Annotated in this window: 57 protein-coding genes (2 of these 57 cut by a window edge); 23 read left to right on the forward strand and 34 right to left on the reverse strand. The window is 62.5% G+C overall.

The window, feature by feature from the left end:
* On the forward strand, positions 1-248 hold the 3' portion of the coding sequence (locus G3N95_RS01040) for a hypothetical protein (RefSeq protein ID WP_205968098.1). It extends 79 nt beyond the left edge of the window; the window shows 248 of its 327 coding nt (coding positions 80-327); the start codon falls outside the window, past its left edge; the stop codon is at positions 246-248.
* 46 nt (positions 249-294) lie between these two features.
* Here G3N95_RS01040 and G3N95_RS01045 read toward each other — a convergent pair whose 3' ends face one another.
* The 5 genes from G3N95_RS01045 to G3N95_RS01065 are packed head-to-tail and all read right to left on the reverse strand — an operon-like array spanning position 295 to position 5,985.
* Positions 295-1,626 (reverse strand): 2-hydroxycarboxylate transporter family protein, encoded by a 1,332-nt coding sequence (locus G3N95_RS01045; protein ID WP_205968099.1) that lies wholly within the window; start codon positions 1,624-1,626, stop codon positions 295-297.
* 14 nt (positions 1,627-1,640) lie between these two features.
* Positions 1,641-3,008 (reverse strand): TIGR00366 family protein, encoded by a 1,368-nt coding sequence (locus G3N95_RS01050; RefSeq protein ID WP_205968100.1) that lies wholly within the window; start codon positions 3,006-3,008, stop codon positions 1,641-1,643.
* A 21-nt stretch (positions 3,009-3,029) separates the two neighbouring features.
* Entirely contained in the window at positions 3,030-3,839 is an 810-nt protein-coding gene (locus G3N95_RS01055) for an amidohydrolase family protein (protein WP_205968101.1), read from the reverse strand.
* Between the two features lie 40 nt (positions 3,840-3,879).
* A complete protein-coding gene (locus tag G3N95_RS01060) occupies positions 3,880-5,070 on the reverse strand; it encodes a CoA transferase (RefSeq protein WP_205968102.1) in 1,191 nt (396 codons plus the stop codon).
* A 21-nt stretch (positions 5,071-5,091) separates the two neighbouring features.
* On the reverse strand, positions 5,092-5,985 hold the full coding sequence (locus tag G3N95_RS01065) for a CoA ester lyase (RefSeq protein ID WP_205968103.1): 894 nt from the start codon (positions 5,983-5,985) through the stop codon (positions 5,092-5,094).
* Positions 5,986-6,084: 99 nt separating this feature from the next.
* On the opposite strand from G3N95_RS01065, the gene G3N95_RS01070 reads away from it, so the two are divergent.
* Positions 6,085-6,978: a LysR family transcriptional regulator gene (locus G3N95_RS01070; protein WP_205968104.1), complete on the forward strand. Its 894-nt coding sequence runs from the start codon at positions 6,085-6,087 to the stop codon at positions 6,976-6,978.
* A gap of 16 nt (positions 6,979-6,994) precedes the next feature.
* Here the strand turns inward: G3N95_RS01070 and G3N95_RS01075 are convergent, their stop codons facing one another.
* Positions 6,995-9,673, reverse strand: a complete 2,679-nt coding sequence (locus G3N95_RS01075; RefSeq protein ID WP_346778335.1) for an EAL domain-containing protein — start codon at positions 9,671-9,673, stop codon at positions 6,995-6,997.
* 440 nt (positions 9,674-10,113) lie between these two features.
* Here G3N95_RS01075 and G3N95_RS01080 point away from each other — a divergent pair, with 440 nt between their 5' ends.
* Complete coding sequence (locus G3N95_RS01080) at positions 10,114-10,254, forward strand: hypothetical protein (RefSeq protein ID WP_205968106.1); 141 nt, start codon at positions 10,114-10,116, stop codon at positions 10,252-10,254.
* Between the two features lie 165 nt (positions 10,255-10,419).
* Here G3N95_RS01080 and flhC read toward each other — a convergent pair whose 3' ends face one another.
* Both flhC and flhD read right to left on the reverse strand, forming a co-directional pair.
* Positions 10,420-11,022, reverse strand: coding sequence for a flagellar transcriptional regulator FlhC (gene flhC, locus G3N95_RS01085; protein WP_205968107.1), 603 nt, complete (start codon positions 11,020-11,022; stop codon positions 10,420-10,422).
* Positions 11,019-11,339 carry a flagellar transcriptional regulator FlhD gene (gene flhD / locus G3N95_RS01090; RefSeq protein ID WP_205968108.1) on the reverse strand — a complete coding sequence of 107 codons (321 nt, stop codon included), beginning with the start codon at positions 11,337-11,339 and terminating at the stop codon, positions 11,019-11,021. Before flhD ends, flhC begins: the two co-directional genes overlap by 4 nt.
* A 406-nt stretch (positions 11,340-11,745) precedes the next feature.
* On the opposite strand from flhD, the gene G3N95_RS01095 reads away from it, so the two are divergent.
* Positions 11,746-12,270: a LysE family translocator gene (locus tag G3N95_RS01095; protein WP_205968109.1), complete on the forward strand. Its 525-nt coding sequence runs from the start codon at positions 11,746-11,748 to the stop codon at positions 12,268-12,270.
* A 181-nt stretch (positions 12,271-12,451) separates the two neighbouring features.
* Here G3N95_RS01095 and hpxZ read toward each other — a convergent pair whose 3' ends face one another.
* From hpxZ to G3N95_RS01120, 5 genes are read right to left on the reverse strand one after another with little or no spacing between them, the layout of a single operon-like run.
* Positions 12,452-12,832, reverse strand: a complete 381-nt coding sequence (gene hpxZ / locus G3N95_RS01100) for an oxalurate catabolism protein HpxZ (protein WP_205968110.1) — start codon at positions 12,830-12,832, stop codon at positions 12,452-12,454.
* On the reverse strand, positions 12,829-14,250 hold the full coding sequence (locus tag G3N95_RS01105) for an AtzE family amidohydrolase (protein ID WP_205968111.1): 1,422 nt from the start codon (positions 14,248-14,250) through the stop codon (positions 12,829-12,831). Before G3N95_RS01105 ends, hpxZ begins: the two co-directional genes overlap by 4 nt.
* The gene (locus G3N95_RS01110) at positions 14,247-14,438 is read right to left on the reverse strand and encodes a DUF4089 domain-containing protein (protein WP_205968112.1); all 192 of its coding nucleotides are present in this window, start codon (positions 14,436-14,438) and stop codon (positions 14,247-14,249) included. Before G3N95_RS01110 ends, G3N95_RS01105 begins: the two co-directional genes overlap by 4 nt.
* 10 nt (positions 14,439-14,448) lie before the next feature.
* Positions 14,449-15,600 carry an amidase gene (locus G3N95_RS01115; RefSeq protein WP_205968113.1) on the reverse strand — a complete coding sequence of 384 codons (1,152 nt, stop codon included), beginning with the start codon at positions 15,598-15,600 and terminating at the stop codon, positions 14,449-14,451.
* Complete coding sequence (locus G3N95_RS01120) at positions 15,597-16,403, reverse strand: cysteine hydrolase (RefSeq protein WP_346778336.1); 807 nt, start codon at positions 16,401-16,403, stop codon at positions 15,597-15,599. Before G3N95_RS01120 ends, G3N95_RS01115 begins: the two co-directional genes overlap by 4 nt.
* A gap of 196 nt (positions 16,404-16,599) precedes the next feature.
* Here G3N95_RS01120 and G3N95_RS01125 point away from each other — a divergent pair, with 196 nt between their 5' ends.
* From G3N95_RS01125 to G3N95_RS01145, 5 genes are all read left to right on the forward strand, one after another.
* Positions 16,600-17,625 (forward strand): BMP family protein, encoded by a 1,026-nt coding sequence (locus G3N95_RS01125; RefSeq protein ID WP_205968115.1) that lies wholly within the window; start codon positions 16,600-16,602, stop codon positions 17,623-17,625.
* Complete coding sequence (locus G3N95_RS01130) at positions 17,622-19,220, forward strand: ABC transporter ATP-binding protein (protein WP_205968116.1); 1,599 nt, start codon at positions 17,622-17,624, stop codon at positions 19,218-19,220. The genes G3N95_RS01125 and G3N95_RS01130 overlap by 4 nt, the downstream gene beginning before the upstream one ends.
* Positions 19,217-20,335 carry an ABC transporter permease gene (locus G3N95_RS01135; RefSeq protein ID WP_205968117.1) on the forward strand — a complete coding sequence of 373 codons (1,119 nt, stop codon included), beginning with the start codon at positions 19,217-19,219 and terminating at the stop codon, positions 20,333-20,335. The genes G3N95_RS01130 and G3N95_RS01135 overlap by 4 nt, the downstream gene beginning before the upstream one ends.
* Entirely contained in the window at positions 20,332-21,249 is a 918-nt protein-coding gene (locus tag G3N95_RS01140; protein ID WP_205968118.1) for an ABC transporter permease, read from the forward strand. Before G3N95_RS01135 ends, G3N95_RS01140 begins: the two co-directional genes overlap by 4 nt.
* 76 nt (positions 21,250-21,325) lie before the next feature.
* Positions 21,326-22,039 carry a TetR family transcriptional regulator gene (locus G3N95_RS01145; protein WP_205968119.1) on the forward strand — a complete coding sequence of 238 codons (714 nt, stop codon included), beginning with the start codon at positions 21,326-21,328 and terminating at the stop codon, positions 22,037-22,039.
* 45 nt (positions 22,040-22,084) lie between these two features.
* On the opposite strand, the gene G3N95_RS01150 is transcribed toward G3N95_RS01145, so the two are convergent.
* Genes G3N95_RS01150 through G3N95_RS01165 form a run of 4 tightly spaced genes read right to left on the reverse strand, consistent with a single transcriptional unit; the run spans position 22,085 to position 26,332 of the window.
* Entirely contained in the window at positions 22,085-22,981 is an 897-nt protein-coding gene (locus G3N95_RS01150; RefSeq protein WP_205968120.1) for an ABC transporter permease, read from the reverse strand.
* 1 nt (position 22,982) lies between these two features.
* Entirely contained in the window at positions 22,983-23,897 is a 915-nt protein-coding gene (locus G3N95_RS01155; protein WP_205968121.1) for an ABC transporter permease, read from the reverse strand.
* Between the two features lie 31 nt (positions 23,898-23,928).
* On the reverse strand, positions 23,929-25,230 hold the full coding sequence (locus tag G3N95_RS01160) for a PotD/PotF family extracellular solute-binding protein (protein WP_205968122.1): 1,302 nt from the start codon (positions 25,228-25,230) through the stop codon (positions 23,929-23,931).
* Positions 25,231-25,276: 46 nt separating this feature from the next.
* Positions 25,277-26,332, reverse strand: coding sequence for an ABC transporter ATP-binding protein (locus G3N95_RS01165; RefSeq protein WP_205968123.1), 1,056 nt, complete (start codon positions 26,330-26,332; stop codon positions 25,277-25,279).
* A gap of 310 nt (positions 26,333-26,642) precedes the next feature.
* Here G3N95_RS01165 and G3N95_RS01170 point away from each other — a divergent pair, with 310 nt between their 5' ends.
* The 3 genes from G3N95_RS01170 to G3N95_RS01180 are packed head-to-tail and all read left to right on the forward strand — an operon-like array spanning position 26,643 to position 28,904.
* The gene (locus G3N95_RS01170; RefSeq protein ID WP_205968124.1) at positions 26,643-27,584 is read left to right on the forward strand and encodes a polysaccharide deacetylase family protein; all 942 of its coding nucleotides are present in this window, start codon (positions 26,643-26,645) and stop codon (positions 27,582-27,584) included.
* On the forward strand, positions 27,581-28,315 hold the full coding sequence (locus G3N95_RS01175) for a GntR family transcriptional regulator (protein WP_205968125.1): 735 nt from the start codon (positions 27,581-27,583) through the stop codon (positions 28,313-28,315). The genes G3N95_RS01170 and G3N95_RS01175 overlap by 4 nt, the downstream gene beginning before the upstream one ends.
* Position 28,316: 1 nt before the next feature.
* Positions 28,317-28,904, forward strand: coding sequence for a flavin reductase family protein (locus G3N95_RS01180; RefSeq protein WP_205968126.1), 588 nt, complete (start codon positions 28,317-28,319; stop codon positions 28,902-28,904).
* An 88-nt stretch (positions 28,905-28,992) separates the two neighbouring features.
* Here G3N95_RS01180 and G3N95_RS01185 read toward each other — a convergent pair whose 3' ends face one another.
* A complete protein-coding gene (locus G3N95_RS01185) occupies positions 28,993-30,066 on the reverse strand; it encodes an alkene reductase (RefSeq protein WP_205968127.1) in 1,074 nt (357 codons plus the stop codon).
* 195 nt (positions 30,067-30,261) lie between these two features.
* On the opposite strand from G3N95_RS01185, the gene G3N95_RS01190 reads away from it, so the two are divergent.
* Both G3N95_RS01190 and G3N95_RS01195 read left to right on the forward strand, forming a co-directional pair.
* Positions 30,262-31,152: a LysR family transcriptional regulator gene (locus G3N95_RS01190; RefSeq protein ID WP_205968128.1), complete on the forward strand. Its 891-nt coding sequence runs from the start codon at positions 30,262-30,264 to the stop codon at positions 31,150-31,152.
* A gap of 14 nt (positions 31,153-31,166) precedes the next feature.
* Entirely contained in the window at positions 31,167-31,652 is a 486-nt protein-coding gene (locus G3N95_RS01195) for a hypothetical protein (protein ID WP_205968129.1), read from the forward strand.
* Positions 31,653-31,980: 328 nt separating this feature from the next.
* On the opposite strand, the gene G3N95_RS40990 is transcribed toward G3N95_RS01195, so the two are convergent.
* Positions 31,981-32,916 carry an AraC family transcriptional regulator gene (locus G3N95_RS40990; protein WP_205968130.1) on the reverse strand — a complete coding sequence of 312 codons (936 nt, stop codon included), beginning with the start codon at positions 32,914-32,916 and terminating at the stop codon, positions 31,981-31,983.
* Between the two features lie 469 nt (positions 32,917-33,385).
* Here G3N95_RS40990 and G3N95_RS01205 point away from each other — a divergent pair, with 469 nt between their 5' ends.
* Entirely contained in the window at positions 33,386-33,637 is a 252-nt protein-coding gene (locus G3N95_RS01205) for a hypothetical protein (protein ID WP_205968131.1), read from the forward strand.
* 143 nt (positions 33,638-33,780) lie between these two features.
* The gene (locus G3N95_RS01210; protein ID WP_205968132.1) at positions 33,781-35,073 is read left to right on the forward strand and encodes an MFS transporter; all 1,293 of its coding nucleotides are present in this window, start codon (positions 33,781-33,783) and stop codon (positions 35,071-35,073) included.
* Positions 35,074-35,203: 130 nt separating this feature from the next.
* Here G3N95_RS01210 and G3N95_RS01215 read toward each other — a convergent pair whose 3' ends face one another.
* Positions 35,204-35,956 (reverse strand): 3-oxoacyl-ACP reductase family protein, encoded by a 753-nt coding sequence (locus G3N95_RS01215; RefSeq protein WP_205968133.1) that lies wholly within the window; start codon positions 35,954-35,956, stop codon positions 35,204-35,206.
* 140 nt (positions 35,957-36,096) lie between these two features.
* Between G3N95_RS01215 and G3N95_RS01220 the strand changes: the two genes are divergently transcribed.
* Complete coding sequence (locus G3N95_RS01220; RefSeq protein WP_205968134.1) at positions 36,097-36,573, forward strand: Lrp/AsnC family transcriptional regulator; 477 nt, start codon at positions 36,097-36,099, stop codon at positions 36,571-36,573.
* A gap of 41 nt (positions 36,574-36,614) precedes the next feature.
* Here G3N95_RS01220 and G3N95_RS01225 read toward each other — a convergent pair whose 3' ends face one another.
* From G3N95_RS01225 to G3N95_RS01270, 10 genes are all read right to left on the reverse strand, one after another.
* Positions 36,615-37,091: an RNA polymerase sigma factor gene (locus tag G3N95_RS01225; protein ID WP_205968135.1), complete on the reverse strand. Its 477-nt coding sequence runs from the start codon at positions 37,089-37,091 to the stop codon at positions 36,615-36,617.
* A gap of 293 nt (positions 37,092-37,384) precedes the next feature.
* Positions 37,385-37,654: a hypothetical protein gene (locus G3N95_RS01230; protein WP_205968136.1), complete on the reverse strand. Its 270-nt coding sequence runs from the start codon at positions 37,652-37,654 to the stop codon at positions 37,385-37,387.
* A 138-nt stretch (positions 37,655-37,792) separates the two neighbouring features.
* The gene (locus G3N95_RS01235; RefSeq protein WP_205968137.1) at positions 37,793-38,644 is read right to left on the reverse strand and encodes an anti-sigma factor; all 852 of its coding nucleotides are present in this window, start codon (positions 38,642-38,644) and stop codon (positions 37,793-37,795) included.
* On the reverse strand, positions 38,641-39,183 hold the full coding sequence (locus G3N95_RS01240) for an RNA polymerase sigma factor (RefSeq protein WP_205968138.1): 543 nt from the start codon (positions 39,181-39,183) through the stop codon (positions 38,641-38,643). Before G3N95_RS01240 ends, G3N95_RS01235 begins: the two co-directional genes overlap by 4 nt.
* Positions 39,184-39,495: 312 nt before the next feature.
* Complete coding sequence (locus G3N95_RS01245) at positions 39,496-40,323, reverse strand: ABC transporter permease (protein ID WP_205968139.1); 828 nt, start codon at positions 40,321-40,323, stop codon at positions 39,496-39,498.
* A gap of 30 nt (positions 40,324-40,353) precedes the next feature.
* Positions 40,354-41,607, reverse strand: a complete 1,254-nt coding sequence (locus tag G3N95_RS01250; RefSeq protein WP_205968718.1) for an ABC transporter permease — start codon at positions 41,605-41,607, stop codon at positions 40,354-40,356.
* Between the two features lie 36 nt (positions 41,608-41,643).
* Entirely contained in the window at positions 41,644-42,699 is a 1,056-nt protein-coding gene (locus tag G3N95_RS01255; protein ID WP_205968140.1) for an ABC transporter substrate-binding protein, read from the reverse strand.
* 1 nt (position 42,700) lies between these two features.
* Positions 42,701-43,888 carry an ABC transporter ATP-binding protein gene (locus G3N95_RS01260; RefSeq protein WP_205968141.1) on the reverse strand — a complete coding sequence of 396 codons (1,188 nt, stop codon included), beginning with the start codon at positions 43,886-43,888 and terminating at the stop codon, positions 42,701-42,703.
* A gap of 32 nt (positions 43,889-43,920) precedes the next feature.
* The gene (locus G3N95_RS01265; protein ID WP_205968142.1) at positions 43,921-45,069 is read right to left on the reverse strand and encodes an SRPBCC family protein; all 1,149 of its coding nucleotides are present in this window, start codon (positions 45,067-45,069) and stop codon (positions 43,921-43,923) included.
* Positions 45,070-45,270: 201 nt separating this feature from the next.
* Positions 45,271-46,197 carry a LysR family transcriptional regulator gene (locus tag G3N95_RS01270; RefSeq protein WP_205968143.1) on the reverse strand — a complete coding sequence of 309 codons (927 nt, stop codon included), beginning with the start codon at positions 46,195-46,197 and terminating at the stop codon, positions 45,271-45,273.
* A gap of 240 nt (positions 46,198-46,437) precedes the next feature.
* On the opposite strand from G3N95_RS01270, the gene G3N95_RS01275 reads away from it, so the two are divergent.
* From G3N95_RS01275 to G3N95_RS01295, 5 genes are all read left to right on the forward strand, one after another.
* Positions 46,438-47,775 carry an NAD(P)/FAD-dependent oxidoreductase gene (locus G3N95_RS01275; RefSeq protein WP_205968144.1) on the forward strand — a complete coding sequence of 446 codons (1,338 nt, stop codon included), beginning with the start codon at positions 46,438-46,440 and terminating at the stop codon, positions 47,773-47,775.
* A 50-nt stretch (positions 47,776-47,825) separates the two neighbouring features.
* Positions 47,826-48,263 carry a RidA family protein gene (locus tag G3N95_RS01280; protein WP_205968145.1) on the forward strand — a complete coding sequence of 146 codons (438 nt, stop codon included), beginning with the start codon at positions 47,826-47,828 and terminating at the stop codon, positions 48,261-48,263.
* A gap of 10 nt (positions 48,264-48,273) precedes the next feature.
* On the forward strand, positions 48,274-48,951 hold the full coding sequence (locus G3N95_RS01285; protein ID WP_205968146.1) for a DUF1028 domain-containing protein: 678 nt from the start codon (positions 48,274-48,276) through the stop codon (positions 48,949-48,951).
* Positions 48,944-50,113 carry an acetylornithine deacetylase gene (gene argE / locus G3N95_RS01290; protein ID WP_205968147.1) on the forward strand — a complete coding sequence of 390 codons (1,170 nt, stop codon included), beginning with the start codon at positions 48,944-48,946 and terminating at the stop codon, positions 50,111-50,113. Before G3N95_RS01285 ends, argE begins: the two co-directional genes overlap by 8 nt.
* Before the next feature lie 111 nt (positions 50,114-50,224).
* Positions 50,225-51,640: a cytosine permease gene (locus tag G3N95_RS01295; RefSeq protein ID WP_205968719.1), complete on the forward strand. Its 1,416-nt coding sequence runs from the start codon at positions 50,225-50,227 to the stop codon at positions 51,638-51,640.
* Positions 51,641-51,702: 62 nt separating this feature from the next.
* Here G3N95_RS01295 and G3N95_RS01300 read toward each other — a convergent pair whose 3' ends face one another.
* The 4 genes from G3N95_RS01300 to G3N95_RS01315 form a co-directional block, all read right to left on the reverse strand.
* Complete coding sequence (locus tag G3N95_RS01300; RefSeq protein ID WP_205968148.1) at positions 51,703-52,644, reverse strand: 3-hydroxyacyl-CoA dehydrogenase NAD-binding domain-containing protein; 942 nt, start codon at positions 52,642-52,644, stop codon at positions 51,703-51,705.
* Complete coding sequence (locus G3N95_RS01305; RefSeq protein ID WP_205968149.1) at positions 52,641-53,567, reverse strand: 3-keto-5-aminohexanoate cleavage protein; 927 nt, start codon at positions 53,565-53,567, stop codon at positions 52,641-52,643. The genes G3N95_RS01300 and G3N95_RS01305 overlap by 4 nt, the downstream gene beginning before the upstream one ends.
* A gap of 54 nt (positions 53,568-53,621) precedes the next feature.
* On the reverse strand, positions 53,622-54,980 hold the full coding sequence (locus G3N95_RS01310) for an MFS transporter (RefSeq protein ID WP_205968150.1): 1,359 nt from the start codon (positions 54,978-54,980) through the stop codon (positions 53,622-53,624).
* A gap of 179 nt (positions 54,981-55,159) precedes the next feature.
* A complete protein-coding gene (locus tag G3N95_RS01315; protein WP_205968151.1) occupies positions 55,160-55,864 on the reverse strand; it encodes a Crp/Fnr family transcriptional regulator in 705 nt (234 codons plus the stop codon).
* A gap of 111 nt (positions 55,865-55,975) precedes the next feature.
* On the opposite strand from G3N95_RS01315, the gene G3N95_RS01320 reads away from it, so the two are divergent.
* A protein-coding gene (locus tag G3N95_RS01320; RefSeq protein ID WP_205968152.1) for a thioesterase family protein crosses the window boundary here: on the forward strand, positions 55,976-55,981 show its start. It continues 408 nt past the right edge of the window; the window shows 6 of its 414 coding nt (coding positions 1-6); it begins with the start codon at positions 55,976-55,978; the stop codon falls past the right edge of the window.

Here is a 55,981-nt window from a genome sequence, read left to right on the forward strand (position 1 = left end):
GCGTCGAACGCCTTTTCCCATTTTGCAATGACGACTGCCGCGACTGCATTGCCGATAATGGACGTGACGGAGCGCGCTTCGCCCATGAAGCGATCGATGCCGACGAGCAGCGCAATCGCGCTCAGCGGAAGAACGCAGGCTCCGCGCTCGACGTACCCAACGTGATCAGGATTTCCGTCTTGAGGTGGGATCGAATCTTCGCGGGAGACGATTGCAGAGAAGACACCTGCTCGCACGGTCGTCGATAACGACGCCCGTGCACGACTTCAGCTAACGCAGCAAGTCAGAACGAACTCACCGCAGCCATGCAAACGCAGCAAGCGCGACCATCACCGTGATCGCGCCGCCGATGCGCGTCGCGATCTGCGCGAACGGCATCAGTTCCATGCGGTTCGCGGCGGTGAGAATGGCGACATCGCCGGTGCCGCCAAGGCCGCTGTGCGTTGCGTTGACGATGGCGGCTTCGACGGGATACATGCCCGTCCAGCGCGCGACGATGAAGCCGGTGGCGACGAGTGTGAGCACCGTCGACACGGCCGTCACGATGTTCACCCAATGAAACGCCGTGACGATCTCGCCCCACGGCGTCATGGCGACGCTGATGGCGAACATCAATGGATAGGTGACAGCCGTCGAGAAAAAGCCGTACATGAAGCGCGCGCCGCCTCGCACGCGCGGCGACACGATCTGAAAGAACTGCGCCGCGACGACCATCACGAGCATGACGACGGGCGCGGGCCAGTCGAAATATTGATGGCTCAGCACGCCGAGCAGATACAGCGCAATGGCCGTCGCGCCTGCTGCAGCGACCGAATTGACATCGAATTCGAACGACCGCGGGTTCGCGCCCGTCACGTCGTCGTCACCGCCGGCGACCGTGAGCCGCCCGTTGCCAGTGAGATGCGGACGGCGCGCGCCGAGATAGCTCAGCAAGCCCGCGCAGCAGATCGCCGCGATATTGCCGAGCATCACGGCCGACAGCACCTGCGCGAACAGCGGTCCCTGTTCGACGCCGAGGATCTGCGCATAACCGGCCGACAGCGGCAGTGCACCTTCGCCGACGCCGCCTGCCATGATGGGCACGACGACCATGAACAGCGCGTGCCGGATGTCGAGGCCCAGCAGCGTGCCGACTGCCGTGCCGACGCACGCGGCGGCAATCGATCCCACCGCGACGGGTACGAAGATACGCACGAAGCCCTTGACGAGCGTCTGTCGGTCCATGCTCAGCACACTGCCGACGATGATCGCCGCAATGAACAGGTACAGAAAGTTCGATTGCTTCGTGAAGGTGGTCACCGCTTTGGCGATCGGCTCGGGCATCAGCTTGTAGTAGACCAGCATCGATGGGATGAAGGCCGCGAAGATCGACGTCGCGCCGATGTGCCGGATCCACGGAATGCGCTTCGCGAGTTCGGCGCAGGTGAAGCCGCCGACGGCCACGAGTGCGATACCCGTTGGGAGGTCCGATGCGAGCTTGCCGTGTGCCGTCATCAATCCAAGCACGGCGATCAGAAGCAGATACACGGGCAGCGGCAGGGCGCCGACACGAAGATCGAATACGCGCCACCAGCGCTCTTTGATGCTGGCCTTTTCGCCACGGACTTGATGCGTTGCTGTATCCATTGACGTGTCTCCCCTTACACAAAAATCAGCAGCGACGCGCCGTACACGACCAGACCGACCGCGAACGTCATCACCGTGAAGCCGAGCACCCGCTGCACGCCGACACCTGCCATCGCGACGACAGGCGCGGCCCAGAACGGCTGCATCATGTTCGACACCTGCTCGCCCATCGCGACGGCCATCGTCGTCGCGGGAACGGAGGCATGCAGCGCGACAGCGGCGGGCACCACGAACGGACCCTGCACGGCCCAATGTCCGCCGCCGCTGGGAATGAAGAACGTCACGATCAGCGAGCACACGTAGCTCCAGAACGGCAGCGTGTGTGCATTCGAAATCGCGATGAAGAAGTGCGAAATCACATCGGGCAAGCCCGTTGCGTCCATCATGCCCATGATGCCGCCGTAGAGCGGGTACTGAAGCATCATCGAACCCGTTTGCTTCGCGGCGTTCTTGATGGCGTCCGCGTACGCGAGCGGATAGCCGTGAAGGATCACGCCCGCGATGAACATCACGAAGATCACGGCATTCACGCCGGAAAACGCGATGTGCTGAAACTGCGTCAACACGATCAGGCCGATCCCGACCGCGCCAATGAACGCGCTGCCGATCCACGAATGCTCGACCTTGCGTGCGAAGCTCAGCTTGCCGTCGGGCTTCTTGCGGATCGGTTCGTCGGGATGCTTTTCGGTATCGAGTGGAACGGCGTCTTCGTCATGCGGACGCAGCCACGCCAGTACGAAGGGCATCGCCACCAGCATGACGAGCGTCGGCACGAGATTGAAGCGCGTGAATACGGTTTCGCCGAAGGGCAACACCGCGCCCGTGAGTTTCTGCACGACGTTCATCGAACTGCCGGGCGTCGATTGAGCGAGCGCGATCGAACTGGAAATGCCGCTTGCCCACACGACCCAGCCGGAGAAACCCGCCGCCACGATCCACGCGAAATCGACGCGCATGCGCTTCGCGACTTCGCGCGCGAGCAACGCGGCAACGACGAGGCCCATGCCCCAGTTGAAGAACGACGTCACGGCGACAAGCACGAAGGTCAGCGTGGCCGCCTGCGCGGGCGTGCGCGCAATGGAGACGAGCGCCTTGAACATCCGCTGCACGGGCGGTGCATGCGCGAACGCGTGACCCGTGACGAGCACGAGCGTGATCTGAAACGCGAACGTGAAGATGTCGAAGAAGCCTTTGTACCAGCCGGAGATCATCTTCGGCAGCGTCGCATGCGGTGCGAAGATCGCGGACAACACGGCGACGATGGCGGTGATCAGGATCGCGAGCACGAACGGATCGGGAATCGTGCGTTCGAACACGCGGATGGTGGCTTCCGTGAAGCTCGATTTACGCGCGTGCGTCGACGGCGCGGTGGTGGGTTTCATGCATGTCTCCGGATTTATTTTTTAGTTCGTGAAGCCGTAAAGCGTGGCGGGATTGGTGACCAGAATCCTGTCGCGTATCGCTTCGTCTTCCGCCCAGTCGGACAGCAGGTCGAGCAGCATCACGTCGTCTGGCTTGTGCGTCTCCGTGACGTGCGGCCAGTCGCTGCCCCAGACGAGGCGTTCGGGCACGGCATCGACCCACGCGCGCGCCATCGGCGCGATGTCCGCGTAACAGCCGGCGAGTCCAGCCGTGGAGTCGAGATACGGCCCGGACAGCTTGATCCACGCACGGCCCGCATCGGCCAGGTTGCGCACGATGGAATACGCTTCGTGATTCACACCTTGTTGCAGCGGAAGACGCGCGCGATGATCGAACACCATCGTGCAGGGCAGCCGTTGCAGCATCGCGCGATGTTCGACGACCTGCTCTGCCGTCCAGTGCAGCTGCACATGCCAGCCGAGTTCGGCGACCCGATGCGCGAGCGGTTCGACCATCTCGAAGCCAACGGCCGCGTGCTTCGCCGTATAAAGCGTGAAGCGGATGCCGCGAATGCCGCCTTTATCCAGGGCGTCGAGTTCCGCATCCGTCACATCGGGATGGAGCACCGCGATGCCGCGCGCGTTGTCGATGCCGAGCCGGCGAATCGCATCGACCGTTACCGCGTTGTCGGTGCCGTAGACGCGCGGCGTGACGACCACGACGCGCTGCGTGCCCATGCGCGCCTGCACCGTGCGGTAAGCGTCGACATCTGCGTTATCGACGAAGCCAGGCACATCGTCGTGCGTGAGAAACGCGCGGTCATAGATGTGAATGTGGGAATCGCATTTCATCGCGATGTGTCTCCATGTTTTTTCGTAGCGGGCGCGTCGATCAGAGCACGGCGCGGCTCGCGCGTAACGTATCGATCTCTTCGCCGCTCAAACCCGCTTCGCGCAGCAGCGCTTCACTGTGCTCGCCGAACGCGGGTGCGGCGAACGGCTCGGGCAACGGCGTTCCGCCGAAGCGCACCGGATGCTTGAAGCCGCGATACCCACCGACGCCCGGATAGTCGAAGCGCGCGACCATGTCTTCCGCGAGCACTTGCGGATCGTCGAACATGTCTTCGACGCTGCGCGCAGCGGCGCAGGGCACGGCATCGCCGAACAGCGTTTCCCATTCGAGCGCGGAACGTTGCGCCAATGCCGCGTGCAGTTGCGGCACGATCTCATCGCGATGGATCGCGCGTTTGCGCACCGTGTCGTAGCGTTCGTCGGCGGCGAGGGCATCGAGGCCCGTCAGTTCGCACAGCGACTTCCAGAAATGCGGCGTATTCGCGGACAGGTACAGATAACCTTCGCGCGTCGGATGAATACCCGTGATGCCGCCCGAACGCATGTCGCGGCCGACGTCCTTCGGTTCGCTGTCTGCCCAGATCATGCGGGCGGATTGCATCGTCAACGCGCTGCGCAACAGCGACACGCCGACATACTGTCCTTCTCCGTTTCTCTCGCGCGCGAACAGTGCCGACGACACGCTCGATGCAACCAGCGCCGCCGCGTAGTAATCGACGACGGAGCCGTACAGCACTTCGGGCGGTCCATCCTGCGGTCCTTGCAGCGTGCACATGCCCGTCATCGTCTGAAGCACCTGGTCGTAACCCGCTTTGTCCTTGTTAGGACCCGTATCGCCATAACCCGTCACCGCGCAATAGATCAGACGCGGATTGACTGCGCGCAACTGCTCATAGGCGATGCCCAGCCGCGCCGGCACGCTCGGGCGGAAGTTGTGCACGAGCACGTCTGCCTGCTTGACGAGGGCGAGCAGCACATCGAGTGCCTCGCGTTGTTTCAGATCGAGCACGAGCCCGCGCTTGCCGCGATTCACGCCGAGAAACGCGCGGCTTTCGGCTTCGAGAGTCGATGGATATTTGCGCAGGTTGTCGCCCGTGGGCGGCTCGATCTTGATGACTTCCGCGCCCTGATCGGCTAGCAGCGTACAGCCATACGGACCGGCGATATACGCGCTCAGATCGAGCACGCGCACACCGGAGAGCGGGCCGCCGCGTCCAACGTTCTGTTCCATGAAAAGTTCTCCTGTGATGCTTTACAGCGCGAGCGACGTGCGTTGGCCTTCCGACAGAAGTCCAAGCCGCGCTGCCTCGTTCACCAGCACGCGTGCGCGCTCGACGAAGGGCGGGTCGATCATCCGGCCATCGACGACATACGCGCCGACACCTTTCGCGTCCGCATCGCGCGCGGCAACGGCGACCCGCACGGCATGCGCGATGTCTTCATCGGATGGCCGGAACACGTCGTTCGCAATCGCGATCTGGCTCGGATGAATGCAGCTCTTGCCGATGAAACCGAACGCGCGCGCCATCTGCGCTTCGGCGCGAAAACCGCCCGCGTCCTTGATGTCGGCGAAGGCCGTGTCATAGGCGAACACGCCTGCTTCCCCGGCGGCGACGCGCAACGCGAACATTGCCTGTTGAATCGCCGACGTCTCGCGGCGCGCGATGCCGAGCGGCTCGAACAGATCGCCGAGGCCCAGCTGCAAACCTGCGACGCGCGGATGGGCGCCTGCCAGTTCCGCAGCGATGCGCAACGCGCGCGGCGACTCGATGTTCAATAGCAATCCGATCGGCGTGCCGACGCCGTTCGCGTGTTCGGCGGCGTCGAGCGCGGCTGCGGCGGCGCGCACATCGTCGGGATGCTCCGGCTTCGGCAGATTGATGAGCGACACGCTACTGCGCGCGACCGCGTCGATATCGGCGGAGAAATGCGGCGTGTCGATCGCGTTGACCCGCACGATCAGCGTTTTGTCGCCGGCGCGCGCATCGGCCGTTTCGAGCAGCGCGCGCAAGTCCGCGCGCGCCTGCGGCTTGCGCTCGGGCGCGACGGCGTCTTCGAGATCGAATGAAAGCGCATCGGCGGCGCTCGCGAACGCCTTGGCGAACAGTTCCGGGCGCGATGCCGGCACGAACAGCTTGCTTCTCATGTGTCTCCCGAACTTCTTCGATATTTCAGGGAGTGTATGAGTGTCAACGTTTTAGATAAACTATCTGCGTCTATCTTCAAACAAAAGGAAAACTATCCGGTGGATACGGCATTTCTCGCCAATCTGCTGCTGGTCGTCGATACGGGATCGATGGCGGAGGCGGCGCGGCGTGTCGGCGTCACGCCGGCGGCCATTGCGCAGCAGATGTCGGCACTGGAGCGCGAACTGGGCGTGACGCTGTTCGTGCGTTCGGGCCGCACGGTCACGCCGACGGAGGCAGGGCATCGCATCATCGAACGGGCGCGGGGTCTGGTCGCCGAATTCGCCGAACTGAAAGCGCATGCTCTCGAAGGCGAGGCGGCGGGCGAACTGCGCATCGGCACGATCACCACCGCGCTGTTGAGTCTCCTGCCGGATGTGCTTGCGAACTTCGCACGTGCTTTTCCGCGCGCGAAGGTGCTGATCCGCGCGGGTACGTCGATGGAGCTTTATGACACGCTGCATCGCGGCGATCTCGACGTCGCCATCTGTCTGCATCCTTCGTTTGCGCTGCCGAAGGCTTACGACTGGCATTTGCTGCGCGAGGAGCCGCTCGTCGTGCTCGCGCCTGCGAATCTCGCGGGTGAAGACCCGCACGAACTGCTGCGGCGCGAGCCGTTCATCCGATACGACAGGACGCTAGGCGGCGGCAAGCAGGCCGATCAGTATCTGAGGTCGGCGCGCATCGTGCCGCGCGAGCTGTTCGAGTTGAATGCGCTGATGGCGATCGCGATGATGGTCGACCGTGGGTTGGGCGTATCGCTGGTGCCGGACATCGTGTCGCCGATGACATCGGCATTGTCCGTCGCGCGGATTGCGTTGCCGCTTCCGACCGAGCCGCGCCGCTTCGGGATGGTGTGGCAACGCGCGTCGCCGCGCTCGCGTCTGATACAGGGTCTGTTGCGGTGCGCAGACGAGGCGGTCGCTGCCAGCATCGCGAGAGGCGAGCAGTAATGTGGCCTCGCGTCGCTTACGTGACACGCGTGGATGCCCGGACGGTGTCCTGCATCAGATAAGCGTGCGCCCAGTTCGCGTCCATCGGGCGAGCGAACCAGTAACCCTGAACTTCGTCACATCCGTTGTCGAGCAGAAACTCGAGCTGGCCGTACGTTTCGACGCCTTCCGCCACCACTCGCATGCCGAGCGTTCGGCCCATCGCCAGAACGGCTCTGACGATGACTTCATCCGCGTGCGAGCGACCGATCCCCTGAACGAACGACATGTCCAGTTTCAATCGATCAGCAAGGAAGCTGCGGATATAACCGAGGCTCGAATAGCCCGTACCGAAGTCATCGATGGCGATCGACAGGCCCATCTCCCGCAACGCTCGCAGCGTGGCCAGCGACCCGGGCGCCATCAGCACGCCCTCGGTTATCTCCAGTTCGATGTTACGCGCGCTGACGGCCGTGCGCTCCAGTGTCGACGCGATCATCGCGGGCAGATCGGAGCGTTCGAACTGCACGGGCGATACGTTGACGGACACCACGATGTCGGGACACAGGCTCGCCCAGATTCCGGTCTGCAGGCAGGCCTGCTCGAATACCCACTGTCCGATCTGGACGATGAGCCCCGTTTCCTCCGCAATCGGAACGAACAACGACGGGCTGATGTCGCCGTGTTCCGGATCGTGCCAGCGGACCAGCGCTTCGAATCCGCTTGCCTTGCCCGTCGCCGGATTGACTCTCGGTTGGTAGGCGAGCGAAAAAGCCTCCGAGGCCACGGCATGTCGCAGCGCCTGGGCCAGCGTCGCACGCCTGTTGTCCTGGATGGCAATGTCATGGTTGAACAGCAGGATGCTGTTCGGTCCTGCCGACTTCGCGCGGTACATCGCGGCGTCGGCGTACTTGAGCAGGGTGTCGGGGTCCAGGGAGTGATCGGGGAAGACGGCAACGCCGACGCTCGCCTGAGGCACGATGAGCCGGTTCGCGACGCTTAGCCCGTGCGTCAGGGTCTCTTTCATCGCAGTGGCCGCCGCCATGAAACTGTCGATGTCACCGCGTCCATAAAGCGCCGCGACGAACTCGTCGCCCGCATACCGGACGACGATCTCATCGCGCGATACCGCGCCCGACAACCGGCGCGCCACTTCGCAGAGCACCTGATCGCCGGCGGTATGGCCAAGCGTATCGTTGACTTCCTTGAAGTTGTCGAGATCGAGAAAGACGAGTGCCAGCTTGTTGCCTTCGGCGACGGCGCGCCCGAACATGTCAGCGAGCGTGGCCTTCAAACCCAGCCTGTTCGGCAAACGGGTCAGTGCGTCCTCGTGCGCCTGGCTTCGCAACTGCTCCTGATACCGGACGCGTTCGGACACGTCGCTGAACACGGTCACGAAGTGAGTCGGACGATCCTTTTCGTCGAGAACCGGCGCCACGTGCAAATCGATCCAGTAGATCGAGCCGTCCGGCTTGCGGCATTGAAGCAGGCGCGCTCCTTCGGATTCCGCGCGCATGGCCATTCGTACCGAACGCGCATCGGGTGTCGAGATGTCGCAGCCGATCAGCTTCCATAGATCGGCGTCGATCGCCTCCGTCGCGGAACGCCCCGTGATTCGCTCGAAGGCCGCATTGACATACGTGATCGTGCTGTTGCCGTCGATCTTGCGCGAGATGATGACGGCGTTCCGCGAAGCATCGAGCGCCCGGCTGCGGATCCGCAGGCTTTCCTTCGCATGTTCGTGTGCGGTGACGTCGTGGGCGGTGACGAAGCAAGCTTCCCGGCCGCCGAAATCCAGCAGGTGATACGTGACGTCGACGTAGAAGATTTCGCCGCCGGCGCGCCGGTGCCGGCGCACGCCGCCCGTGCCGCCGCGATTTCCAGATTCGAGTTGCCCTTGCAGATCGCGTCGAAATTCTTCGACGTCCGACGACGGGCGCAACTGATCGACGGGCATGGAGCGGAGTTGCTGCAACGTGGCGCCGTATTGACGCTGAGCGGCAGCGTTCGCAGTCAGGATTTCATACGAGTGGACGTCGAAGATGAGCATCGAGACGGGATGCTGTTCGAAGTATTCGCGGAATCGTCGTTGCGCTTCGGTGGCAACGATCTGCGACGTGATCTTCGTGAGCGACGCGCGCTGACGGGTGAACAGCGCAAACAACAACAGCAGCGCGCCCGCTGCGGCGGCAACGGCCAGCGAGATTCTTTGCCGGACCAGCTGACCTTGAGCACGAAACTGCATGTCGGCGATCTGTTCGCGTTCGTCGCTGCGCAGGTCCGCGATGAGCGTCATGATGGAACTGAGCGTTTTGTTTGCGTGCTGGAGCAGCGTCGGCTGAACTTCCGTACCCGCATTCGCGAGCGCGAGGTTTCGCGCGGCGGAGTCGAGTTCCTGCGGCCACGCGGTACTGAGCTGCCGGAGCGCGCGGAGCTTTTTCAGTGCGCCTGTCCCGCCGGCGAGGTCTCTTTCCAGTCGATCGTAGGTTCCGGCGACTGCGGCGGCACGTCGGATCGGCCATCCTCGGGAGCTGTAACCCGCTACGCCGACACCTTCCAGGAAGTCCGTATTGGCGGCGACGTGCAGCGTGAGCAGCGTCTCCAGTTCCGACGCCACCGTCAGTGCGTTACGAAGCCGAAGATCGTCCGCGCCTCGCGAAAACGTCGCGCTGATCGCAGCGCTGACGGCGAGGCATACGACGAGAGCGGCAGCCACGGCGATGGCCGCCGTCCTGGCGAAATGCCGGTTGAACTCCGGCGCTGCTTGATGATGAGTTCTAGCTGCGTCCATTGATGTGGAAGGCTCTTATATGCATCGCGTCTCGCGCAAGGACACTCCGGACAGGTAGGAATGTCACGGAGAATCCGCGTCGGTGCTGAATGAGATCAGGGTGCCAGGATTGGCCCGGATGCAGACGGGAGCGGTGCCATGAAAACGGAAGAGCAGGTCGGCGATCGAGCTTCGCAGTTTGAATAACGGGACGATCGTGCGCATCTTTTATGGGTGTTTACGCGCATCGAACGATCGCCGTCCGCGCACTGTATATAAACACAGTGTGCGTTGCCGCCACATCGCAACGGTTTATTTTGCATTGCACCATAAAAGGTGTACTATAGGGTTAATACCTACGGACTAACCCTCGGAAGGAGTGTGAAATGAACTACGCTACGGCTGCCTCGACGACCTCCGCAAAAAGCGGTTTCCTTGCACGCGTGCGCGAATTTTTCACGGACGCATGGCGTACGCACCTGGAAGTGTGCGAAATCATCGCCGAATCGCATCGTCGTCCGAACTGAGACGTGTCGTCTCACCGCTGACGTATGCGGTTCACATGGGCTGCCGCGAGGTCTCGAAACGTACGGCCGCCCACAGGGCGCTCTCCGTCGCACAGCGGGCGACTCGCGCAACGCGACCGTGACGGACTCGCGCTCATCATTGCGGCTTGCAGGCGATAAGCCCTGCTAGCCGATGCAGTCCGCCGTTTCCGAACAGGGCGATTCAACCTGTTCGCGAGACATGTCGCGTGACATCGCTGCCTCTTTCGTCTTTCCCGCACGCGAAGGCGGGTGGCACACGCCGCACAGACGTGTCGTCTGCAGGTCGAGCGTGTGCGCGACGAACATGCCCGTGCATCGGCAGCACCGGGTCATGTGCAGGATATTCGCCTCGAAGAATCGCACCATCGTCCACGCGCGCGTCAGGCTCACCACCACTTCGAGCCGGTTGCCCGCACAGTGCTCGAGATACAGCCGATACGCTTTGGTGATCGCGTCGAGCCGCTCACAACCCGCCTGTTCTTTCAAAAAGCGGTAGATATTGAAGAACAGCGACGAGTGAATATTGGGCATCCACGTCAAGTACCAGTCTGCCGAGAACGGCAGCATTCCCTTCGGCGGCGAGACGCCTTTCAGCTCCCGGTAAAGACGTATCATCCGGTCGCGCGAGAGCTTCAATTCGCTCTCGAGCAACTGCATGCGTGCGCCGAGTTCGATCAGTTCGATGGCACGAAAGATTTCCCGGGCGTCCTCGCTGACGCTTTTGGCCGGCGTGGCATTCAATGTCATGCGAACTGCTCCACATTCTGGCCAGCCAGCAAAATAGCGGCATGGGTTGCCTTCACATCTTCGTGCCGCGCCGGCCGCGCCAGGGCGGCCAGCTGTTCATGCCCGGAAAATCTGAATGCGCACAGTAGTTGATCCGTCATGGCGAGCCGGGTGATCTGTGCGACGGTGAAGTCGGCAAGAATGGTTGCGAGTTCGGCAGATATGCCAAGCCGGAACATCGCGATGGACCTGTCTTCACGCAGAATCCTTTGCGCAAGGATCAGGTACGACAGGTTGATTTCCTGGATCGAATTCAGTACTTCGCTGCTGGTCGTCATGGTTTCCCGTGAACCGAAAAACCCCGTGGTAAGCCGGCATTTTGCCGTGCGATATTTTTTGCTTGTCCCTCTCACGAGTTCGCCGGAGAGGTGTCTGATACAAAATTTACACTTTGTCACAGATTGACGCGATCATAGAGCGGGGTAATTCGGCGGGCAAGAGGCTTTGCCGCGCGGTCCCTTACGTTCCCTATCACGGCCGCCGTGTAGTCGTCCGTTCCGCGAAAGTGCCGTGTATCTCTCGTTCCATTTCATCGTGTTGACGATCTCGTCGAACACATCGAGTATCCGGTTGCATTCCGACTCGTGACTGAACTTCGTCTGTCTATCCCTGATCGATAGCAAGTCACGACCGCGGATTCTCTTCCACGATCGAACGCGAGAAACCATGAGCCTTCACACCTACATGCTGTTCGTCGTCGCGAGTCTCGTGTTGTGCCTCGTCCCGGGGCCGGATATGTTGTTTCTGCTCGGGAGAACGATTGCTCAAGGACGTGCGGCAGGTCTATGCGCCGCGTTTGGAATCAATCTCGGCGCGTACGTGCACCTGCTTGCAGCGGCATCCGGACTGTCTGCGCTTCTGCTGGCATCTGCTACGGCGTTCACTGCAGTGAAGTGGGCCGGTGCCGCCTATCTGCTTTATGTTGGCTTCGAGGCACTGCGCTCCAAAGGAAGCCTGGCTTTTCCCGTCGGTGATGCGAGAACGAAGGCTCTGCGGCACATTTTCTGGCAAGGCTTTCTCAGCGATGTCCTGAATCCGAAAGTCGCGCTGTTTTACATCGCATTGCTTCCCCAGTTCATGAGCGCGCACGACCCGAACCCTGTGAAGCATCTCGTCGCGTTAGGCGTGACCGGCAACATGATTGGAATCGCAACGAGCCTTTACCTACGTGTTGCTCGCCGCGCGACTGACAAACGCACTGCGCAGTAACCGCACGATTTCCGCATGGCTGACCAGGGCGATGGGCGTCCTGTTCGTCGGATTGGGCCTGAGGCTGGCAACGGAGAAAGTCTGAGATGGCTTTGCGCCGCAGCGCGTCAGCGAGCCACGATCTGCGTGGCGACGCTCCTGGAACGTTTACGCAATGCAGCCTGCATGCCGCCGACGCGCGCTATGCCTCCAACCAGCTCACATGTGCGCTTACCACGCGCCATCCTTCCGGCATCCTGACCCACGTCTGACTTTGCCTGCCGATACGCGGCTCGTTGTCCCGCCGAAACTCGATGTTGGCGACGGCGAACGAATCGCCGTAGGTGGTGACGACGCGCGCCGTCACCGTGCGCGCGAGCCCCTTGCCGGGGCGCGCGGCGCGAAAGGCCCGGATCGCATCGTAGCCATAGAGGTTTTCCGTTGCGCCGTATCGCAGCGTGTGCGGCGAATCGAGGAAAAGCGTGTCGAGCATCGCGACGTCGTTGGTGACGAGCGCCTCTTCGTAGAGGTCGAAGACCGCGTTGACCTCGGCGAGCACGTCGGGCCGGTTGATGTCGTTCATCCCTGTGCTCCCGAATCGATGGCGACTTCGCTGAACGGTGGCGGCGGAACATGGGCGACCTGCGCGGCTTCCAGTCGCCGCGCGGCTTCGAACGCGAGATCTTCGCGCCAGGGCGGGGCGATCAGTTGCACGCCGATCGGCAGGCCGCCCCGCGTGCGCATCGGCGCAGCGACGACAGGCAGGCCGAGACATGACACCGGCTGCGTCAGCATCCCGAGATTGGGCCGTACCGCGAGCCGCTCGCCATTGACGTCCATGAACTCGTCGCCGATGCGCGGCGCGACGACAGGCGTTGCGGGCGCGATCAGCACGTCGTAGTGCTCGAAGAGTTCGAGCACCCGACGCCGCAACGCCGCACGCACGCGCTGCGCCTGCACGATCCACGCTGCGGGCAGCAGCGCACCGGCAATCAGACGATCGCGCGACAACGGTTCGCGCGCCTGGTAGCGCGCCTGCAGGTTTGCCATGTGCAGTTGGCCGCCTTCCGCCGCGGTGATCAGGAACGCGGCACCGCGCGCCGAGTCGGCATCCGGATACTCGACCGTGTGCGTAGCGGACAGCGCGTGCGCGGCGGAGTGTGAGGCCTCGCGTGCATCGTCGGTCGAGTGTGCGTCGAAATAGCCGCCGAGCCGAGCCACGCGCAGCGTGCCTGGATGCGCATTGGCGGATTCGAAGTCGCGCTGCGCGCAAGCGGGATCGAGCGGATCCGCACCTTGCAAGGCGTCGTAGACGGCCGCGAGGTCGTCGACGTTGCGCGCGAAGGCGCCCATGTGATCGAGGCTCGCGACGAACGGCCAGCTGCCGTGCCGCGACAGACGTCCATAGGTCGGCTTGATGCCGAACACGCCGCACAGCGAAGCGGGCACGCGCACGGAGCCGTTGGTGTCGGTGCCGAGCGTGACGGGTACGAAGCCTGCCGCGACGGCCGCCGCGCTGCCGCCCGACGAGCCGCCTGCCGAGCGCGTCAGGTCATGCGGATTGCGGCACGGCCCGGCGTGATGGTTTTCGGTTGTGAAGCCGTACGCGAACTCGTCCATATTGAGCGCACCGACCATGATCGCGCCCTGCGCGCAAAGGCGTGCGACGAGCGTCGCGTCGGCGGTAGCGGGCGGTGTGCCGGCCAGCACGCGCGAACCCGCAATCGTCGTGACGCCTGCGATATCGAACAGATTCTTCGCCGCAAACGGAACGCCCGCGAGCGGGGGCAATGTCTGACCGCTTGCGCGGCGGGCATCGAGCGCATCGGCTTCGGCGAGCGCGCGTTCGTGCGTGACGGCCGTGAACGCATTGACCTGCGTGTCGTGCGCGTCGATGCGCGCGAGCGTCGCTTCGATCAACTCGCGTGCGCTGAAGGCGCCATCGGCGTAGGCGCGCGCGATGGCGAGGGCGCCTGCCGAACCGTTGTGATGTGATGTCATGGGCGATATACGGGAGCAGGTTCGTCGTGCGTGTCGACGGGATAGGCGAGCACGGGCGCGGCAAGCAGCGCGATGCGTGCGAACTGGGCTTTCACTCTCTCTGCGGCATCGGCGGGAAGCGCCGGGAAATGCAGCGCGAGCGCGGCATCGACGTAGATATCGAGCGCGGTATCGAAGGAAGATGACATGGCGTTCCGTTCACGGAAGAGAGGGGAAGAGATCGCGCGCGCGAGCGATCAACGCACGATCGCTGCCGTGTGGGCCGATCAGCGACAGCGCGAGCGGCCGCTCGTTTTCGCTCACGACGGGCACGCTGACTTGCGGCAAGCCCGCGAATGCGGCGATCGCATTCATCGTGAGCGCGTCGCGGTAGAAAGCGTCGACGATCTCGGGCTTTTCCTGCTTGCTCAACAGCGAACGCGGCGTGGTCGGCAGCACGATCAGCACATCGCCGACGATGCCGTCGATGCGTTGCGCAAATGCTTCGCGCATCACGCGACAGCGTTCGACTTCGGCTGTGTCATGCGTCTTCAGGCGCGCGAAGCGTGCCGCGATGTCCGGGCCGAAGCGCGGAGCGTTCGCGTCGATCCACGCGCCCAGCGACGCCCCGATCGAATCGTCCTGCAACTGCTGGTACACGTGCAGCCAGCGCGATTGCTCGCCTGCAAAGACTTCGATCGCATCGGGCGTCAGGCACAAGTCGCGCAGTCGCTGTGCGTCGTCGGGCTCGTTCGCTGCGCGGGCATCGAATGCTTCCTGGCAGCGCACGAGCGCAGAAGGCGCATCCACGGCCGGCGTTCCGTCGAGCAATACGCCGGCGACGCGTGCAAGCATCTCGCCCGTGCGCGCAAACCAGCCGACGGTATCGAAGCGCGGCGCGAACGGCAGCACGCCTTCGAGCGGCACGGCATCGTAGGTCGGCCGGATGCCCCATAGTCCGCAGAAGGCGGCGGGCACGCGCACCGAACCGCCCGTGTCGGTGCCGAGCGCGAAGTCCACGTCGCCGTTCGCCACGGCAGAGGCCGAGCCGCTCGACGAACCGCCCGGCAACGCATGCGGCCAGCGCGGATTGAGCGGCGTGCCGTAATGCGCGTTCACGCCTTCGAGGCTGTACGCGAGTTCATCGGTGATGGTCTTGCCGTCGATGCATGCGCCCGCCGCGAGCAGTTTCGCGACGCAGGGTGCGTGGCGCGAGGCGGGATCATGCGTCGCGAGCCAGTCGGGATTGCCGCCCCCCGTCGTCGTGCCCGCAACGTCGATCAGATCCTTGACCGCGAAACGCAAGCCGTCGAGCGCGCCGCTTGCAGTCGCGCCGATCTTCGATCTCGGGCCGGGAATGAACGCGCTCATGCTGAAGCTCCTTCGAGCGCTGCCGCGAATTGCAGCGAATCCGCGACGAAACCGAAGCACTTCTTCACGTTCCAGATGCTCGCCTCCGTGCAGAACGCGGGCGACGACGTCGCGCAGCAATCGGTCAGCATCACGCAGCCATAGCCGAGAAAGTTGGCGTCGGTGAGGGTGTGCATCACACATTGATCGGTATTGACGCCCGCGAAGAACACCGTGCGCGCGCCGAGGTTGCGCAGGATGCTGTCGAGCGGCGTGTCCCAGAAGCCGCTGATGCGGTACTTGTCCACGCAGATGTCCTGCGGCTCGATCTTCAGTTCGTCGACGACGGCGGCCGCCCACGAGTCTTTCTCCAGCACGCGCGCGCCATGCTCCGGTAAAGCCTCGCCAAGGCCGATGCCCGTGCCTTTCGGCTTGTAGAGATGAATCTGGTTCGGCGGCATGTTGGCGAGATCGGGCCGGTTGCCCCAGTTCACCCAGATCACGGGGATGCCGCTTTCGCGCACCACGGGCAGCAGGCGCTGCAACGGTGCAATCGGCGCGCGATCCGCACCGTAATCGCCCCCGATGTGATCCACCCACCCGCCTTTGGTGCAGAAGTCGTTCTGCATGTCGATGATGACGAGCGCCGATTTCTCGACATCGAAGCGCACTTTTTGCGGCTCGGAATCGAGCACCGCGACGCGTGGCGCAGGCGTCGGCGCGGCCATGTCGACGAGCTTTTCCGTGGCCGTCCAGCGCGTTTGAGCGAAGGCGCCGAGCGCGCCTTCCGGCCTTGCCAGGTCTGGGTTTTCAGTGTGCTTCACAAAGTTCTCCGGAGCGTTGAACGGTTGTTGTTCGAGCATCGATCGAAGACCGTCATGCACGGTGCTCACGCCATCGCCGACGAGGAAAGCGCCGGTCGTTTCCGGCTCGATCGATCTCGCATTGGCATCGAAGTTGCAACGTGCATTTCAGTCATGAATAACCTACTTACCGAAAGTCAACGCAAAAGGAGTGCCAATGATGGTCGGTTCACAACAGGCATCGTGCGGAAAACTGCGCCGCCGGATCGTCTCTCGCTCGCTGGTGGTGGCGGGCATCGTCGCGCTCGCCGCGCCGTCGTTCTTCTTCCCCGTCGCGCACGCCGCCGATGATGCGATGCGCGTCGGCGTGCTGATTCCCGGTTCGAAAACCGACAAGGGCTGGATGGAATCGGGCTACGACGGCGTCGTGGCTGCACAGAAAGAGTTCGGTTCGAAGCTGAAGACGCAGGTCATCGAGAACATCAACTACGCGGACATGGAGCAGGCGCTCACGAATCTCGCGAGCAAGAACCAGCTGGTGATCGGCATCGGCGGACAAACCCAGGCGGCCGTGCTGAAGATCGCGAAGCGCTTCCCCAATGTGAAGTTCTCGATCGTCGGCGGCAACAAGGGCGAAAACATGCCGCCGAATGTGGCGGGGTACGACGTGAAGCAGGCCGAGATCGCCTTCGTCGCGGGCGCCGCAGCCGCAATGCTGTCGAAGAACGGCGCGGTGAGCTATGTCGGCGGCATGGAGATTCCGTCTATCGTGAACGCCGGCAAGGAGTTCGGCAACGGCGCGCGCTACGTGAACCCGAAGGTGAAGTACTTCGAGAGCTACACGGGCGACTTCGACAACGTCGCGAAGGCGCGCGAAGCGACGGCCGCCGCCGTCGCGCAGGGCGCCGACGTGCATTACCACATTCTCAATCTCGGTCTGCGCGGGCTGGAGCAGGCGGCGAAGGAGAAGAACACGCACATCATCGGCAGCTATACGGACCGTTGCGGCAGCGATCCGCTGTATGTCGCGTACAGCATCACGGGTGTCGGTTATCAGGCGCAGTACGCGATCGAGCAACTGGAAAAGGGGCAATGGCAGCCGGGCTACAAGGCGTTCGGCCTCGCGATGGGACCGCAGGCCTCCGGCATGGTGATCTGCAAATCGACGCCCGCGATGGATGCGAAGATCAAGCAGATCGAAGAGGACATCCTGAGCGGCAAGATCAAGGTCTCCGAAGGATGAACACGCTCGCCGCTCCCGCCGGTCCCATTGCGCCCGATACGCACGCCGGGCCGATTCTCTCGCTGACGGATATCGGCAAGCGTTTCGGCTCGTTCACCGCGCTCGAAGGCGTGTCGCTCGATCTGATGCCAGGCGACGTGCACTGTCTGCTCGGCGAAAACGGCGCGGGCAAGTCGACACTGTGCAACGTGATCTTCGGCGTGCATCAGCCCGATGCGGGCGCGATGCATGTGAACGGCGAGCCGTATCGCCCGAAGAACCCGCGCGAAGCGCTGGCACATGGCATCGCGATGGTGCATCAGCATTTCAGTCTCGTCGACGACGCGAGCGTGCTGGACAACCTGCTGCTCGGCCAGGCGCGCGGCTGGCTCAACCGTCAGCGTGAGGCGGAACGCCTGCACGAAGTACTGGCGAGCGTCGGGCTGGAGCTGCAACTCGATGCGAAGGTGGCCGATCTCTCTGTCGGCGAGCGGCAGCGTATCGAGATCGTCAAGTGCCTGATGCGCGAACCGCGTCTTCTGCTGCTCGACGAGCCGACGGCCGTGTTGCTGCCCGCCGAGATCGACGCGCTGCTCGACACCTGCGAGCGTGTCGCGAAGCGCGGCTGCGCGGTGGTGCTCGTCACGCACAAGCTGAAGGAGATTTGCCGGATCGCCACGCATGCGACGGTGTTGCAGGCGGGCCGGGTGGTGGCGCGTTCGGCGGCACCGTCGGCTGAAATCGACCGGCTCGTTCACGCGATGATCCATCGCCCGGAACACGCGGATGGCGATACGGCCGACGCGCTGACGAACCGCCTGTCGCTTGCGGAAATGCGCTCCCCATATTCGCGGCCACTGACGGAAGAAGTGCTGCAGGTCGACGGATTGAGCGCGCGCGATGCCGAAGGCGTCACGCGGCTCGAACACTGCACGCTGGTGGTGAATCGCGGCGAGATCGTCGGCATTGCAGGCGTCGAGGGCAACGGGCAGAGCGAACTCGGTGCGGTGCTGGCGGGCATGTCGAACGCATCGGCGGGACGCTTCTTCATCGCGGGCCGCGACATGACGCATGCAAGCCCACGCGAATTGACGCAAGCGGGCGTGGGCATCGTGCCGGAAGATCGCCATGCCGTTGGCTGCGTGACGGGCATGAGTCTCGCCGACAACCTGCTGCTCAATCATCTGGATCGCTATACGCGCGCCGGCTTTCTGCGCCGCCGTGCGATGCGCGCCGCCGCGCTGGATTTGATGCAGCGTTTCGACGTGCGCGCGAGCGGACCCGACGCGCTGTTCGGCGGGCTGTCCGGCGGCAATCAGCAGAAGGCCGTGCTGGCGCGCGAACTGACGCTCGATCCTCTGCTGTTCCTGCTCGCCGCGCAGCCGACGCGCGGCCTCGATGTCGGCGCGGTCGCCGCCGTGTATTCGCACATTCGCGCCGCGCGCGATCGCGGCGTGGGCGTGCTGCTGATTTCCTCCGAACTCGACGAACTGATGAGCGTCGCCGATCGCATCGTCGTGCTGTATCGCGGCCGCATCATGGGCACCTGCACGCCCGAGGCGAGCAATCGCGGCCGCATTGGCGCATGGATGGCGGGCGCGGGAGAACCTGCATGAATCCGCACATGAAGTCGCAAACCCTGTTGGGAGCCGCGCACGGCGCGCAAGGCTGGCGCACGCGCTTGCCGCATGTGCGCGTCGCCGGCGTGATCGCGGCTGCCGTTGTGTTCGCGATGCTTGCCGCGCTGCTGTTGATCGCGCTGATGGGCGTGCCCGTCGGCGACGCGCTCGCCGCATTTGCCGACGGTGCGTGGGGATCGCCATATGCGATCGGCGCGTCGATCAATCGCAGTCTCGCGTTCGCGCTCGTCGGTACGGGATTCGTGATCGCGAACCGCGCGAAACTCACCAACGTCGGCGGCGAAGGACAGATCGCGATCGGCGGCATCGTCGCGACGGCGCTGAGCCTGTATGGCGGCTGTGCGCATTTGCCGTTCGGGTTGTCGTTCGTCGTGCCGATGCTGGGCGCGGCCGCAGCCGGTGCGGTTTGGGGCGGCGTGCCCGGCGTGCTGAAGGCGAAGGCGGGCACCAACGAAGTGATCAGCACATTGTTGCTGTCGTTCATCGCCGTGTGGCTGCTCTACTGGTGCGTGCAGAGTGAAGCGCTGCTGCGCCAGCCGATGACGAACGGCGCGACCTTGCCCGAATCGCTCGAAATTCCCGACCTGACCAAGCTGCCCGCGATCTTCGCGGCGAGCGGCATGAACTTCAATATTGGCTTGCCGGTGACCATCGCGCTGGCATTCGCTTCGGCTGTCCTGCTCACGCGCACGCGCTTCGGACTGTCGCTGCGCGCCGCAGGCCTGAACGCGGTCGCGGCAAGACGCGCGGGCCTGCCGATCACGTCGTCGATCGTGGGTGCGCTGGCGCTCGCCGGTGCGTTCAGCGGCCTCGCGGGCGCGCTGATGCTGCAAGGCGACCAGTACTCGCTGAAGGCGGGTTTCTCGTCGGGCTACGGCTTCGACGGTCTGGTGGTCGGCCTGCTCGCGCGCGGTTCGATCACAGGCGTGTTCGCTGCGGCGCTGCTGTTCGGCTTTCTGCGCTCGGGCGGCATCAACATGGAGATGATCGCGCAGGTGCCGTCGGCGCTCGTGCTGATCGTGCAGGGCATCGTCACGATCGCGCTCGCGGGCGGCGCGATGTGGCTCGACAGGGGAGACGCACGGCAATGAATCTCGAACTTCTCGCGGTATTCGCGGGCGCGTCCATCCGCCTGGCCGCGCCGATGATGCTCGCCTCGACAGGCGAACTCGTGAGCGAGCGCGCGGGCGTGCTCAACATGAGCGTCGAAGGGATGATGTTGACGGGGGCGTTCTTGGGCGCGACGTTTTCGTGGCTCACGGGCAATCCCGCCATCGGCTTGCTATGCGGCATGCTTGGCGTGATTCCGCTCGCGCTGCTACAGGCGTTCCTGAGCGTGACGATGCGCGCGAACCAGATCGTGACGGGCATCGGCATCAACATTCTGGCGCTCGGCGGCACCACGCTCGCGTACCGGAAGATTTTCGGCGAGCGTTCGAGCGCGGTGATCCCGGGCCTCTCGCACTGGTCGCCGCCCGTGCTCGGCAAGATTCCCGTCATCGGCGAGCCGGTGTTCGGGCAGGTCTGGCTGCTGTATGCGGGGCTCGCCGTGCTGGTCGGCACCTACGTCGTGATGCGTCGCACCGCATTAGGCGTCGCGCTGCATGCAACGGGCGTCGCGCCTCGCGCGGTCGATCAGTCGGGACTCGGTGTCGCGCGGATCCGATACGGCGCGGTCGTGTTCTCGGGCGTGATGTCGGCGGCGGGGGGCTGCTTTCTGTCGATCGGCGATATTCACACCTTCACGGAAGGCATGACCAACGGCACGGGCTATCTGGCGATTGCCGCGATCATCTTCGGCAACTGGAAGGTCGGGCGCACGGCGCTCGCGTGCCTGCTGTTCGGGGCGGCGACGGCCATGCAATTCCAGCTGCCGATGTTCGGCCTGCATGTGCCGACGGCGCTGCTGATCATGCTGCCGTATCTGCTCGCGCTGGTGGCCGTGGCAGGTCTGATCGGCCGGCAGTCCGCGCCGCCCGCGCTCACCCAGCCGTTCAGGCGCTGACGCGGCGCGAGCGCGAGGGGCGCGGCAGAGTACCATAGCGATTCGCCGCGCCGTCTTCCAACCGTTCATCGATACCATGCCACGCAACGCCGCCGCATCCAGCGCAACCGCCCGAGAGCCGAAGCAGGAGCCCACGCGCCGCCAGCAGCTTGCGGCGAAGACACGCGAACGCATCTTCCGGATCGCCATCAAGGAGTTCGCCGACAAAGGCTTCAGCGGCGCGCGCGTCGAAGGGATTGCGAGCCGTGCGAAGGTCAACATCCGCATGATCTATCACTACTTCGGCGGCAAGGAGATGCTGTATGTGGAAGTGCTGGAGCATGTGCTCGCGCGGCTGCGCGAAGCGGAACTCGTCGTCGAACTGGATGTGCAGACCGTCGAACCCATCGCGGGCATCGTGAAGCTTTACGATTTCATCGAGGGCCACTTTTCCGCACATCCCGAGTTGCTATGTCTGCTCTCGTGGGAAAACCTGAACCGGGCGCGCTACCTGAAACGCTCGAAGGCGATCCCCGAGATGTCGTCGCCCGTGCTCGACAAGCTACGCACGTTGCTAAAACGCGGCGAGGCCGCGCGCACGCTGCGCAAGGGAATCGATCCGCTGCACATGTACGTGACGCTCGTGAGCCTTGCGTACTTCCATAAGTCCAATGCGTACACGCTGTCGCGCATGTTCGCGACCGAGATGCTCGAACCTTCCTGGCAGGCCGCGCACAAGGCACAAGCCCACGAACTGGTGCGCGCGTTTCTCGCGGGCGCCCGCGTGCCGGAACTGGCGGCGCACGCCTGAAGGTGTAACGATGAACGCCGCACACATCGTTCGGCGCTTCACACATCAAGCAACCGTTGCCCGCTTCCGCGCAATCGACCTCGCGATCAGCAGACCACCCACCATCACCGCCAGCGAGATCAAGGTCGTCATCGTGCCGAGCGCGTATATGACGGGCGTCGTCACCGACGTCGTCAAGCCCTGCAATTCGAGCGGCAATGTGTTCTGATCGCCGATCGCCTGCGAGGTGCGCGCGATCTCGTCCCAGGAAAGCGTAAAGCCGAACATCGCGACGCCGATGACGGACGGCCCGATGATGGGCAGCACGACATGCCGGAACGACTGCCACGGCGATGCGCCAAGATCGCGCGCGGCTTCCTCGAATGCGGGATTGAAGCGGTTGAACACGGCGAACATCACGAGCAGGCCGAACGGCAAGGTCCAGGTGAGATGCGCGCCGAGCGCGGACGTGTAGAGGCCCATCGACGTGGTCCAGCCGTCCGCGAAGGACTGAAAGCCCCATTCGTTGGCCAGATACTTGATCAGCGTATCGAGCAGGCGGAACGTCAGCCCGATGCCGAGCGACACGATGATCGACGGCATGATCAGGCTTGCGACCGACACGTAGAACAGAGCCGTATCGCCGCGAAAGCGCCGTCTGAATGCAAGGCCCGCGCTGACCGAGAACAGGACTGTCAACACGGTGACGGCAAGCGCAAGTTTGACGGAGCGCCCGAATGCAGCCCAGATATCGACATCGCCGACACCATCGCGCAACACGGCGAACCAGTGCAGCGACACGCCGCGCATCGGGAACGTCAGACCGCCCTCCGGGCCTTGAAAGGACAGAATGAAGATCGTGATCACAGGGCCGTACAGGAACAGCACGAAGAGCCCGAACAGCAGCGCGAGCCAATAGAAGCTCGCGGGCCGCCGCTCGCGATGCCGGATAGGAAGACTCATGTCACAGTTCCTTTCTGATGTCGACGGCGCGCGTCAGCGCCCACACGATCATGAGCACGGCCGCAAGCAGGATGATCGCGTTGGCTGCCGCCGCGGGAAATTGCAGATATCCCGTTTGCACCTGGATGATCTTGCCCACGGAAGCGATCTGCTGGCCGCCCATCACGCCCACGGTGAGGAAGTCGCCCATCACGATCGTGACGACGAAGATCGAGCCGATCACGATGCCCGTCTTCGAGAGCGGCAACACGACGTCGCGGATCACCTGCCAGCCGCTTGCGCCGCCGTCGCGCGCGGCTTCGAGCAGCGAGCGGTCGATGCGCATCATCGCGTTGAAGATCGGCACGATCATGAAGAACGTGTACAGATGCACGAACGCGAGCACGACGGAGAAGTCGGAATACAGCAGCCATTCGACCGGTTGATCGACAAGATGCGCGGAGATCAGCGCCTGATTCACGAGCCCGTTGCGCCCGAGCAGCGGAATCCACGAGATCATGCGGATCACGTTGGACGTCCAGAACGGAATGGTGCAGACGAGAAACAGCACCGTCTGCATCGCGGTCGTGCGAATGTGGAACGCGAGGAAGTACGCGATTGTGAAGCCGAGCACGAGCGTCACCGCCCACACGATCGCGCAGAACCTGAGCGTCGACCAGTACGTCTTGATGGTGACGCACACATCCGTGAGCGAGCCGCAACCGTCGAATATCGCCGCGTAGTTCTTCAGCGTGAACGCAGGGATGATCTGATACTCGTTGAAGTCCCAGAAGCTGACGATCAACGTGATCGCAAGCGGCACGATGAAGAAGATCGCGAACGTCAACGTGAGCGGCATGGCTTGCAGCCAGGCGCTCACGCGTCGATGGCGCGCGGACGTTTGCTTCGTTTGCTGCAGATATTCGACCGAGGCCATCGTCACACTCCGCGCCTGTTCTTGTGGTTCGTCATGCCGCGATGAACTCGTTCCACTTCTGCACCATGTAGATGTTCTCGTCCATCACGGCATTCCAGCACGCAATGGCGCCCATGCGCTGGCTGTACGAGCCGCCGTCGCGCACGCTGCCCGCCTTTTCGAGCAACTGGCCGTCGGGCGCCTTGATGTCCTGTGCAGCCGGCTTGCCTTCCATCCAGTAGTCCCATTCGTAGGCCTGCATATGCGACTTCGCCGTTTCGGTGACGCCGGGGTAATAGCCCTGGCGCATCAGATAGGCGCCTGCCCAGCCGTCCTGAAACCAGTTGACGAACTCGTAAGCGGCATCGAGTTTCTTGCCCTGCAAAGAGCGCGGAAAGCCGAAGCCCGATGCCCATGAGCGATAGCCTTCCTTGAGCGGCTGGAACTTGCAGGCAATGCCCATCGTGCGGACTTTCGTGACGGCGGGCGACCACATCGACTGGATCACGACTTCGCCAGAAGCCATCAGGTTCACACTCTCGTTGAAGTCGCGCCAGAATGCGCGGAACTGACCTGCGCGCTTCGCTTCGATCAAAATCTTGATGGTCTGGTCGATTTCGGCCTTGGTCATGTTGCCCTTGTCGCCGTACTTCACGCGTCCCATCGCTTCGATCGCCATCGCCGCGTCCATGATGCCGATGGCGGGAATGTTCAGCAGCGCAGCCTTGCCTTTGAATTGCGGATTGAGCAGGTCCGCCCACGTCGTCACGGGGCGCGCGATCAGATCGGGCCGAATGCCGAGCGTGTCGGCGTTGTACGTGGTCGGTATCAGAGTCATCCATTCCGTTGGCGCGGCGGAGAACTCCGTCGAACGCGCGCCCTTGAGGAACATCACCTTTTTCGGCGCCGTGCCCTGATCGCCGATCTTCTTGCCGTCCACTTCACCCTTCGTGAGCACGGGCGTGATCTTGTCGGCCAGCTTGATGCGCTTTGCGTCCATGCCCGCGAGCGTGCCTGCGGGAATGAGCTTCTTGAGCGAGAAGTACTCGGTGTCGACGATATCGAAAGAATTGGGTTGAGTGATGATGCGCTTGGTCACGTCGTCGGTGGTCACGGGGATGTATTGAATCTCGATGCCCGTGTCTTCCTTGAACTTCTTCGCAATCTCCGCGCTCTGGTTGACGGCCGTGCCCAGGTAGCGCAGCGTGATTTTCTCCTGTGCGTGCACGTACGGAAAACCCGTGATGCCCGCTGCCGCGACCGCGCCCTTGATGAACGTGCGGCGCGACATGCCCTTGCTGACGGTCTCTTCTTCAACGTGTTGCACGGGTGCGGCCATCTTCTCGTCGTTCATTGCTTTCTCCTCAAAAGAAATTGTCGTTGGGTTGTGATTGCGGACGTCACGCCGCGAGCGGATGGGCGCTTTGTTCATCCCACCAGACCGTCACGCGCGCGTCCGGTCCGAGACGCTGCGGGTCGTAGTCGGCGTCGCTCATCAGGGAGACCAGCGCGGGCGAGCCGTCCAGCGGGTCGAGCGTGATGCGCAGATGGGTGCCTTGATACTCGGCTTCCCGCACGGTGCAGGCGAGCCCGCCGATCCGGCTCAAGCCGCCTTCGCCCGCGCTCGTGCCGGGCGTGACACCTTGCGGCGCGATGCGCAGACGGTCGGCCCGCACCGTGAAGAGCGTGCCGTTCGCGCCGAGCACGTTATGGCTACCGAGAAAGCGCGCGACGAATTCGGTGCGCGGGCGGTTGAACACGTCGAACGGCGTGCCGCTCTGTTCGATATGACCGTGACTCATCACCACCACGAGATCGGCGAGCGCCATCGCTTCTTCCTGGGAATGCGTGACGTGCACGAACGTGATGCCGAGTTCCTTCTGCCAGCGCTTGAGTTCGGTGCGCATCTGCACGCGCAGGAACGGGTCGAGCGCGGACAGCGGTTCGTCGAGCAGGAGGCAGCGGGGTTCGTTGAGCAACGCGCGCGCGAGCGCCACGCGCTGCTGCTGTCCACCTGAGAGCTGGGCAGGCCTGCGGTGCGCGTAAGCTGACATCGCAACCAGTTCGAGGAGTTCGCCCGCGCGCTTTCGGCGTGCCTCTTTGGCGACGCCGCGCATCTTGAGACTGAACGCGACGTTGTCGAGCGCGGACAGATGCGGAAACAGCGCATAGCTTTGAAACACCATGGCCGTCCCGCGTTCTGCGGGCTGCTCGCGGGTGACATTGCGCCCGCCGATCAGCACATCGCCTTCCGAAACCCACTCGTGACCCGCGATCATGCGCAAGGTCGAGGTCTTGCCGCAACCCGACGGACCCAGCAGACAGCAGTAAGCGCCGCCGGGAATGCGCAGGTCGATCGCATCGACCGCGAGCGAATCGCCATAGCGCTTCGAAACGTGTACGAGCTCGATGTCGGCTGGGCTTGCATGAACCACGGTTGATGCCGGCTGAACCATGAAAGGTTGTCCTGTGTTTGTCTCGTGTGTAGACACCGATGGAATACGGCGAGCGTGCGGTGCACGGAGCATGCAGCCGGGCACTTCTGCAAGTCATATGCCATTCGCACTTTCATGGACTCTCCGCAAGTACGCGAGCGAGCGCCGCAATGCCTGCCGGCAACGCGTGTCGACATGTTGGCGCGCATATTGCACACGATCCCGCACCTCGATCGTCAGCACTTGCCGATGCTTTACGTGAGCAATCGCAGTGCAGGTTTCGTTCGGATTGGGGCACGAACTAACCAAACCGGGTCATCCACATTTGACAATGAACGACTACAAGCGAGAGCCGTGCGCTTCATTTGGTTCACTAAAGACACATGGACGCTTCGACTATCAGCCGATCCATGAAGGCGATGCTTACCTCTGGCCGAACGGCGCGCGGCTCGCGGTCTATCTTGGCTTCAATCTGGAGCACTTCGCGTTCGGCGAGGGACTGGGCGCCGCGCTCGGGCCGCTGTCGCCGCAGCCCGACGTGCTGAACTACAGCTGGCGCGAATACGGCAACCGCGTCGGCGCGTGGCGCTGCATCGACCTGTTCGACTCGCTCGATCTGCCGGCGGGTACGCTCATCAATACGTCGCTATACGATCACTGCCCGGCGCTGATCGACGCATGCGTCGCGCGTGGCGACGAACTGATTGCGCACGGTCACACGAACGCGCAGCGTCAGAGCGATCTGGATAAAGACACTGAGCACGCGCTGCTCGCGCATTGCAGGGCACGTATTCACCAGCGTTCCGGCGTGGTGCCGGAGGGATGGCTGTCACCGTGGATCTCCGAATCGCATCGCACGCCGGACCTGCTCGCCGAAACGGGCTATCGCTATACGCTCAACTGGTGCCATGACGATCGGCCCGTGCGCATGCACACGAGTGGCGGGCCGCTCTGGTCGATTCCGTATCCGCAGGAGCTGAACGACCTGCCGATGATCATGGCGCGGCAGATGGATATGCGCGATTTCGCGGACATGATCGTCGACCAGTTCGACGAGATGCTCGAACAGACCCAGCGCTCGCGCGATGCTCAGGCGCTGGTGATGGGCATTGCGCTGCATCCGTATATCGTCGGGCAGCCATACCGGTTGCGGCATTTGCGTCGCGCGCTCGCGCATATCGCCCGCGCGCGCGACGACATCTGGCTCACGACGCCCGGTGCGATCGCGCGCCATGTTGAGGAGGCCGTGCCCGCACCGGCGCAAGCCGCATGAGCACTCTCCACGCATCCATGCAGTACGCCAAGCGCGACAACGCGAGCGCGGACGGGCGTATCTATCAGTCGATTTTCGAAGGCGTGTTGAATCGCAGGCTCACGCCGGGCACCAAGCTGCCGGAGCCGGAGCTGTGCGCGCTATTCGGAGTCGGCCGCGCGGTGGTGCGGCGCGCGCTGGAGAAGCTCGCGCATGACGGCATCGTCGTGTTGCGTCCGAACAAGGGCGCGGTGATCGCGCAACCGACACGCGAAGAAAAGCGCGAGATTTTCGAGGCACGCCGCGCGGTCGAGCGCGCGCTGGTCGAACTCGCGGCGCAACGCGCGAGCGTCGAGGACATCGGCGCGCTGCGCAAGCAGCTTGCCGACGAGCACGAAGCCATGCATCGCTTCGATCAGCCATCGTGGGCGCGGCTCGCAAGCGAATTCCATCTGCGCATTGCCGCGCTGTCCGGCAATGCGATCCTCGCACGCTATCTGACGGAGCTGATTTCGCGCAGCTCGCTGATCGTCGGGGCTTACGAACGGGTGGGCAATGCGCCATGCGAGCACGACGAACACACCGCGATCCTGGACTGCCTGGAATCGCGTGATGCCGAAGGGGCGATTGCGCATATGACGGCCCATCTGCAGAGTCTGGAAGCGCGCATCGAGACCTCGCGCATGCCGGGAACGAAGCGGCTTGCGCATCTGCTCGGCATCGAACCCGATCGTTCAACCGCTGTGGAGTGACATGGAAATCGACTTCGAAGCGATCACCGAGTACCAGCGCTACAAACTGATGGCGAGTCTGATCGTGCCGCGGCCGATCGCGCTGGTGACTACGATCGGGGCGGACGGCACGGTGAATGCCGCGCCGTTCTCGATGTTCAACATGCTCGGCGAAGAACCACCGATCGTGATGTTGAGCATCAACCGGCTGGAAGACGGTGCGTTGAAAGACACCGCTGTGAACATTCCGCGTGAAAGGGAGTTCGTCGTGCATCTCGCGGACGAGCCGATTGCGCAGAAGATGCATCGCTGCGGCGAACGCTTTGCGCCCGATGTCAGCGAACTCGATGAAGTGGGTTTTACTGCTGTGGCGTCGACGCGCGTGAAGCCGCCTCGTATCGCAGAGGCGCCCGTTGCGTTCGAATGCGAGCTTTGGGAAACGCTGGAAACGCCGAGCCGCCATATATTTATCGGCAAGGTGTTGATGCTGCATGCGCGGGACGAGCTGATCGATCTCGACACCTGGCGGGTCAGATTGCAGCACTACTTTCCCGTGGGGCGGTTCGGCGCAAGCGATTACGTGACGACGCGGGACCGCTTCGAGCTGTGAGATTACGTGTGCGGTGCTGGTGCTTCGATAGCGCCGGCTATGAACTGAGTCGCTGAAAGCGACTCAACTCTTCACTCGAAATGCATTCTCACTCCGTCGTCGCTTCGCTTAGCGTCGGATAGTCCGTGTAGAACTTTTCCGTGCCGCCAAAGAAACCTTCCCGATGCGGCTCGTTCATCGGCGCATTCGTCTTGAGCCGTTCGACGAAATCCGGGTTCGCCAGCACCATCGCGCCGTACGCTTCCAGATCCGCGGTGCCCGAGGTGGCGTCGGTGCCCACATGCTCGCGCGAACGCCCCGGGCGATTCAGGATCAGCTTGCCTGTCCAGCGCTTGCGAATCTCGCTCAGAAGCGGCTCGTCGCCCAGATGCATGATGTGCAGGTAAGCCAGCCCCAGCTTGTCGAGTTCGGCGACGAGGTAGCGGTAGAGCGCGTGCTTTTCGGCGCCTTCGTCGATGCCCCACATCGCCGTACCGGGCGACAGGCGGATCGCAGTGCGGTCGGCGCCGATCTCATCCGCAATCGCCGTGGCGACCTCGATCGCAAAGCGCGCGCGATTCTCGGTCGAGCCGCCGTATTCGTCGGTGCGCGTGTTGGCATTGGGCGCGAAGAACTGTTGAACCAGGTAAGCGTTCGCGCCGTGGATCTCGACGCCATCGGCACCCGCTTCGATGGCGCGGCGAGCCGCGAACGCGAAGTCTGCGACCGTCTTGCGCACTTCGTCGGTGGTCAGGGCATGTGGAACGGGAATGTCCTGCATGCCTTTGGCCGTGAACATGCCCGTGCCCGGTGCGATGGCGGACGGTGCGACAGCGGGGCGGTGATGTGGCGTGTTATCCGGGTGCGACATGCGTCCGGCGTGCATCAGCTGAATGAAAATGCGGCCACCCTCGGCGTGCACAGCGTCCGTGACCTTCTTCCAGCCGGCCACGTGTGCATCGGTATAAATGCCCGGCGTCGTCAGGTAGCCCTGACCGTCGTCGGACGGCTGCGTGCCTTCCGTGACGATCAGGCCAACACCTGCCCGCTGCGCGTAATACCTGGCGGCCAGTACGCCCGGTGTGCCGTCGACCTGCGCACGCGAACGGGTCATCGGCGCCATGACCAGGCGGTTTTGCAGGGTGTAGCGACCGACATCGATGGAATCGAACAGTTTGCTCACGATGAAATCCTCAAATGGGGTGTGGTGCAGGGACTAGCGGGCAGTCCTCTGCGAAGCCGCGCCCGGACATCACTGCTGCGTGCGAAGGCTCTGAACACAGGGATGAACTAGCGATGGGGAAATCATCGTCTGCTTCGCGTGAAGGATAAAGGGGGTACTTCGGATATCATTGATCCATTGATGGAGCAATGGATCATGGACGACTACCTGAATGACATGGCCTTGTTTGTGGAGGTCGTCAAAGCCAATGGCTTTCGCAACGCTGCCGAAGCGGTGGGCATTCCGAACTCGACGCTGTCGCGGCGGATCAGCGCGCTGGAGAAGACCATCGGGCTGCGCCTGCTGCATCGAACGACGCGCAAGATCGAACTGACGGAAGCCGGGCAGATCTACTTCGAACGATGCAAGCGCATTGTTAATGAGGCTCGCCTCGCACATGAACAACTGGGCGGCATGCTTGCACATCCCACGGGGGTACTGCGCGTGTCGTTGCCGGTCGACTTCGCCGTGACCTACCTTGCGCCGCTGGTGGTGGAGTTTGCCGAACGCTATCCCGGCATCAGCTTCGATTTCGACCTCACACCGCGGCGGGTCGATCTGGTCAGCGAGCCCTTCGACGTGGCGATCCGCATAGGGGAGTCCGAAAGTTCGCAATTGATCGCGCGCTCGCTGGCCTCGCTGACCCCGCACCTGTATGCGTCGCCCGGTTATCTCGAACGATCGGGCGAGCCGGACAAACCCGCCGATCTCGAACGCCATCAATGCCTGACTATCCTGAAGGCGGGTACATGGACATTGCATGACGGCAAACGCACGGCGACGGTCCCGGTGGGCGGGCGGTTCGCGCTCAACAGCGTCGCGATGATCCGACGACTCGCGACGCTCGATATGGGCATCGTTCTGATGCCGGAGGAAGTGGTTGCCGGCGATCTGGCCAGCGGGGCGTTGCGCCGGATCATGCCCAGATGGCACGGCACGGCGGTGCCGATCTACGCCATCACGGAAACGCGGCTATTGCCGGCCAAGACGCAGCGTTTTATCGAGTTTCTTCAGGAACGGTTGACGGGTTCCAGAACTGCACCGTAGCGGCGATTTTGCGGATGAGTCGGCTCGATCCGCGAAACCGCCGCTATCGAATCGCGTTTCAGTGCCCGCTATCAGGGCTGCATTGTGGCAGGTGGCCGCAGTTGTTCCATCCCGGGCGATTCATACTGCCGCTCGCGCTGCTGCTCCCAGCGACACCGCCGTATCCGGACGTGCCCGGAGCGGGATTCGAAGATGGGCTCGTGGAGGCGTTGGTAGAAGCGGACATCGATTGCGCATCTTGCTGCCCGGACTTGTCCTGGGTCTGCGCGACGCTGGCCAAAGAAACTGCACCCAGAAGCGTTGCAGACAGGAGAAACATGGTCTTCATGGCGAACTCCTTAAACACAAAATCAGACTTCAGTGCTTGCTGCCGGTATGGCACAGCAATGAGCGAAGAGGCCGGCATCGTGTCGGGAAATCCGTTGCCGGCGATGTCGCCCTGGTGCCGGAACCCGGTTGAGGGAGCATTGTTTTTGATCTTCGCCCTTTTACCGGGCTAAGGGGAAACACATAACGCGGTTAGTCCCGCGGCTGGCGTCCATGGGTACAGGCGCACCTAAAGAACGGCCGGTGGGCTGGTAAGCCCGGAGCGCAAAAGGGAAGCGCACGTCTTAACCATAGATTGCTTTCGGCGAGGAGAAACTACGCCTTTCGTCATATGGCGATGTTGGTGCACCGATAGCTAAACGCTGCCATTCCGCCTGCTCGTTAGCGCGACGTCGGTTAAGCCTGCGATGTAGCAGAACACTTCATCGCAGTGGAAGCCAAAGCGGGTCTTTCCATGCTTTAAGTGTTTCGAGAACGCTTTTCGCTTCGACGACACTTGGTTCAGCGCGCGTCCCTTTTCCACGCGGCAGGGGTCGTGCCATAAGCGCGTCTGAATACACGCGTGAAATGAGCCTGATCGGTGAACCCGGTTGCGAGTGCGACTTGCGAGATCGTGTGCGACGGCTGCGCGAGCATACGCAACGCATGCTCGAGACGTTCATTCAGTCGCCATTGATAAGGCGACAATCCCGTGCACTGCTTGAACGCGCGCGAAAAATGCGCGGGCGACAGTCCGAGGAGCGAGGCCACTTCTTCGAGGCGCACGCTGGTCGACAGGTTGGTCCGCATGTATTCCTGTGCGAGGCGCAGGCGGTGCGGGGCGAGCGCAGCGCGTGGCTGCGATTCCTCGCTCTTGCCGAGGCGGCAAAGCCTTAGCAGCAACGCGACCGAGAGACTGTCTCCGTAAAGAAGGTCGGTCTGTGTGTTGTCGTTGCATTCCATCGCAAGTAGTCGTGCTAGCAGGAAAGCACGCTCGTCGAAAAACATCAGCCGTGGTTCTACGAGCGCGCGCACGTCGGCGTCGTCTCCGATCAACGGCAGTACGGTTGCGTAGTCGAAAAAGAACAACGCGAACGCGATATAACGCGTCGTGTCGCTGTAGGCCCAAAGCGGCATGTTGGCGGGCGTCAACGACATCTGATGTAACGTGTCGAAGCGCCTCGTTGCCGGACGCGACGTGCTCGTCCGTCCTTCCATGCGCCCGCCGCGTTCGTCGAGGGTTACGCTAAGGCGTGCACAACCGATCCGGATGTCTTTGCACGTCGGCCCCTCGCAATGCAGATCGGCGACCGACACCGAGAGCCCGGTGAACGCTTTCTGGCGCAGATTCCGGACCGTGCCGTTGTCGAAATGTTCGATGAACGCACCCGCCCAGTAACGCGATGCCGACGGCTGGACCAGCGCCGGAGCGTCATTGATTCGACTCGTCGAAGCCACGTATCCTCTGCGTCTGTCTGTTTATGTTGGCTGCTCACGCGAATAACCCTTCCGGGTTTCGGGTCCATGAGCCGTCGCGTGGCTGCCTGTGGATGATGCAACGAATTGGAAGATACAAGAAATATCAATTCTGTTCAAAAGAGGTACGAACATATCGGCCGCATTGGCGCTGTCTTCGTTAGGCTTCGCTCGCAGCCGCCACCCATGTCGCCGGGCTAAGTGGCCTGCCTGAGAATCGTGACGAATTGCTCATATTTCGTAGCCTGCAAGTCGGAAAGTTGCGGCAAGCGGATTGCAGAGGATCTGGCGTGTGCGAGCCCGAGCGCGCTTTCGGCAATGTTCAAACGCATGGTTTGCTGCCGGGCGGCAGGCGTTTCGCGCGGAATAACCGAAGAATTCAGGTGTTGTAGTGATCGATGGCGTCGTCTGGTCATCCAGTCAATCGATTTCTTTGGTCGCGAATACACCCATGCCTCTGCTCGATCCTCTATTTCTTCTACTCGCATTCGACGCCGCCTGCATTGCATTTGCGATTGCTGTGCTGGTGAATATGGCGATCTTTCATGTTCTCTCGACGCTTCTTCCGGGGCATTCCATAGCGGAATGCTGGACCCTGTTCGCGCCAAAGGACGCGGACCACGCAGATTCATTCGTTGGCGGAATGGGTGAGGGCGGTGAAGCGTACATCGTGGAGCTGCACGTTGAACACGCCGACATGTGACGCCGTGCGAGTGGATCGCGGAATAGGATGAGGCCGTCAGGTGTTATGGAAGTCAGCACGAGGCTATTCCCGTGCCCGGCACGCGGAAAGTGCTGTGGACTACTGCAATTGTCGGTCTTGCTCACCCATAACCCACTTCTGACATGGACTTCTCTAATTCAACCCAGATATCGTTCGTACCGCATCGTGAACTTGTGCGCAGCGATCATAGAACGCTCGTTCTGGCTGCTCTCGGCGGTGCGCTCGAATTCTATGACTTCGTCATCTATGTATTTTTCGCGGCAGTGATCGGACAACTGTTCTTTCCGCCGTCGATCCCCGACTGGCTGCGGCAGGTGCAGACGTTCGGCATTTTTGCCGCGGGGTACGTTGCACGACCGCTCGGCGGCGTGGTGATGGCGCATTTCGGCGATCTCGCCGGCCGCAAGCGCATGTTCATGCTGAGCGTGATGCTCATGTCCCTGCCGACGCTCCTGATGGGCCTGCTGCCCACGTACGCGAGCATCGGCGTCTTCGCGCCGGTTCTGCTGCTGCTGTGCCGGATGCTGCAAGGCGCGGCCGTGGGCGGCGAAGTGCCGGGGGCGTGGGTCTTCGTTGCCGAGCACGTGCCTCACCGGTACGTCGGCTACGCATGTGGATTGCTGACGGGCGGACTCACGTTCGGGATCCTGCTCGGCTCACTGATCGCGGGCGGTATCAATCATCATTACTCTCACGATCAGATCAGCGCTTACGCATGGCGTTTGCCGTTCGTGATGGGTGGGCTCTTTGGACTCTTGTCCGCGTTCTTGCGCCGATGGCTGAACGAGACGCCGGTCTTCGTCGACATGCAGCAGAAGAACTCCCTTGCGAAGGAAGTGCCGCTGAAGGCCGTGCTGCGCGATCATGGTCGAGCGGTTCTAATATCCATGATCCTGACATGGACGCTGACGGCTGCTATCGTCGTCGTGATCCTGATGACGCCGACACTCGTCGCAAAGCGTTTTCATATCGATCCGTCCACGGCATTGCAAGCCAATTCCGTCGCCACGCTTTGCCTCACCATCGGGTGCGTTGTCGCGGGGTCATTGACCGCGCGCATCGGCATCGGCCGAACGCTCTTTTTCGGATGCCTGCTGCTCGGTGCATCGTACTTCCTGATGCTGAACCGCCTTTCGGTCGATCCGTCATCGCTGCTGCCGCTTTACGCGGTCGCGGGCTTTTTCGTCGGCGCCGTTGCCGCCATTCCTGTTGCGATGGTCAATGCGTTTCCGCCACTCGTGCGCTTCTCCGGCATTTCGTTTTCATACAACGTCGCGTATGCGGTCTTTGGTGGACTAACGCCCGTCGTGATTGCGTTGATGTTGAAAGCGAATCCGCAGGCGCCTGAGTTCTATGTCGGCGCGTTGTCGGTGATCGGTGCAGTGGCAGGCCTGGCTTTCTGGCGCAAGCGCTGACGCGCAGCGTGAGGCAGCTCCAGATGACGGTTAGCGCGCCCGCAGACGCGCTAACCCAAAGAGCTTGCCGGGTATGACCAGGCGCAGTGAAAACCACGCCCAGTCGCATCAGACAAGGGTGGCACTGTCGTCAAGCACTGGTTCCGCCGTCGACCTTGATGTTGGCGCCCGTCACGAATCCGGCATCCGGGCTCGCCAACCAGGCGACCGCGTCTGCCACATCGTTGGGGTGTCCGTAGTGGCCCAACGCAATCATGCTACGCACACGGTCGGCGATCGGGCCGTCCGCCGGATTCATCGCGGTGTCGATGCGGCCAGGCTGCACGTTGTTGATCGTAATGCCGGCGTCGCCGAGATCCCGCGCCAGCGCACGGGTCATGCTGGCGAGTGCGCCCTTGGTCGAGGAATAGACGGAGAGACCGTTGATCGGCGTGTACTCGCTGCTGACGCTTCCAATGTTGATGATCCGTCCGCCCTTCGGCATGTAATGCAATGCTTCCTTGATGGCGACGAATGGACCTTTGACGTTGATGGCCAGCATGCGCTCGAAGTCGTCGAGCTTGAACTCGTCGATCAGGCCGATGCGGAGCATGGCGGCGTTGTTGACCAGGATGTCCAGGCGTCCGTACTCCTCTGCGGTGGCGCGTACCGCTTGCTGAACCATTTGCGTATCGCCGCTGTCGGCGCGGATGGCCATTGCCCGTCCGCCGGCGTGACAGATCGAGGCGACGACTTCATGTGCGTCGTCGGGCGACGACGCGTAAGTGATGGCGATGGCTGCGCCGTCGCGAGCGAAGCGGTGCGCGATAGCCGCACCGATGCCGCGGGAGCCGCCTGTTACGAGAGCGACTTTGCCCTGCAATGTTCCGTTAGCTGTTGCCATTTGATGTCCTTTCATACGTGGCTGAATGCAGGTCGATTCTAGTGAGGGCACACATTCACGATGAGCCAATATCGGAGCAAAGAAGTGATGTATTTCGCCGGTTCGAGCCGAGCGGAGAATTCAAATAGGAAAACGAGCTAATGAAACTGGATAAGACTGATGTCGGTATCTTGAGAGCCCTTCAGCGCAACGCGCAATTGAAAGCGTCCGAACTGGCGGATGCACTCGCGATCTCTCCGTCGCCGCTTTACCGCCGTATCCGCCTTATGGAAGAGGCAGGTGTGATCAAGCAGTACGTCACGCTGCTCGACCAGGAGAAGGTTGGATTGCCGATCAGCGCCTACGTGTCGGTTGCGCTGGAGAAATCGGCGGAAACGCTTGCAGGATTCGAGCGCGCGATAGCGAGTTGCGAAGAGGTGATGGAGTGCTACCTGATGACAGGGCAATTCGACTATATGATTCGTGTCGTTGCCAATGACATCTCGGGTATCGAGCGATTCGTGGTGATGCGGCTGAGCACGATCGAGGGCGTGCGCGACGTCAGCACGTCCATCACGTTGCGTCGCGTGCAGTACAAGACGGAGTTGCCGGTGCGGCCGCACGAATGGCAGCCGTGAAAGACGAATGCCGGGCGAGCGGGAATGGCGTGTGAGTTTGATCACGAACGCTGCGCGGGAATTTCCTGACGGTCACGCAGTTGCTTGCCGATGGTCACACGGGCCGCATACAAATGACGTTCGACGGTCTGCACATGCTGCCGCAGAACGATAGCCGCTTCCTCGCAGCTCAACCCTTCGACGTGCACGAGCAACATGGCGATGCGCTGGTGCTGCGGTAACCGGTCGACGGCGCCGACGATGTCTTTCGAGCCCAATTGTGCGGCGCTCGCGCGGCGGTAGTCGTTGGAAGATGGCTGATTGTCCGCGTGATCGAGCCATAGCGCGTGTACCGTTTCGAACATACGCGTGATAAACGGCATGCCGGCGGGCGGCGGATGAGTGTCCCTGATCGCGCATTCGCAAGCGCGTTGAACGATCTGTTCGGCAGTATCGGCATCGCGCGCGATCCTTACCGCAAATCGCCACACTCTGGGTAGCGCATCGGATAGTGCGATGCTGAGGTCTTGTTGGAGCATTACTTTCTCATGTCGATGAGCGCGAATGTCTATTCCAGCGGATGCTCATTCGGTGTTGAACGATCAGTCCTCAGGTTCTTTGCTTTTGGTGTGAGAAGGGCTGTCAATGCTTGCGTCTTAAGGGAACTTGAACGAAGCCACCCAGCGCGTCGAGAACCGTACATCTCGCCATGGATGTTATCGACACCCGACAGGAGACCTGAGCCAAATTTTCCGTCGCTTAAATGGAGAATTAGCACGCGCCGCGTTTTTGTGCGCTTTAGCCGATGCGAATGATGCGGCTGCGTGCTCCGCTAGACCAAAGGCGGATGTTTGCGCGTTGGCGATGCGTTGAGCCGTGCAGTACGCAGAAGTTCGTCGATCGTCGCGCGAAGGCTCGCCGGCACGGGCGGCACAGTCTGTTGCGCAAAAGCCGCGGCGTAGGGCAGGCGCGACGCCTCAAGCGCCGCGACGCGCCTGGCGATCTCGGGCGATGCGCTTGCCGCACGCCTCACCGCCCGATGCTGGTGAGCGGGCAGCGTTCCGTCCACGTAGGCCATCAACTCGATATCGTCCGGATCCATAAGGCCTGTCGTTCACCTCTTGCGTCGGTAGGAAGCCTGCGCCCGGTTGTCCTGGTCTGCGGCGGCTTGAGAGATAACAGATGAAGCCCGTGATTATTCCGTCCGCTCGCGCACTGCCAGCGGTACGGCACTTGCGTGCTAGTCGGCAACAGGTTGCTCGGGACCCGCGTCCGTGAATAACGGTCTTACATCAAACGTCGAAATCCGCTTGCCGAGTTCGACGAGATTCACGCCTTCAGGCTTGCCGATCAGCGCGTAACCTAATTCTGCTTGCCGCCACATCGCGACGTCCAACGTATCAACCGTGTGCACGGCCACGGGATGATCGGGCCGCGCATCTTTCATCACGCATAGCGTCACGGGCGGGCCGCTTTCCGGCAGATAGACGATCTGCAGCAGCGGCTTGTCGTTGAATCGCAGACGCTGCATCGCCTTGAAAGTGAGTCCCGCACTGCTCAGATCCGGAATACGCAACGGCAGGTGGTCCTGCTGACGTATGTCGCTGACGATCTTCCTGAGGGTCGCCGCGTCGTTCTTGACGTAGGCAACAGTCTCGCGAGTAAACAGCTTCTGATAACCTGCGGCAGCCGTCACCCACGGCGCAACATCCGGATTCGCGGCCGTTTGCGCGTCGCCGGCACCGGGCATGCCCTGACGCATCAACATGCCGCACGTAAAAGCGCCGGCGACGCACGCGGCTGCCAGCCATAGCGGAACGCCGCGGCGGACATCTGTCGGTTGATCGCGTGCATGCTGAGGCACTGCGCCATGTGCACGGATCAGCGCGTCAACGCCCAGTCTGAGCGAATCAGGCACGGGCGGCAGCGGCTGCGACGCGAACGCCGCCGCATAGTCGACCCGCGATGCGCGCAGCAGTTCGACTTTTGCCCGAGCGTCGGCCGACTGGCCCAACCGGGCTTCCACCGCTTCACGTTCTTCGGGCGGCAGTTCGCCGTCTACATAGGCAAGAAGTTGAGCGTCGTCGATCATGCGAGCGAATCCTTTTGCAGCCTCGTGGACTGCAGGTCCGCATCTTCGCCGATCATCGAACCGACGGCTTGCCGCGCTCGCGACAACCGGCTCATGACGGTACCCATTGGCACATCGAGCACGTCGGCCGCCTCCCGATACGTCATGCCCTCGACCGCGACGAGCAGCATCACGACGCGCTGCACTTCGGGCAGACGCTCGATTGCGCCGATGATCTGCGCATGCATGAGCTGCGTTTCGGGATCGTTGCCGGCGGGATCGGCGACATTTTCAAGGAAGTTCTGGTCCCATTCGAAGCTTGACTGCCTGCGCAGATTACGCGCCCGCAACTCGTTGAGCCACGTGGAATGAACGATCGAGAACATCCAGCTCAACGGAGCGGTGCCGGGTTGGAGTTGATGCGCACGCTCGAGCGCGCGCAGACACCCGCGCTGCACGAGATCCTCGGCGTCGTGCTGGTCGCCCGTCAGGCGAAGCGCGAACGCCCACAATCGCGGAAGCATCTCCGGAATCAGGTTAGACAGGTCAGCATCGCTCATCGAACGTAGCTCTCCATACCCATGTACGCGATGCCGCGCCGGGCATCCTGGATCTCTCGTTTCGTTTGCCATTGGCCGGGTTGGGCCACTCAGCGTGCCGCGACGCAAACAGAGCGGGCGGGCGCGCATGCATGCATTACAGCCAGGCGATGTATCTGGCGTGTGTCTGGAGAGGGACTATTTGCAAGCGTACGTAGCAATCGCATGCACCGATGCGATCAGAGAGGCGGGTCGATATCCCAGGATGTGGACTTATGGGGTGTTGCAGGGCAGACCTGCGGTGTCATCTGCCGTGCACATTCTTACTGTGCGTCAAGCGAGCGCTCGACTCGCGGCCTCAGCACGACCGCGCAGCCAGTTGATGCTGGCAAAAAGCAGTACCGCAAACACGATCAACATCGTCGCCACCGCAAGAATCGAAGGATCGATCGAATCGCGGATGCCGCTCCACATCTGCCGCGGCACCGTGGTTTGATCGGGGCCGCCGATGAAGAGAATGACGATCACCTCGTCGAACGAAGTCGCAAACGCAAACACGCTGCCCGTCGCGACGGCTGGCGCGATGAGCGGCAACGTCACGCGGCGAAATGCGACCCACGGCTTCGCGCCGAGTCCCGATGCGGCCCGTAGAAGGCTCTGATCGAATGAAAGCAGCGACGCAGTCACGGTGATGACGACGAACGGCGTACCGAGCGCCGCGTGGGCCAGCACGACGCCGGGATATGAATTCACGAGGCCGAGCGGCGCGAAGATCAGATAGAAGCCTGCCGCCACGACCACGATCGGCACGATCATCGGCGAAATGATGATCGGCATGATCAGCGAACGCAGCGGAAATTGCGACCGGCTCAGGCCCAGCGCCGCGAGCGTACCGAGCGCGGTCGCGATCAGCGTCGATGCCGCGCCGATACCGAGGCTGTTCAATAGCGCGCGCTGCCAGTCCGCGCTGGTGAGCGCCTGTTCGTACCAGCGCAGCGACAGGCCCTGCAACGGGTACGAAAAATACGAACCCGAATTGAACGAGAGCGGGATGATGGCGAGAATCGGCGCGATCAGAAAGAACAGCACGAGCGCCGTATGCACGCGCACCCAGCGCGCCGCGATGCGTTCCGTCAGAACCCTTTTGCGTTGTTCCTGCATGTCCGTCTCTCTGCGTCGGGTATGGGCGGCTCAACCGAAGCGCAAACGGTCGATGCCGACGATGCGGTTGAAGATGAAATAGAAGATCGCGGTGAAGATCACGAGATACGCCGACAACGCGCCTGCGAGGCCCCAATTGAGTTGCGTGTTCGTCTGCATCGCGATGAGCTGGCTGATCATCTCGTCGCCGGCGCCGCCGAGCAACGCGGGCGTGATGTAGTAACCAAGCGCGAGCACGAACACGAGGAAGCAGCCCGCACCCACGCCGGGCAGCGTTTGCGGCACATAGACCCGCACGAATGCGATGAACGGATGCGCGCCGAGCGACTGCGCCGCTCGCACATAGACGGGCGGCACGCTTTTCATCACGGAGTAGATGGCGAGGATCATGTACGGCAGCAACACGTGCGTCATGCCGATCAACACGCCCGTGCGATTGAAGATCAGCGGCAAAGGATGTGTCGCAAGTCCGAGTCCCGTCAGCAAACTGTTGACGACACCGGCGGGTTGCAGCAATACGTACCATGCCGTCGTGCGCACCAGCAGCGAGGTCCAGAACGGCACGATCACGAGCAGCATCAGGCGGTTGCTGCTTTTTGCCGGCAGACTGGCGAGCATCCATGCAACGGGATAGCCGAGCAGCAGGCACAGCAGCGTGACCGTCGCGCTGATCGAGATCGTGCGCAGGAACGCTTGCCGATAAACGGAAGCGTTATCGGGTACGAATCCGACCGAGCCTTGCGGCGTGACCTGCGCATCGACGGCGGCGAGCAGGTAGTCGGGTGTGGGCGATGCGGCGGCACGCTTCAGCAGACGCCACGTTTCCGGGGAATTCCAGCGTTCGTCGAGTTTCACGAGTGCGGGCTTCCAGGCGGGCGGTGGATCGGCGGGCAGGTTGCGGGCGGTACGCATCAACAGGCTGCGGAATTCGGCCTGGGCGAAGTTCAGACGACGTGCCACCGTGCCGAGTTGTCCGCTCTCCTGCGCCTGCTTCAGGCCCGACGCGAGCAGGGCGAACGTGTGCTCGTCCGGCATGCCGCGTCCGTCCCACGCATCGAGTGCCTGCGCGAGCGCTGGCATGCTGTCGGGCAGTTCGTGATTCTGCACGCTGCGCGCGAGCAGCAATGCAATCGGCGCGATGAACGTCGACAGCAGAAACAGGATCAACGGCAGCGCGAGCAGCAGCGCCTGGGTCGATGCGCGGCGCCGTGCCTGGTGGAACGACGCGCGGCCGCCGGCTCGCGAAGGAGAGCCGGGAGCCGTGGTCTGGGCCGAAACGGGCATGCTGGTGGTCACGTCAGGCTCTCGCTCAACAGGAAGTTATTGCGTCAGCCATGTCTGGAAACGCTTGTTGATCTGGTCCGCGTTGTCGGCCCAGAAGCTCGCATTGATCTGCAACGCGCGCTTGAAGTTATCCGGCGATGTCGGAAGATCGGTCAGCCGCTGCTTGTCGACGAGCGCGATGGCATCCTTGCGCGGCGGCGCATAGGCGATGTACTTCGACAGATCGGCATAAGCTTTCGGCTGCGAAGCGGACACGATGAACTTCGCCGCTGCGTCAGCATGCTTCGCGCCCGTCGGAATGCCCCACCAGTCGAAGTCGTAGACCTGTGCGTCCCACACTGCCTTGAAGGGCTTGTTGTCCTTCTTCGCGGCATCGTCGATGCGGCCGTTGTACGCCTGCGTCATCACCACTGCGCCGTCCGCGAGCAACTGCGGCGCCTGTGCGCCCGACTCCCACCAGACGATGCTCTTCTTGATCGTATCGAGCTTTTTGAAAGCGCGATCGACACCGGCGGGCGTGCCGAGCACCTTGTATACGTCCTTCGGATCGACACCGTCGGCGATCAACGCCCATTCCATCGATACCTTCGGCGACTTGCGCAGGCCGCGCTTGCCAGGGAATTTCTGCAAGTCGAAAAAGTCGGCGACAGTGGTCGGCGCCGTCTTCAGCTTGCTCGCATCGTAGGCGAAGACGGTCGACCAGACCATGCTCGCGACCGCGCAATCGCTGATCGAGCCGGGAATGAAATCACTCGTCTTGCCCAGCGTCTTCTTGTCGAACTTCTTCAAGAGACCTTCGTCGCATGCGGTGATCGCATCGTTCGTTTCGAGGTCGATCAGGTCCCACGTGGTGTTCTTTGCCTGCTCCATCGCGGAGAGTTTTGCGAGTCCCCCGTCGTACGATTCCGTCGAGAAGCCCACGCCCGTCGCTTGCGTGAACGGCTCGAAATAGGCTTTCTTCGCAGCTGCTTCATAAGCGCCGCCGAAGGTCACGACGGAAAGTGTCTCTGCTGCCCAGGCATTGGCCGTGGCGAAAGCGAAGACGGAAAGTGCGGCAAAGGCGGCACGTCGTGCCTTGATAGGGGTGCGCATGTCAGTTGGCTCCTGCGGGTGCGGTCGTCATGATTGAAGGTAAGGGAGACGGCGAAGTACAGTTAGCTGGCGTGGCGTGCAGCGCGCCGGCTGTCACTGCGAGAATCTTGCAGTCGTCGTGGCGCCAGGCAACTTCGACTGTGTCGCCGGGCGACGGCAGCGCGTGACGCTGCGTATTGGGAACCTTGACGACGATGGTGTCGCGCGAGCCGAGCTTGAGATGGACGCGATGATGATCGCCGCAATACACGAGTTCTTCGACACGCGCGCGCACCGCATTGCTGTTTTCGTCGACGTGCACGCCTTCGGCTGCGGGAATATGTGCGCGCTCGGGGCGCAGCGCGAGCATCGCGTGATCGCCCTCGCGCAAGCCGCTTTCGCAACGCCCGCGGATGATGCTTCCGTCTGCCAGCGCGAGGCTCGCGCCATCGCCGCGCACGTCGACGACGCGCCCCGTCAGTCCATTGTTCTCGCCGACGAAGTTCGCGACGAACGCATTTTGCGCATTTTCATAAAGCTCGCTCGGCGTCGCCGCCTGCTGGATGCGCCCATCCGAGAACACAGCGACGCGGTCCGACATGGTCAGTGCTTCGGCCTGGTCGTGGGTCACATAGACGATCGTGAGCGAGAGTTCGCGATGCAGCCGCATGATTTCGTATTGCATCGTTTCGCGCAGGCGCTTGTCGAGCGCACCGAGCGGCTCGTCCATCAGCACGACGCTCGGCTCGAAGACGAGCGCGCGCGCCAGCGCAACACGCTGCTGCTGTCCGCCGGAGAGTTGTCCAGGACGGCGACTCGCGAGATGAGGCAATTCGATCATATCGAGCGCGCGTTTGACGCGCGCCTCCTGTTCAGCCCGGCTCACATGACGCACGGAAAGTGGAAACGCAACGTTCTCCGCAATCGTCAGATGCGGGAACAGCGCATAGTTCTGGAACACCATGCCGATGTCGCGCTGATGCGGCGGCTTGTCGTCGAGCCGTTGTCCGTCGAGCCGGATCTCGCCTTGCGTGGGCGTTTCGAAACCGGCAAGCATCATGAGCGTCGTTGTCTTGCCGGAACCCGACGGTCCGAGCAGCGACAGGAATTCGCCCTTGCGCACGTCGAGGTTCAGATCGTCGACGACATAGTGCGTGCCGTCATACGATTTGCTCACGCCCGAAAACGAAATGTAGGAAGGGTTTGACATCGTGCTTGCGTCCTGTCGGTGTTGCGTCGAATTCATTGCGTGCGGAGTTTCGACGCGAGATAGCGCGCGAAGTCATAATTGGGGCGTTCGAGATGGCTCAGATGGCCCGGCTTTGCAAGCGGTGCGTGCACGCCGCGAAATACCGCCTCGACGCCGCGCCGGTCTTCAGCATTGACTTCGTCGAGCAGCTTTTTCAGCGTGGCCATATGAGCCTGGGCTTGCGGATCGGCGATGAATTCCGGCGCCAGTCCGCCGCCGAAGCGGATATGCACGCGCCCCACACCTTGAGGCTGCAGCACGAGATACCAGAAGTAACCCGGCGTGAGCGTCACGAGATGAGTGGGATAGATCGCGAGCAAGGCTGTGGTCTTGCGCCAGTGTCCCGTGAGGCGTGTGTTGTCGGGATGCGCATTGCCGATCGGCAATGAGGCTTCCTTCGTGATCCAGTGATAGTTGAAGGCCGGTGAGCCCGGCGGGCATTCCATTTCCTCTAGCCGCGAATGCGGGCCTACCGTCGCGCGATGCAGCATCGGCAGGTGATAACTCTCCATGAAGTTCTCCGCGAGGATTTTCCAGTTCGTATCCCACACGTGCTCTTCATAGAATGTTTCGATGTAGTCGGACATGCCGTATGCGCCGATCAGCTCGCTCAACCCGGCAAGTTGCACACCGACGGATGGCGCGCTGTCATCGAGCGTCACGTAGATCCAGCCTTGCCACGCTTCGCAGCGCACAGCGGGCAAGCGATAGCTTTCCTTGCAGAAGCCCTCTTGCCGGTCCATCAGCGGTGCGCCTTTCAGCGCGCCATCGAGCGAATAATTCCACGCATGGTACGGACACACGATCCTGCGCACGTTGCCGCGTCCTTCGAGCAACACCGACATGCGATGCAGGCAGACGTTCGACATTGCCTTCAGCTGCATCTGTTCGTCGCGCAGCACGACGATCGGCTGGTCGCCGATGCGCGTAGTCAGGTAATCGCCGGGCGCCTTCAGTGCGCTTGCGCGGCCGACGCACTGCCATTCGCGCGAGAAGATGTCGCGCTCTTCCAGGGCGAGAAATTCGGGGGACGTATAGACGCCGGGCGGCATCGCGCGCGCTTCGCCGAATGACCGTTCACAACCGGTCTGCAGCTCGTCGACAAGCGCTTGCACTGTAATCGTCCTTGCCGGATTTGCCATGCCGCCCTCCCTGTTCCGAGCTTGCGAGAGCGCGCCGACGCTGGATTGCGCGGCATTGCGCTCGACATGGACATCAATCTATCAAGCCAAATTCCCAGCCAAAATATTGTTTTTGGATGCAAGGCAAAGGTTTTGGCTATGCAGTGCGGTTGCTGCTAGCGGCAGCTTCCTGCCGTTGCCGTCGATGTTTGAAACGGTGCCTCACGTATCCAGATGCAGCCGCCGGATATAGGTTTCGCAGAACGACGCGAAGCGATGCACCACTTGCCGTGGCCGCATCGTGCGCGATTGCGCGATGCCGAGCGTCGTCGCGTTGACGTTGTCCTTGAAGCGTTTGATGACGAAGTCCGCGCCGTCGACGGTGCGATTGGACTTGAGCGGAAAGTTGAGGATGCTGTAGCCAAGTCCGTTCGCCACCATGCCGCGCACGACTTCCGGCTGTGACGAGCGGAAAGCGGGTACGGGCCTGCTGCCCACGGCATCGAACAACGCTGCGAAGTACTCGCGGCTATGCGGTAAATCCAGCATCACATAGGGCTCGTGCAACAGGTCGGCGAGCGACACCTTGCGCGCGCGGGCGAGGCGATGAGATGCCGGCAGGATCACATAAGGCGGCAACGACAGCAGCGGCGTGAAGGCGATGTCCTCGGTGAGGTCGAGGCTATAGGTCAGGACTATGTCGAGCGAGCCGTCGTGCAGGCCTCGCAGCAGACCGTCCTGATGTGCTTCGACCGTGCGGAACGAGATGCCCGCATGTTCGCTCGCGAAACGGCTGATGAGCCGCGGCATCAGCGGCGGCGCAAGCGACACGAGGCAGCCGAGCGCGATCGAGCCCGTCATGCCGCCGTCCATTTCCTTGGCGGTCATCTGCAGTTCTTCCGCGATTTTCAGCAGATTGCGCGCCTGTCCGAGCAGATCGCGCCCTGCCTGTGTGAGCGACAGACCGCTCGCGTGATGCCTGATGAAGAGCTGCACGCCGAACGACGATTCGAGGTCTGCCAGCGCGGTGGAGATGGATGGCTGCGAGATATGAAGGCGCTTGGCGGCAGCCGTGAAGGACAGTGCTTCAGCGGTGACGACGAAATAACGCAACTGACGAAGCGAGTAACGCAGGGGATGGTTTTCCATCGGCAATGCTCCATGTTCGGGCGTTCATGCGCACCATTGTGAGTCGGTCAAAATCCCTTGCATAGGTAAAACCGATGCCATGCATTTTTTAAATATATTTTTCGGATTCGAAGGGCACGCGTAGATTCTGGACCTGGACAGCTGATTCACGGCGCAGCGCGCCGATCGAAACGTCGCTTCGCCCATTGGGTGCGAGGTCATGACGGCTTGGATCAAACCGCCTTTGAGAAGGACTTGGACATGGCAGGGAAAACGATGTCAATCGATACGCTCGTGGTCGGCGCCGGGCAGGCCGGCGTGGCGATGAGCGAACACTTGAGCAAGATCGGCGTGCCTCATGTCGTTCTGGAACGGGCTCGTATCGCCGAGCAGTGGCGCACGGGACGCTGGGATTCGCTGGTCGCGAATGGTCCCGCGTGGCACGATCGCTTTCCGAATCTGGAATTCGCGGAAGTCGATCCGGATGGCTTCGCGGCGAAAGAGCAGGTGGCGGATTACTTCGTCGAGTACGCGAAGCGGTTCGACGCGCCGATCCGCACGGGCGTCGATGTGAAGAAGGTGGTGCGCAATGCGGGCCGTCAGGGCTTTACCGTCGAGACGTCGGACGGCACGTTCGAAGCCAACCGGGTCGTCGTGGCGACGGGCCCGTTCCAGCGCCCGGTCATTCCGGCCGTTGCACCGAAGTCGGACCGCTTCACGCAGATTCACTCGGCCGACTATCGCAATCCGCAGCAACTGCCTGATGGCAACGTGCTGGTCGTCGGAGCGGGCTCGTCCGGCGTACAGATCGCGGACGAACTGCAGCGCGCGGGCAGGCAGGTGTATCTGTCGGTCGGACCGCATGACCGGCCGCCGCGCGCCTATCGCGGCCGCGACTTCTGCTGGTGGCTCGGCGTGCTCGGCGAATGGGATGCCGAAGTGATGCGGCCCGGCAAGGAACACGTGACGATTGCGGTGAGCGGGGCACGCGGCGGACATACCGTCGACTTCCGCCGTCTCGCGCATCAAGGTGTGATGCTGGCCGGTTTGACGAAGTCATTCGACGACACCGTCGTGACGTTCGATGCCGATCTCGCTGAAAACATCGCACGCGGTGACGAGAACTATCTGTCGCTGCTGGATGCCGCGGATGCGTACGCCGCGCGCAACGGCCTCACGCTTCCTGAAGAACCCGAAGCGCGCGTCATTCCCGCCGATCCGGACTGTCTGATCAATCCTGTTCTCGAACTCGATCTGGTCAAGGCCGGTGTGACGTCGATCATCTGGGCGACCGGCTATGCAGTCGATTTCGGCTGGTTGCACGTCGATGCCTTCGACGAGAAGGGCAAGCCGAAGCATCAGCGCGGCGTGTCGAAAGAGCCGGGCATTTATTTCCTTGGGCTTCCCTGGCTGTCGCGGCGCGGCTCGGCTTTCATCTGGGGCGTATGGCACGACGCGAAACATATCGCCGATCACATCGCCACGCAGCGCAAGTATCTCGCTTACTACGATGCGCCGAATCCGCACGCACCGACCCAACACGAGGCGCGCGCGACGGAGCCGCAGCTTCGCAAGGTCAGCGAAATGGACCTGAGCTGACGCCCGCCAACAGAGCCGCATTCTTCTTTTATCCGTATCAAGGTGCATCGATGAGCCAACCTACGCATACCCGTATTCGCATGTTCAACACGAAGGACACGTACCCGAACCAGTCGCTCGATAACGATCTCTGTCAGGCAGTACGTGCCGGCAACACAGTCTACGTGCGCGGCCAGGTGGGCACCGATTTCGATGGTCGCCTCGTCGGGCTCGGCGATCCGCGCGCGCAGGCCGAGCAGGCGATGAAGAACGTCAAGCAGCTCCTCGAAGAAGCGGGCAGCGACCTCTCGCACGTCGTCAAGACGACCACGTTTCTCACCGACATCCGCTATCGCGAGCCTGTGTATCAGGAAGTCGGCAAGTGGTTCAAGGGTGTGTTCCCGATCTCGACGGGCCTCGTGGTGACGGCTCTGGGGCAGGCGCAATGGCTGATGGAAATCGACGTGATCGCAGTCATTCCGGATGGCTGGACGCCTGCTAAGGCGTGAGGAGCACGACATGACGTTTTCAATCGTCGGACGTTGCGCGCAGACGGGGCAACTCGGCATCGCGATCAGTTCTTCGAGCATCGCGGTAGGCGCGCGCTGTCCGTGGCTGCGCGCGGGTGTCGGTGCAGTCGCGACGCAGAACGTGACGCTGCCCGCACTCGGTCCGCAGGTTCTCGATCTGCTGGAGAATGCGCTGCTCGAGCCCGCTGCCGCGCTGGACCGTGCGCTCAGTGCAAACGAATGGAGCGAGTATCGGCAGGTGACGGTGGTCGATGCGCTTGGGCGCACCGCGTTTTTCAGCGGCAAGGAAGCGCTGGGCACATATCACGCAGCAGCGGGCAAGCAATGCGTCGCAGCAGGCAACATGCTGGCGAGCGTGGGCGTGATCGAGGCGATGGTGCCCGCTTTCGAGAACACGAAGGGCATGCTCGCCGACCGGCTGCTCGCAGCGATGCACGCCGCGATCGCAGCAGGCGGCGAAGCGGGGCCGGTGCACTCGGCGGCGCTGAAGATCGTCGGCGATCTGAGCTGGCCGATCGTCGACTTGCGCGTCGATTGGGCCGACGAGGATCCGATCGGCCGGCTCGACGGTCTATGGCAAGCGTATAAGCCGCAAATGCAGGACTACGTGACGCGCGCGCTCAATCCCACGGCCGCGCCGAGCTATGGAGTGCCGGGCGATGAGTGACACGTCGAGCCGCGCGTTGCTCGAACGGCTGATCGCATTTCCCACGGTGAGCCGGGACTCGAATCTGGCGATGATCGATTTCATCCGCCATTACCTCGGTAATCTCGGCGTTCGAAGCGAACTGTTTTACAACGCCGAGCGCACGAAGGCGAACCTGTTCGCGACGATCGGCCCCGACATCGGCGGCGGCATCGTGCTGTCGGGGCATACCGACGTAGTGCCCGTCGATGGTCAGCCCTGGACTGTCGAGCCGTTCCGGCTGAGCGAGAAAGAAGGGCGGCTGTATGGGCGCGGCACGGCCGACATGAAAGGCTTCATCGCTTCCGTATTGGCGACGGTGCCCGCTTTCGTCGCACGCGAACTGAAGGTACCCGTGCATCTCGCGTTTTCGTACGACGAGGAAGTGGGGTGTCTGGGTGTGCGGTCGATGCTGGCAGACCTGGCGCAGCGCGCAAATAAACCTGCGCTGTGTCTCATCGGCGAACCGACGGAACTGAAGCCTGTGCTGGGTCACAAAGGCAAGCTGGCGATGCGTTGCCACGTCAAGGGAGCGCCTTGTCATTCGGCGTACGCGCCGTACGGCGTCAACGCGATTCAATATGCGGCGCGTCTCGTCAATCGTCTTGAAGAGATCGGCGAACGGCTGGCGGCGCCCGAGCGCCACGACGAACGATTCGATCCGCCGTATTCGACGGTGCAAACAGGTGTGATCAAAGGCGGTCGCGCGCTGAACATCGTGCCCGCCGAATGCGAATTCGATTTCGAAGTGCGAGCGCTGCCGGGCTACGACGCAACCCATGTCGCCGACGAATTGCAGACCTATGCGCAGGCCCAGTTGCTGCCGAAGATGCATGCGGTGAACGCCGAAACGGACATCCGCCTGACCTCGCTTTCGGCGTATCCCGGACTCGCGACGCCGCCAGACAGCGACGCGGCACGATTGCTCGCGCTGTTGTGCGGTTCGAATACGTTCGGCACGGTGGCGTTCGGCACTGAGGGTGGGCTCTTCAACGAAGCCGGCATTCCCGCCGTGGTCTGCGGGCCGGGCAGCATGGACCAGGGGCATAAGCCCGACGAATTCGTGACAGTCGATCAACTCGCGGAATGCGATGCGATGTTGGCGCGACTGGCCGATTACCTCTCGACGCCATCCGGATCGTGATTCGACGTTCCGGATGTGCCGTCCGACATGAACGCAAGCAACCAGCGTGCTCAGGCAAAGCTCGAGCCGCAGAATAGCGCAGCACAGCTGCGCGAGACAGGAGACAGCATCGTGGCCACCACGGATCGTAACGCTTCCCAGCTGATCGAAAAACACACGATTGGCTATGTGCCACCAGAAGATCGTCACGGCAAGGTCCGTGACCTGTTCACCCTCTGGTTCGGCGGCAATATCGCGCCGTTGCCTATCGTCACGGGCGCGCTCGGCGTTCAGCTTTTTCACCTGAACCTGATGTGGGGCATCGTCGCGATCGTCGTGGGGCAGGCGGTCGGCGGTGTGCTGATGGCGCTCCATTCCGCTCAAGGCCCGCAAATGGGCATTCCGCAGATGATCCAGAGCCGCGCTCAATTCGGTTCATGGGGTGCGCTTCTCGTCACGGTGATCGCGGGTGTGATGTACGTGGGCTTCTTTGCATCCAACATCGTGCTGGCGGGGAAATCGCTGCACGGAATCGAATCGAATGTTTCCGTGCATGCGGGCATCGTGGTCGGTGCGTTGGGGTCCGGCCTGATCGGCATCATCGGCTATCGCTTCATTCATATCCTGAATCGCATTGGCACATGGGTGCTCGGTATCGGCATCTTCATCGGTTTCGGCTACATCCTGACGCACGTCTCGACAGCGGATTTTCTGACGCGCGGCGGCTTCAACTTTGCCGGGTGGCTTGCGACGGTCTCGCTGTCCGCGCTGTGGCAAATTGCATTTGCGCCCTACGTGTCCGACTATTCGCGCTATCTGCCCGAAGACGTCAGCGTTGCGTCGACTTTCTGGGCCACGTATCTCGGCTGCGCGATCGGCTCGACGCTCGCCTTCGTATTCGGCGCGGTGGCGGTGCTCGCGGTGCCGCCGGGCGTCGATGCGATGGACGCCGTCAAGCAGGCGACGGGCCCGCTCGGACTGCCGATGCTCGTGCTGTTTCTGCTCAGCGTCATCAGCCACAACGCGTTGAATCTGTATGGCGCGGTGCTCGCGTCGATCACCTCGGTGCAGACGTTTGCCTGGCGCTGGATTCCGACGGCCAGAACGCGTGCAGTGTTCTCGCTCGTGATCCTCGCGGGATGCTGTTACGCGGCGCTCGGCGCATCGACCAACTTCGTGGGCAATCTGGTCGATCTGGTGCTGGCCCTGCTGGTCGTGCTCGTGCCGTGGACGGCGATCAATCTGATCGACTTTTACGTCATCCACAAAGGGAACTACGACATCGATTCGATTTTTCAGGCGGATGGCGGAAGATATGGCCGCTTCAATCCTCAGGCCCTCATTGCATACGCGGTGGGTATCGCCGTGCAGATTCCGTTCATGAACACGCCGATGTACGCCGGGCCTGTGCCGGGTTATCTGGATGGCGCGGATCTCTCGTGGGTGATCGGTCTGGTGCTGACTTCGCCGCTGTACTACTGGCTGGCGACGCGCGATTCGACCTATCGGCGCCGGCTCAATTCGGGGCTGAGCGCGACGGCCCGATAGGCGATCGATTGAATCAAAGAACAGGCGAGCCGGGATGTGCATCTCCGCTCGCCTCACATTGCCTAGGGAATCTGCGACAGATTTCGCTTCGCCTCAAGCAACTCGATCAGCAATTGATCGCGCTGACAAAGCATTTCCGTGAAATCGTACGGCGCGAGTTCGGCATCGACACCCTTCGCAATCGAGTCGATGTAGTCGTCGTTCTCGGGATAGCGGCCCAGATCTTTGGCCCATTCGCGCTGGGCCGGACCCAGGTGCTGCAGCACATGCGTGACCCCGCCGGGGCCGCCCGAAGCGTGAAGGTTGAGGAACGGCCCCAACAGCGCCCAGCGCAGGCCGGGACCATAGGCGATGGCGGCGTCGATGGCCTCCACCGACGCGACGCCTCGCTGTACCAGGCTGATGGCTTCCTGCCAGAGGGCCACCTGCAGCCGGTTGGCAATATGGCCTTTGACCTCCTTGTCGATCCTGATGGGTTTCTTGCCTGTCGCCGCGTAAAACGTCATGGCCTTCGCGACGTTTTCGGGCGAGGTCAGGCGACCGCCGCCGACTTCGACTAGCGGAATGATGTGCGACGGATTGAACGGATGCCCGAGGACGATGCGCTCCGGATGCCGTGCGCCCACTTGCATCTCGCTGACCGATAGCCCCGACGATGACGACGCGATGATCGCATCTGCCTCCGCAGCGGATTCGATGTCCGCTATCAACGCGTGCTTGACGGCAAGACGTTCGGGGCCGCTTTCCTGAATGAAGTCGGCATGCCGCACGGCAGTGCCGACGTCGGTCGTGAAGGTCAGGTTCTCTCGTGAAGCGCCGTTTGCCAGACCAAGTCTCTCGACGGCAGACCAACTATTGTCGATCCACTCACGCAACCGCGATTCGGCGCCGTCTGCGGGGTCTGTCGCCGTGACCGCGAATCCTTGTGCCAGAAAATGCGTGGCCCAGCCTGCGCCGATCACGCCCGTTCCGACGATCGCCACCTTGACGGCGCCCTCGCTCATGACTGCGCTTCCAGGCTGGCCGCGCGCTTCGCTTCGCGCAAAGGCCGCAGTCCGATGATCTCCCGAGCCTCGTCGGGCGTGGCCGGCTCATAGCCCATTTCGCGGACGAGTCGCACGAGTCGCTCGACCAGTTGCACGTTGGTCGCCAGTTCGCCGTGGCGGTAATACAGATTGTCTTCGAGCCCGACGCGCACATGGCCGCCCAGCAGCAGCGAATTCATCGCGGCGGGCAACTGCGCCGCGCCGATCGCGCTCACGTTGAAGACGGTGTTGCGAGGCAGGTGATCGACCATCGTCTGCAACAGACGCGGCGTGTAAGGCAATGCGCCCTGGAACGCATTGGCGCCGATGACGATATTGATGAAGTGAGGCGCGTCATCAAGCCCCTCGTTGATCGCTCGCTGCACGTCCTGAACGATGTCGGCGAGACCGAACACTTCCCACTCCGGCTTGATGCCGCGCGCCTTCATCATTTCGGCAATCTGCCGGATACGCGAAGGCGGGGTCGCCACCAGAATCTCCTTGCCGCCGAAGCTCGCGATCACCGTTTGCGCATCGAGCGTGCACATCTCGACGCCATCGCCTTGCATGCCCTTCAGGCGTTCTTCCCACTGAATCTCCCACAGCCCGTTGTCGAGTTCGCGAACCATGTCGCCGTCGATGCCGCCGCCCGTGGAATTGTTGAGGATGATGTCGCACCGGTCGCGAATCAGCCGGTTGATGTGGCTGTAAATCGCGGGATCACACGTGGCCTGATCGTCGGGACGCCGTGCGTGCACCGCGACCACACTCGCGCCGGCGTTGTAGCAGCGGTAGGTGTCGTCGGCGATTTCCTGCGGTTGCGTCGGCAGGGCCGGGTTCATTTTCTTGGTGGCCATGCCGCCCGTCGGGGCGACGGTCACGATGACTTTGGGCTTGCTCATGATGGTGTTCTCCAGGAGATGGAATAGATCGGAAACGGGGTGGAGGCGGCGCGACTAGTGGGTACTCGTGCCCACGCGGACCGCGCTCTTCGGCAGGCCGAGCAGGATCGTCAGGCCGCCGAGAACCACGACTGCGGTCAAGGCAAGCAGGCCTATCTGGATGCTGCCCGTCGCGCCCTTGATCCAGCCGATCAGCGTCGGACTGACGAAGCCGCCCAGGATGCCGAGCGAACTGATCACCGCAATGCCCGCAGCCGCCGCATCGCGTCCGAGGTAGGTCGGAGGAATCGACCAGAACAGCGATCCGCCGCCGAAGATGAAGAACGACGCGATGCAAAGCAGGGCCATCACGGGAACCACATTGGCACCGAGAAAGGAGGTCGCGGCGAGCGCCACGGCACCGAGAGCCAGTGTTCCTCCCACGTGCCAGCGGCGCTCCTTGAAACGGTCGGAGCTGCGGCTGATGACGAGCACGCCGAGCGCGCCGAAGAAATAAGGCACCGCCGTGTACCAGCCGATCGTGGCGATGGGCGCGATGCCGAGGCCTTTGATCATCGTCGGCAGCCAGAACGTCAGCGTGTAGACGGCGCACGCGCAGCAGAAGTAGACGAAGGCGAGCACATAGGTCTTTGCGTCGGTCAGCGCGGCGGTGAGCTTGCCGTGATGATGTCCGGGTTTCGCGTGGCCCTGCTGGTCGGCGTCGAGGACCGACTGCACGAGCTGTTTCTCGGTGTCGTTCAGCCAGGGCGCGCGCGCCGGTGTATCGGGAAGCATGCGATAGAGCAGGATGCCCAGCAGGACGGTCGGCAGGCCTTCGACGAGGAAGAGCCACTGCCAGCCATGCATGCCGCCGAGGCCTTCCATGTGGCTCATGATCAGCCCCGACAACGGCCCGCCGAGGACGCCCGTGATCGGCATGCCGAACAGGAACAGTCCCGTCACGCGACCGCGTCGCGCGCTTGGATACCAGTACGTCAGGTACAGGATGATGCCTGGAAAGAAGCCCGCTTCGAACATACCCAGCAGCAGGCGCACACCATAGAACTGCCAGGGCTCGGTGATGAAGGCGGTCGTCGCGGAGGTGAGACCCCACAGCACCATGATGCGCAGGAAAGACAGCCGCGCGCCGATTCTTTCGAGCAACAGGTTGCTCGGCACCTCGAAGAGCAGATAGGTGACGAAGAAGATACCCGCGCCGAGCCCGTAGACGGCATCGGAAAACGCGAGGTCCTGCTTCATCTGAAGCTGCGCGTAGCCGATGTTGATGCGGTCGAGGAAAGCGAAGACGTAGGCGATGAGCACGATCGGCATCACACGCCAACTGATCTTGCGGTAGACGGTATCTTCCGCCGATCCAGCCGAAGACCGGCCGGCATCCGGGGCCTCCGCCGGCAGCGAACGGGCATGGGTCATTGCGTGTCTCCTGAGTTGTATGACACGCATTATTTCGGGCGCCCGCGCAAACCACTGTCGATCGGACGACAGTTGCGGTCAGGGCAAACGCCAGGTCGCGGCGAGACCGGCCGGGTCGATGCCGCATCGCTAGCCGATTCGATGTCCGGGTAAGAGGAGGCGAGCGACCGGAAGCGGACCTACTGCGCGAGCGCTTGCAGCCCCGGCAGATCCAGCACGACGAGGCCGCCATATTCGGTCCGCACGAGGCCGGCGTCCTTGAAATGCATCATGGCCTTGTTGCACGTCTGGCGGGACACGGCAGCGAGGTTGGCGAGTTCCTCCTGCGACAGTTGCAGATACCGCTCGCCGCGCGGATTCGGCAGCGGATGCACCATGCCGACCAGCGCTCTCGCCACGAGGCTGTCGGTGTCGAGCAGCCCGTACGCGGCGACATTGCCCATGAACCAGTGCAGGCGTTCGTTCACCTGCATCAGCAGGAATTCATTAAACGACGGCTGGTGGCTGCGCAGCCAGTCGAAGGTGGCGAGCGGAATCTGCGCGACGCGGCTGTCGCGCAGCGCGATGAGGTCGGACTGGCGGGGCGCCTTGCGAATCAGCGTGCCTTCCCCGAACCAGCTTCCCGCCAGTTGTCCGCCAAGCGTGACCGTGCGGCCGTCGTGCGCGGTGATCGACCATTTGATCAGACCTTCGAGCACCCCGAACCATACGTGCTGCCGATCGCCGTGGCGGCCAAGGAACTGTCCCATGCCGACGGCGCGTTCCGATATGTCGGCGCGCACCTGGCGCTGCGCGGATTCGTCGAGCGACGTGAACCAGAGCGACTGAGCCAGCAACTCGTCGAGCGTGAGCGACAGGGCAGCCGTGCGTATGGGGCGAGTCATCCTCGTCTCCTGACTGTTACGTGCGAATACCGGCGCCGACTGTCGCCGGATTGACAGATTCGCCCGCTCGACACCGGAATAATGGTTGCATTGGAACTGGAGTGTAGGCTCATGAGC

The organism is Paraburkholderia sp. Tr-20389 (assembly GCF_017104565.1).
Classification (GTDB): Bacteria; Pseudomonadota; Gammaproteobacteria; order Burkholderiales; family Burkholderiaceae; genus Paraburkholderia.

Excerpts from the sequence above, each read along its gene's own strand:
- G3N95_RS01060 (WP_205968102.1), bottom strand. The coding sequence starts at position 5,070 with ATGGAACAGAACGTTGGACGCGGCGGCCCGCTCTCCGGTGTGCGCGTG.
- G3N95_RS01125 (WP_205968115.1), top strand. The coding sequence starts at position 16,600 with ATGATGGTCGGTTCACAACAGGCATCGTGCGGAAAACTGCGCCGCCGG.
- G3N95_RS01255 (WP_205968140.1), bottom strand. The coding sequence starts at position 42,699 with ATGCGCACCCCTATCAAGGCACGACGTGCCGCCTTTGCCGCACTTTCC.
- G3N95_RS01230 (WP_205968136.1), bottom strand. The coding sequence starts at position 37,654 with ATGGATCCGGACGATATCGAGTTGATGGCCTACGTGGACGGAACGCTG.
- G3N95_RS01115 (WP_205968113.1), bottom strand. The coding sequence starts at position 15,600 with ATGAGCGCGTTCATTCCCGGCCCGAGATCGAAGATCGGCGCGACTGCA.
- G3N95_RS01305 (WP_205968149.1), bottom strand. The coding sequence starts at position 53,567 with ATGAGCAAGCCCAAAGTCATCGTGACCGTCGCCCCGACGGGCGGCATG.
- G3N95_RS01135 (WP_205968117.1), top strand. The coding sequence starts at position 19,217 with ATGAATCCGCACATGAAGTCGCAAACCCTGTTGGGAGCCGCGCACGGC.
- G3N95_RS01150 (WP_205968120.1), bottom strand. The coding sequence starts at position 22,981 with ATGAGTCTTCCTATCCGGCATCGCGAGCGGCGGCCCGCGAGCTTCTAT.
- G3N95_RS01050 (WP_205968100.1), bottom strand. The coding sequence starts at position 3,008 with ATGAAACCCACCACCGCGCCGTCGACGCACGCGCGTAAATCGAGCTTC.
- G3N95_RS01140 (WP_205968118.1), top strand. The coding sequence starts at position 20,332 with ATGAATCTCGAACTTCTCGCGGTATTCGCGGGCGCGTCCATCCGCCTG.
- G3N95_RS01300 (WP_205968148.1), bottom strand. The coding sequence starts at position 52,644 with ATGAGCGAGGGCGCCGTCAAGGTGGCGATCGTCGGAACGGGCGTGATC.
- G3N95_RS01245 (WP_205968139.1), bottom strand. The coding sequence starts at position 40,323 with ATGCAGGAACAACGCAAAAGGGTTCTGACGGAACGCATCGCGGCGCGC.
- G3N95_RS01165 (WP_205968123.1), bottom strand. The coding sequence starts at position 26,332 with ATGGTTCAGCCGGCATCAACCGTGGTTCATGCAAGCCCAGCCGACATC.
- G3N95_RS01145 (WP_205968119.1), top strand. The coding sequence starts at position 21,326 with ATGCCACGCAACGCCGCCGCATCCAGCGCAACCGCCCGAGAGCCGAAG.
- G3N95_RS01220 (WP_205968134.1), top strand. The coding sequence starts at position 36,097 with ATGAAACTGGATAAGACTGATGTCGGTATCTTGAGAGCCCTTCAGCGC.
- G3N95_RS01310 (WP_205968150.1), bottom strand. The coding sequence starts at position 54,980 with ATGACCCATGCCCGTTCGCTGCCGGCGGAGGCCCCGGATGCCGGCCGG.
- G3N95_RS01235 (WP_205968137.1), bottom strand. The coding sequence starts at position 38,644 with ATGATCGACGACGCTCAACTTCTTGCCTATGTAGACGGCGAACTGCCG.
- G3N95_RS01315 (WP_205968151.1), bottom strand. The coding sequence starts at position 55,864 with ATGACTCGCCCCATACGCACGGCTGCCCTGTCGCTCACGCTCGACGAG.
- flhC (WP_205968107.1), bottom strand. The coding sequence starts at position 11,022 with ATGACATTGAATGCCACGCCGGCCAAAAGCGTCAGCGAGGACGCCCGG.
- G3N95_RS01285 (WP_205968146.1), top strand. The coding sequence starts at position 48,274 with ATGACGTTTTCAATCGTCGGACGTTGCGCGCAGACGGGGCAACTCGGC.
- G3N95_RS01055 (WP_205968101.1), bottom strand. The coding sequence starts at position 3,839 with ATGAAATGCGATTCCCACATTCACATCTATGACCGCGCGTTTCTCACG.
- G3N95_RS01175 (WP_205968125.1), top strand. The coding sequence starts at position 27,581 with ATGAGCACTCTCCACGCATCCATGCAGTACGCCAAGCGCGACAACGCG.
- G3N95_RS01275 (WP_205968144.1), top strand. The coding sequence starts at position 46,438 with ATGGCAGGGAAAACGATGTCAATCGATACGCTCGTGGTCGGCGCCGGG.
- G3N95_RS01095 (WP_205968109.1), top strand. The coding sequence starts at position 11,746 with ATGCTGTTCGTCGTCGCGAGTCTCGTGTTGTGCCTCGTCCCGGGGCCG.
- G3N95_RS01160 (WP_205968122.1), bottom strand. The coding sequence starts at position 25,230 with ATGAACGACGAGAAGATGGCCGCACCCGTGCAACACGTTGAAGAAGAG.
- G3N95_RS01105 (WP_205968111.1), bottom strand. The coding sequence starts at position 14,250 with ATGACATCACATCACAACGGTTCGGCAGGCGCCCTCGCCATCGCGCGC.
- G3N95_RS01065 (WP_205968103.1), bottom strand. The coding sequence starts at position 5,985 with ATGAGAAGCAAGCTGTTCGTGCCGGCATCGCGCCCGGAACTGTTCGCC.
- flhD (WP_205968108.1), bottom strand. The coding sequence starts at position 11,339 with ATGACGACCAGCAGCGAAGTACTGAATTCGATCCAGGAAATCAACCTG.
- G3N95_RS01205 (WP_205968131.1), top strand. The coding sequence starts at position 33,386 with ATGCCTCTGCTCGATCCTCTATTTCTTCTACTCGCATTCGACGCCGCC.
- G3N95_RS01180 (WP_205968126.1), top strand. The coding sequence starts at position 28,317 with ATGGAAATCGACTTCGAAGCGATCACCGAGTACCAGCGCTACAAACTG.
- argE (WP_205968147.1), top strand. The coding sequence starts at position 48,944 with ATGAGTGACACGTCGAGCCGCGCGTTGCTCGAACGGCTGATCGCATTT.
- hpxZ (WP_205968110.1), bottom strand. The coding sequence starts at position 12,832 with ATGAACGACATCAACCGGCCCGACGTGCTCGCCGAGGTCAACGCGGTC.
- G3N95_RS01280 (WP_205968145.1), top strand. The coding sequence starts at position 47,826 with ATGAGCCAACCTACGCATACCCGTATTCGCATGTTCAACACGAAGGAC.
- G3N95_RS01195 (WP_205968129.1), top strand. The coding sequence starts at position 31,167 with ATGAGTCGGCTCGATCCGCGAAACCGCCGCTATCGAATCGCGTTTCAG.
- G3N95_RS01045 (WP_205968099.1), bottom strand. The coding sequence starts at position 1,626 with ATGGATACAGCAACGCATCAAGTCCGTGGCGAAAAGGCCAGCATCAAA.
- G3N95_RS01080 (WP_205968106.1), top strand. The coding sequence starts at position 10,114 with ATGAACTACGCTACGGCTGCCTCGACGACCTCCGCAAAAAGCGGTTTC.
- G3N95_RS01270 (WP_205968143.1), bottom strand. The coding sequence starts at position 46,197 with ATGGAAAACCATCCCCTGCGTTACTCGCTTCGTCAGTTGCGTTATTTC.
- G3N95_RS01170 (WP_205968124.1), top strand. The coding sequence starts at position 26,643 with ATGAACGACTACAAGCGAGAGCCGTGCGCTTCATTTGGTTCACTAAAG.
- G3N95_RS01215 (WP_205968133.1), bottom strand. The coding sequence starts at position 35,956 with ATGGCAACAGCTAACGGAACATTGCAGGGCAAAGTCGCTCTCGTAACA.
- G3N95_RS01260 (WP_205968141.1), bottom strand. The coding sequence starts at position 43,888 with ATGTCAAACCCTTCCTACATTTCGTTTTCGGGCGTGAGCAAATCGTAT.
- G3N95_RS01250 (WP_205968718.1), bottom strand. The coding sequence starts at position 41,607 with ATGCCCGTTTCGGCCCAGACCACGGCTCCCGGCTCTCCTTCGCGAGCC.
- G3N95_RS01240 (WP_205968138.1), bottom strand. The coding sequence starts at position 39,183 with ATGAGCGATGCTGACCTGTCTAACCTGATTCCGGAGATGCTTCCGCGA.
- G3N95_RS01130 (WP_205968116.1), top strand. The coding sequence starts at position 17,622 with ATGAACACGCTCGCCGCTCCCGCCGGTCCCATTGCGCCCGATACGCAC.
- G3N95_RS01225 (WP_205968135.1), bottom strand. The coding sequence starts at position 37,091 with ATGCTCCAACAAGACCTCAGCATCGCACTATCCGATGCGCTACCCAGA.
- G3N95_RS01210 (WP_205968132.1), top strand. The coding sequence starts at position 33,781 with ATGGACTTCTCTAATTCAACCCAGATATCGTTCGTACCGCATCGTGAA.
- G3N95_RS01110 (WP_205968112.1), bottom strand. The coding sequence starts at position 14,438 with ATGTCATCTTCCTTCGATACCGCGCTCGATATCTACGTCGATGCCGCG.
- G3N95_RS01190 (WP_205968128.1), top strand. The coding sequence starts at position 30,262 with ATGGACGACTACCTGAATGACATGGCCTTGTTTGTGGAGGTCGTCAAA.
- G3N95_RS01155 (WP_205968121.1), bottom strand. The coding sequence starts at position 23,897 with ATGGCCTCGGTCGAATATCTGCAGCAAACGAAGCAAACGTCCGCGCGC.
- G3N95_RS01265 (WP_205968142.1), bottom strand. The coding sequence starts at position 45,069 with ATGGCAAATCCGGCAAGGACGATTACAGTGCAAGCGCTTGTCGACGAG.